The organism is Arthrobacter sp. Z1-15 (assembly GCF_054792395.1).
The window spans coordinates 57,672-113,662 of sequence record NZ_CP096454.1; the positions used below are offsets into that span (position 1 = coordinate 57,672).

The 55,991-nt window shown below is 66.6% G+C and carries 57 protein-coding genes and 1 tRNA gene (2 of these 58 cut by a window edge); 41 read left to right on the forward strand and 17 right to left on the reverse strand.

Annotation, left to right across the window (positions count from 1 at the left end; translation table 11 throughout):
• Positions 1–633: the 5' portion of a uracil-xanthine permease family protein gene (locus M1D40_RS00285; RefSeq protein WP_461169790.1), read on the reverse strand. Its footprint begins 681 nt before the window's first position; the window shows 633 of its 1,314 coding nt (coding positions 1–633); the start codon lies at positions 631–633; its stop codon lies beyond the left edge, outside the window.
• A gap of 145 nt (positions 634–778) precedes the next feature.
• Here M1D40_RS00285 and M1D40_RS00290 point away from each other — a divergent pair, with 145 nt between their 5' ends.
• Together M1D40_RS00290 and M1D40_RS00295 are read left to right on the forward strand one after the other, a co-directional pair.
• A complete protein-coding gene (locus M1D40_RS00290) occupies positions 779–1,645 on the forward strand; it encodes an SDR family NAD(P)-dependent oxidoreductase (RefSeq protein WP_461169791.1) in 867 nt (288 codons plus the stop codon).
• Positions 1,642–3,054 carry an aldehyde dehydrogenase family protein gene (locus M1D40_RS00295; protein ID WP_461169792.1) on the forward strand — a complete coding sequence of 471 codons (1,413 nt, stop codon included), beginning with the start codon at positions 1,642–1,644 and terminating at the stop codon, positions 3,052–3,054. The genes M1D40_RS00290 and M1D40_RS00295 overlap by 4 nt, the downstream gene beginning before the upstream one ends.
• A 97-nt stretch (positions 3,055–3,151) precedes the next feature.
• Here the strand turns inward: M1D40_RS00295 and pgm are convergent, their stop codons facing one another.
• The 4 genes from pgm to M1D40_RS00315 form a co-directional block, all read right to left on the reverse strand.
• Positions 3,152–4,783: a phosphoglucomutase (alpha-D-glucose-1,6-bisphosphate-dependent) gene (gene pgm, locus M1D40_RS00300; RefSeq protein WP_461169793.1), complete on the reverse strand. Its 1,632-nt coding sequence runs from the start codon at positions 4,781–4,783 to the stop codon at positions 3,152–3,154.
• A gap of 53 nt (positions 4,784–4,836) precedes the next feature.
• A complete protein-coding gene (locus M1D40_RS00305; protein WP_461169794.1) occupies positions 4,837–5,064 on the reverse strand; it encodes a hypothetical protein in 228 nt (75 codons plus the stop codon).
• Between the two features lie 221 nt (positions 5,065–5,285).
• Positions 5,286–6,689 carry a peptide MFS transporter gene (locus tag M1D40_RS00310; RefSeq protein ID WP_461171087.1) on the reverse strand — a complete coding sequence of 468 codons (1,404 nt, stop codon included), beginning with the start codon at positions 6,687–6,689 and terminating at the stop codon, positions 5,286–5,288.
• Positions 6,690–6,932: 243 nt separating this feature from the next.
• Positions 6,933–8,381, reverse strand: coding sequence for an amidase (locus tag M1D40_RS00315; RefSeq protein ID WP_461169795.1), 1,449 nt, complete (start codon positions 8,379–8,381; stop codon positions 6,933–6,935).
• 158 nt (positions 8,382–8,539) lie between these two features.
• On the opposite strand from M1D40_RS00315, the gene M1D40_RS00320 reads away from it, so the two are divergent.
• From M1D40_RS00320 to M1D40_RS00335, 4 genes are all read left to right on the forward strand, one after another.
• Positions 8,540–8,857, forward strand: a complete 318-nt coding sequence (locus M1D40_RS00320) for a rhodanese-like domain-containing protein (protein ID WP_341394613.1) — start codon at positions 8,540–8,542, stop codon at positions 8,855–8,857.
• Positions 8,854–9,819 carry a prephenate dehydratase gene (pheA, locus tag M1D40_RS00325; protein WP_461169796.1) on the forward strand — a complete coding sequence of 322 codons (966 nt, stop codon included), beginning with the start codon at positions 8,854–8,856 and terminating at the stop codon, positions 9,817–9,819. The genes M1D40_RS00320 and pheA overlap by 4 nt, the downstream gene beginning before the upstream one ends.
• 64 nt (positions 9,820–9,883) lie before the next feature.
• Positions 9,884–10,885, forward strand: a complete 1,002-nt coding sequence (locus tag M1D40_RS00330) for a DNA topoisomerase IB (protein ID WP_461169797.1) — start codon at positions 9,884–9,886, stop codon at positions 10,883–10,885.
• A gap of 129 nt (positions 10,886–11,014) precedes the next feature.
• Positions 11,015–11,287 carry a hypothetical protein gene (locus M1D40_RS00335; protein ID WP_461169798.1) on the forward strand — a complete coding sequence of 91 codons (273 nt, stop codon included), beginning with the start codon at positions 11,015–11,017 and terminating at the stop codon, positions 11,285–11,287.
• On the opposite strand, the gene M1D40_RS00340 is transcribed toward M1D40_RS00335, so the two are convergent.
• Entirely contained in the window at positions 11,284–12,414 is a 1,131-nt protein-coding gene (locus tag M1D40_RS00340; protein ID WP_461169799.1) for a diacylglycerol/lipid kinase family protein, read from the reverse strand. The genes M1D40_RS00335 and M1D40_RS00340 overlap by 4 nt on opposite strands.
• Before the next feature lie 64 nt (positions 12,415–12,478).
• Here M1D40_RS00340 and serS point away from each other — a divergent pair, with 64 nt between their 5' ends.
• Entirely contained in the window at positions 12,479–13,756 is a 1,278-nt protein-coding gene (gene serS, locus M1D40_RS00345) for a serine--tRNA ligase (RefSeq protein WP_461169800.1), read from the forward strand.
• Between the two features lie 94 nt (positions 13,757–13,850).
• The gene (locus M1D40_RS00350) at positions 13,851–14,702 is read left to right on the forward strand and encodes an HAD family hydrolase (RefSeq protein ID WP_461169801.1); all 852 of its coding nucleotides are present in this window, start codon (positions 13,851–13,853) and stop codon (positions 14,700–14,702) included.
• A gap of 58 nt (positions 14,703–14,760) precedes the next feature.
• Here the strand turns inward: M1D40_RS00350 and M1D40_RS00355 are convergent, their stop codons facing one another.
• Together M1D40_RS00355 and M1D40_RS00360 are read right to left on the reverse strand one after the other, a co-directional pair.
• Positions 14,761–15,390 (reverse strand): hypothetical protein, encoded by a 630-nt coding sequence (locus M1D40_RS00355; RefSeq protein ID WP_461169802.1) that lies wholly within the window; start codon positions 15,388–15,390, stop codon positions 14,761–14,763.
• A 186-nt stretch (positions 15,391–15,576) separates the two neighbouring features.
• The gene (locus M1D40_RS00360; protein ID WP_341394621.1) at positions 15,577–16,122 is read right to left on the reverse strand and encodes an inorganic diphosphatase; all 546 of its coding nucleotides are present in this window, start codon (positions 16,120–16,122) and stop codon (positions 15,577–15,579) included.
• A gap of 197 nt (positions 16,123–16,319) precedes the next feature.
• On the opposite strand from M1D40_RS00360, the gene dacB reads away from it, so the two are divergent.
• The 23 genes from dacB (at position 16,320) to dhaM (ending at position 38,659) form a co-directional block, all read left to right on the forward strand.
• A complete protein-coding gene (gene dacB / locus M1D40_RS00365) occupies positions 16,320–17,786 on the forward strand; it encodes a D-alanyl-D-alanine carboxypeptidase/D-alanyl-D-alanine endopeptidase (protein WP_461169803.1) in 1,467 nt (488 codons plus the stop codon).
• Between the two features lie 60 nt (positions 17,787–17,846).
• Positions 17,847–18,986, forward strand: a complete 1,140-nt coding sequence (locus tag M1D40_RS00370; protein ID WP_461169804.1) for a zinc-dependent metalloprotease — start codon at positions 17,847–17,849, stop codon at positions 18,984–18,986.
• Positions 18,987–18,998: 12 nt separating this feature from the next.
• On the forward strand, positions 18,999–20,147 hold the full coding sequence (gene tilS, locus M1D40_RS00375) for a tRNA lysidine(34) synthetase TilS (RefSeq protein ID WP_461171088.1): 1,149 nt from the start codon (positions 18,999–19,001) through the stop codon (positions 20,145–20,147).
• A 36-nt stretch (positions 20,148–20,183) separates the two neighbouring features.
• Positions 20,184–20,735 carry a hypoxanthine phosphoribosyltransferase gene (gene hpt / locus M1D40_RS00380; RefSeq protein ID WP_341394624.1) on the forward strand — a complete coding sequence of 184 codons (552 nt, stop codon included), beginning with the start codon at positions 20,184–20,186 and terminating at the stop codon, positions 20,733–20,735.
• Positions 20,736–20,955: 220 nt separating this feature from the next.
• Complete coding sequence (gene ftsH, locus M1D40_RS00385; protein ID WP_461169805.1) at positions 20,956–23,073, forward strand: ATP-dependent zinc metalloprotease FtsH; 2,118 nt, start codon at positions 20,956–20,958, stop codon at positions 23,071–23,073.
• Positions 23,074–23,197: 124 nt separating this feature from the next.
• Positions 23,198–23,815: a GTP cyclohydrolase I FolE gene (folE, locus tag M1D40_RS00390; protein ID WP_341394626.1), complete on the forward strand. Its 618-nt coding sequence runs from the start codon at positions 23,198–23,200 to the stop codon at positions 23,813–23,815.
• Between the two features lie 14 nt (positions 23,816–23,829).
• On the forward strand, positions 23,830–24,735 hold the full coding sequence (folP, locus tag M1D40_RS00395; protein WP_341394627.1) for a dihydropteroate synthase: 906 nt from the start codon (positions 23,830–23,832) through the stop codon (positions 24,733–24,735).
• 3 nt (positions 24,736–24,738) lie between these two features.
• The gene (gene folB, locus M1D40_RS00400; RefSeq protein ID WP_461169806.1) at positions 24,739–25,125 is read left to right on the forward strand and encodes a dihydroneopterin aldolase; all 387 of its coding nucleotides are present in this window, start codon (positions 24,739–24,741) and stop codon (positions 25,123–25,125) included.
• A complete protein-coding gene (gene folK / locus M1D40_RS00405; RefSeq protein WP_341394629.1) occupies positions 25,122–25,622 on the forward strand; it encodes a 2-amino-4-hydroxy-6-hydroxymethyldihydropteridine diphosphokinase in 501 nt (166 codons plus the stop codon). The genes folB and folK overlap by 4 nt, the downstream gene beginning before the upstream one ends.
• Positions 25,623–25,630: 8 nt before the next feature.
• A complete protein-coding gene (locus tag M1D40_RS00410; protein WP_461169807.1) occupies positions 25,631–26,143 on the forward strand; it encodes a DUF3180 domain-containing protein in 513 nt (170 codons plus the stop codon).
• Positions 26,136–26,648, forward strand: a complete 513-nt coding sequence (locus M1D40_RS00415) for a PH domain-containing protein (protein ID WP_341394631.1) — start codon at positions 26,136–26,138, stop codon at positions 26,646–26,648. Before M1D40_RS00410 ends, M1D40_RS00415 begins: the two co-directional genes overlap by 8 nt.
• Positions 26,645–28,357 (forward strand): PH domain-containing protein, encoded by a 1,713-nt coding sequence (locus M1D40_RS00420; protein ID WP_461169808.1) that lies wholly within the window; start codon positions 26,645–26,647, stop codon positions 28,355–28,357. The genes M1D40_RS00415 and M1D40_RS00420 overlap by 4 nt, the downstream gene beginning before the upstream one ends.
• Complete coding sequence (locus tag M1D40_RS00425; RefSeq protein ID WP_461169809.1) at positions 28,344–29,267, forward strand: Rossmann-like and DUF2520 domain-containing protein; 924 nt, start codon at positions 28,344–28,346, stop codon at positions 29,265–29,267. The genes M1D40_RS00420 and M1D40_RS00425 overlap by 14 nt, the downstream gene beginning before the upstream one ends.
• Positions 29,264–30,184 (forward strand): pantoate--beta-alanine ligase, encoded by a 921-nt coding sequence (gene panC / locus M1D40_RS00430; protein ID WP_461169810.1) that lies wholly within the window; start codon positions 29,264–29,266, stop codon positions 30,182–30,184. Before M1D40_RS00425 ends, panC begins: the two co-directional genes overlap by 4 nt.
• Before the next feature lie 130 nt (positions 30,185–30,314).
• Positions 30,315–31,769: a lysine--tRNA ligase gene (lysS, locus tag M1D40_RS00435; RefSeq protein ID WP_461171089.1), complete on the forward strand. Its 1,455-nt coding sequence runs from the start codon at positions 30,315–30,317 to the stop codon at positions 31,767–31,769.
• A gap of 3 nt (positions 31,770–31,772) precedes the next feature.
• Positions 31,773–31,955 carry a hypothetical protein gene (locus tag M1D40_RS00440; RefSeq protein WP_461169811.1) on the forward strand — a complete coding sequence of 61 codons (183 nt, stop codon included), beginning with the start codon at positions 31,773–31,775 and terminating at the stop codon, positions 31,953–31,955.
• 96 nt (positions 31,956–32,051) lie between these two features.
• Positions 32,052–32,381: a histone-like nucleoid-structuring protein Lsr2 gene (locus M1D40_RS00445; protein WP_341394635.1), complete on the forward strand. Its 330-nt coding sequence runs from the start codon at positions 32,052–32,054 to the stop codon at positions 32,379–32,381.
• A gap of 119 nt (positions 32,382–32,500) precedes the next feature.
• On the forward strand, positions 32,501–35,008 hold the full coding sequence (locus M1D40_RS00450) for an ATP-dependent Clp protease ATP-binding subunit (RefSeq protein WP_341394636.1): 2,508 nt from the start codon (positions 32,501–32,503) through the stop codon (positions 35,006–35,008).
• A 135-nt stretch (positions 35,009–35,143) separates the two neighbouring features.
• Positions 35,144–35,659, forward strand: coding sequence for an amino-acid N-acetyltransferase (locus tag M1D40_RS00455; RefSeq protein WP_341394637.1), 516 nt, complete (start codon positions 35,144–35,146; stop codon positions 35,657–35,659).
• Positions 35,660–35,830: 171 nt separating this feature from the next.
• On the forward strand, positions 35,831–36,007 hold the full coding sequence (locus M1D40_RS00460) for a CsbD family protein (protein WP_341394638.1): 177 nt from the start codon (positions 35,831–35,833) through the stop codon (positions 36,005–36,007).
• A gap of 227 nt (positions 36,008–36,234) precedes the next feature.
• Positions 36,235–37,233: a dihydroxyacetone kinase subunit DhaK gene (gene dhaK, locus M1D40_RS00465; RefSeq protein ID WP_341394639.1), complete on the forward strand. Its 999-nt coding sequence runs from the start codon at positions 36,235–36,237 to the stop codon at positions 37,231–37,233.
• Between the two features lie 2 nt (positions 37,234–37,235).
• Positions 37,236–37,877, forward strand: coding sequence for a dihydroxyacetone kinase subunit DhaL (dhaL, locus tag M1D40_RS00470; RefSeq protein WP_341394746.1), 642 nt, complete (start codon positions 37,236–37,238; stop codon positions 37,875–37,877).
• Entirely contained in the window at positions 37,874–38,659 is a 786-nt protein-coding gene (gene dhaM, locus M1D40_RS00475) for a dihydroxyacetone kinase phosphoryl donor subunit DhaM (RefSeq protein ID WP_461169812.1), read from the forward strand. Before dhaL ends, dhaM begins: the two co-directional genes overlap by 4 nt.
• 18 nt (positions 38,660–38,677) lie before the next feature.
• Here dhaM and M1D40_RS00480 read toward each other — a convergent pair whose 3' ends face one another.
• Positions 38,678–39,625 (reverse strand): HhH-GPD family protein, encoded by a 948-nt coding sequence (locus M1D40_RS00480; RefSeq protein ID WP_461169813.1) that lies wholly within the window; start codon positions 39,623–39,625, stop codon positions 38,678–38,680.
• 87 nt (positions 39,626–39,712) lie between these two features.
• On the opposite strand from M1D40_RS00480, the gene M1D40_RS00485 reads away from it, so the two are divergent.
• Positions 39,713–40,459, forward strand: coding sequence for a hypothetical protein (locus M1D40_RS00485; protein WP_461169814.1), 747 nt, complete (start codon positions 39,713–39,715; stop codon positions 40,457–40,459).
• A 54-nt stretch (positions 40,460–40,513) separates the two neighbouring features.
• On the opposite strand, the gene disA is transcribed toward M1D40_RS00485, so the two are convergent.
• From disA to M1D40_RS00500, 3 genes are all read right to left on the reverse strand, one after another.
• Positions 40,514–41,590, reverse strand: coding sequence for a DNA integrity scanning diadenylate cyclase DisA (disA, locus tag M1D40_RS00490; RefSeq protein ID WP_341394643.1), 1,077 nt, complete (start codon positions 41,588–41,590; stop codon positions 40,514–40,516).
• A 195-nt stretch (positions 41,591–41,785) separates the two neighbouring features.
• Positions 41,786–43,153, reverse strand: coding sequence for a DNA repair protein RadA (gene radA, locus M1D40_RS00495; RefSeq protein WP_341394644.1), 1,368 nt, complete (start codon positions 43,151–43,153; stop codon positions 41,786–41,788).
• A 36-nt stretch (positions 43,154–43,189) separates the two neighbouring features.
• Positions 43,190–44,320 carry an FUSC family protein gene (locus M1D40_RS00500; protein WP_341394645.1) on the reverse strand — a complete coding sequence of 377 codons (1,131 nt, stop codon included), beginning with the start codon at positions 44,318–44,320 and terminating at the stop codon, positions 43,190–43,192.
• A 271-nt stretch (positions 44,321–44,591) separates the two neighbouring features.
• Between M1D40_RS00500 and pstS the strand changes: the two genes are divergently transcribed.
• From pstS to pstB, 4 genes are all read left to right on the forward strand, one after another.
• The gene (pstS, locus tag M1D40_RS00505) at positions 44,592–45,680 is read left to right on the forward strand and encodes a phosphate ABC transporter substrate-binding protein PstS (protein WP_461169815.1); all 1,089 of its coding nucleotides are present in this window, start codon (positions 44,592–44,594) and stop codon (positions 45,678–45,680) included.
• A gap of 180 nt (positions 45,681–45,860) precedes the next feature.
• On the forward strand, positions 45,861–46,793 hold the full coding sequence (pstC, locus tag M1D40_RS00510; protein ID WP_341394647.1) for a phosphate ABC transporter permease subunit PstC: 933 nt from the start codon (positions 45,861–45,863) through the stop codon (positions 46,791–46,793).
• A complete protein-coding gene (gene pstA, locus M1D40_RS00515) occupies positions 46,793–47,896 on the forward strand; it encodes a phosphate ABC transporter permease PstA (protein WP_341394648.1) in 1,104 nt (367 codons plus the stop codon). The genes pstC and pstA overlap by 1 nt, the downstream gene beginning before the upstream one ends.
• Before the next feature lie 71 nt (positions 47,897–47,967).
• Positions 47,968–48,747 carry a phosphate ABC transporter ATP-binding protein PstB gene (gene pstB / locus M1D40_RS00520; protein ID WP_341394649.1) on the forward strand — a complete coding sequence of 260 codons (780 nt, stop codon included), beginning with the start codon at positions 47,968–47,970 and terminating at the stop codon, positions 48,745–48,747.
• Between the two features lie 120 nt (positions 48,748–48,867).
• Here pstB and M1D40_RS00525 read toward each other — a convergent pair whose 3' ends face one another.
• The 3 genes from M1D40_RS00525 to M1D40_RS00535 form a co-directional block, all read right to left on the reverse strand.
• Positions 48,868–49,878: an inorganic phosphate transporter gene (locus tag M1D40_RS00525; protein ID WP_341394650.1), complete on the reverse strand. Its 1,011-nt coding sequence runs from the start codon at positions 49,876–49,878 to the stop codon at positions 48,868–48,870.
• Positions 49,879–50,496: a DUF47 domain-containing protein gene (locus M1D40_RS00530; RefSeq protein WP_341394651.1), complete on the reverse strand. Its 618-nt coding sequence runs from the start codon at positions 50,494–50,496 to the stop codon at positions 49,879–49,881.
• Between the two features lie 230 nt (positions 50,497–50,726).
• Entirely contained in the window at positions 50,727–51,371 is a 645-nt protein-coding gene (locus tag M1D40_RS00535) for a hypothetical protein (RefSeq protein ID WP_341394652.1), read from the reverse strand.
• A 247-nt stretch (positions 51,372–51,618) separates the two neighbouring features.
• On the opposite strand from M1D40_RS00535, the gene M1D40_RS00540 reads away from it, so the two are divergent.
• Positions 51,619–51,694, forward strand: a tRNA-Lys gene (locus tag M1D40_RS00540).
• Positions 51,695–51,832: 138 nt separating this feature from the next.
• On the opposite strand, the gene M1D40_RS00545 is transcribed toward M1D40_RS00540, so the two are convergent.
• Both M1D40_RS00545 and M1D40_RS00550 read right to left on the reverse strand, forming a co-directional pair.
• Positions 51,833–52,117 (reverse strand): CDGSH iron-sulfur domain-containing protein, encoded by a 285-nt coding sequence (locus tag M1D40_RS00545; protein WP_461169816.1) that lies wholly within the window; start codon positions 52,115–52,117, stop codon positions 51,833–51,835.
• A 128-nt stretch (positions 52,118–52,245) separates the two neighbouring features.
• Positions 52,246–53,334 carry an iron-containing redox enzyme family protein gene (locus M1D40_RS00550; protein ID WP_461169817.1) on the reverse strand — a complete coding sequence of 363 codons (1,089 nt, stop codon included), beginning with the start codon at positions 53,332–53,334 and terminating at the stop codon, positions 52,246–52,248.
• Positions 53,335–53,548: 214 nt separating this feature from the next.
• Here M1D40_RS00550 and M1D40_RS00555 point away from each other — a divergent pair, with 214 nt between their 5' ends.
• The 4 genes from M1D40_RS00555 to M1D40_RS00570 all read left to right on the forward strand — a co-directional run.
• A complete protein-coding gene (locus M1D40_RS00555) occupies positions 53,549–54,142 on the forward strand; it encodes a hypothetical protein (RefSeq protein WP_461169818.1) in 594 nt (197 codons plus the stop codon).
• Between the two features lie 54 nt (positions 54,143–54,196).
• A complete protein-coding gene (locus M1D40_RS00560) occupies positions 54,197–54,520 on the forward strand; it encodes a GNAT family N-acetyltransferase (RefSeq protein WP_341394655.1) in 324 nt (107 codons plus the stop codon).
• A gap of 168 nt (positions 54,521–54,688) precedes the next feature.
• Positions 54,689–55,420 (forward strand): hypothetical protein, encoded by a 732-nt coding sequence (locus tag M1D40_RS00565; RefSeq protein WP_461169819.1) that lies wholly within the window; start codon positions 54,689–54,691, stop codon positions 55,418–55,420.
• A gap of 83 nt (positions 55,421–55,503) precedes the next feature.
• Positions 55,504–55,991: the 5' portion of a hypothetical protein gene (locus M1D40_RS00570; protein WP_461169820.1), read on the forward strand. It continues 160 nt past the right edge of the window; the window shows 488 of its 648 coding nt (coding positions 1–488); its start codon is at positions 55,504–55,506; the stop codon falls past the right edge of the window.

Here is a 55,991-nt window from a genome sequence, read left to right on the forward strand (position 1 = left end):
GAAGTCCACTTCCCCCTGCCAGATTGCCGTGAGGTAACCGGCAACCACGCCCAGCAGGATGGCGAGACGGCCGAGGAACCCTTTGAAGAGGACTGTGGCCACCAGGATCGCCACCACGGTGACGGTGGCGGTCAGGGGGCCTTTCTCAAAGTTGTCGCGGGCCGAACCCGCCAGATTGAGGCCAATCAGCGCAACAATCGTGCCGGTGACCACCGGCGGCATCAGAATCTGGATCCATTTGGTCCCGGCAATCTGCACGGCCAGGCCAATGAGGAACAGCGCCGCTCCTGCCATGATGATTCCGCCGAGGGCTCCGCCGGGTCCGTGCTGGCTTGTGGCTGCTGCGATGGGGGCAATGAAGGCGAAGCTGGAGCCCAGGTAGCTGGGTACCCGTCCGGCCGTAATAATCAGGAACAGGATGGTGCCGATACCTGAGAACAGCAGCGTGGTGGCGGGAGGAAACCCCGTCAGCAGGGGAACCAGGAAGGTGGCGCCGAACATGGCAACCACGTGCTGGGTTCCGATGCCGATGGTCCGCGGCCAGCTCAACCGCTCGCCGGGAGCTACGTATTCGCCTGGTTTGATCGTTTTGCCGTCGCCGTGAATGGTCCAGGCCGTACCGAATCTGCTCATGGGTGTGCCTTTCAAAGACCAGGGGAGGGTTCGTGCAGAATAGTACCGGGCGTTGATGTCCACGGTGTTACCTTGCAGGCGGAACCATTTTACCGGCAGAACAATTGGGCGGACGCCGCAGTCCGCTGCGAACGGACGGATCAGCATGGGCATATCAGTTTCGGGACGAACGGTACTCATCACCGGCGCGGCCAGGGGCATGGGGCGGCTGTACGCCGAGCGGGCGGTGCGCGGCGGCGCCGCAAACGTGGTCCTGTGGGACCTCGACGCCAATGCGCTGGAAGCCACGGCCGAGGAGCTGCGCGCCGAAGGCGGGAGCGCCGTCCACCCCTTCGCCCTGGATGTCGGTTCCCTGCCTGAAGTAACTGCTGCGGCCGGCCGGGTCATGGCAGAGGTTGGGGTTCCCGACGTCCTGATCAACAACGCCGGAATCGTGCGCGGCAAGTATTTCTGGGAACACGTTCCCGAAGCGGACATCAACGCCGTCATGCAGGTGAACGCGGTAGCGCCCATGCAGATCACCCGCGCCTTCCTGCCGCAGATGATCTCCCGCCGCACTCCGGCCCGGATCCTGAACGTCGCGTCGGCGTCGGGCACGCTGTCCGTGCCGAAAATGAGCGTATACACAGCGTCCAAGTGGGCAGTGATCGGCTGGAGCGATTCCCTGCGGCTGGAGCTGAATGAATCCGGCAACGGTCACATCCAGGTCACCACACTCATTCCGAGCTACATCAAGACCGGCATGTTTGCCGGAGCCAGGGGACCGCTGATGACACCGCTGATGGAGCCGGACTACGTGGTGGACCGGGCCTGGACTGCGCTGATGGCAGGCAAGGCCCGGATCCAGCTGCCCTGGACCGTGCCCCTGGGCAGCGCCCTGCGCGGACTGCTGCCGCAGCCGGTGTGGGACGTGGTGGCCGGGCGGGTGTTCAAGGTGTACCGGTCGATGGACCACTTCACCGGCCGTCCTTCCGCTGCGGTCGCAGCAACGCCGTCGGAGGCCAGCCGTTGAGCACTGAAGCACCGGCGGAATTCTCCGGCACCCTCCCCGAATCCCGCATCTCCTCCACTGTGGCGGCGGTGCGGCGCACCTACGAGTCAGGCCGCACCAGGCCCCTCGCCTGGCGGCGTGCCCAGCTCCAGGGCCTGATCCGCATGCTGACCGAGCGCGAAGCCGACTTCAGCGCCGCCCTGGCCCGCGACCTCGGCAAGAGCCAGCTCGAGGGGTACTTGACGGAGCTCTCGATCACCCGTGCCGAAGCGGAGTACGCGCTGAAGCATCTGGCCCGGTGGACGCGCACCACCCGGGTTCCCGTACCCCTGGGCCTGCAGCCCGCCTCGGCCGCGACGGAGCCGCAGCCGCTGGGGGTCGTCCTGGTCATTGCCCCGTGGAACTATCCGGTGCAGCTGCTGCTGGCACCGCTGATCGGTGCGCTGGCGGCCGGGAACGCAGCAGTGCTGAAGCCTTCGGAGCTGGCTCCCGCCACGTCCGCGGCAGTGGCGGAGCTGCTGCCCCGGTATCTGGATCCGGACGCCGTCGTCGTGGTGGAAGGCGGCCGGGAAGCCAGCACGGCGCTGCTCGCCGAGCGTTTCGATTCCATCTTCTTCACGGGCGGGGAACGGGTGGGCCGCGTGGTGCTGCAGGCTGCGGCCAAGTACCTGACCCCGGTCACCCTTGAACTGGGCGGGAAATCACCCGCCGTCGTGCTGGACGGCAAGTTTGCCGCCATCGCCCGGCGCCTGGTCTACGGAAAACTGCTCAACGCAGGCCAAACGTGCGTGGCGCCGGACTACGTCCTTGTCACCGAAGAGGCCGCTCCCAAACTGCGCAAGCACCTGGTGCGTGCCGTCAGGGAGCTCTTCGGCAAGGATCCGGCCAAGAGCGCCGATTTGGGCCGGATCATCAACGAGCAGCACTGGGACCGGCTGCACGGCCTGCTGGAGAGCGGAACCGTGCTTGCAGGAGGCGGCGGGGACCGTGATTCGCTGTACCTGGAACCGACAATCCTGACGGACGTCTCCCCGGAGTCCCCCGTGATGCAGGAAGAGATTTTCGGGCCGATCCTGCCCGTGCTCACCGTGCGGGACCTGGACGAGGCGATGGACTTCATCAATGCCCGCCCCGTGCCGCTGGCGTCCTACCTGTACACGCAGTCCGCCGCGAACCGGAAATCCTTTGAACGCGGCGTGCGGGCGGGCAGCGTGAACCACAATGTGAGCACCGTGCAGCTGGCCGTTCCCGGGCTGCCGTTCGGCGGCGCCGGTGCTTCGGGCACCGGCGCCTATCACGGCAAGTATTCCTTCGACACCTTCAGCCAGCTGCGTCCGGTCTTCACCAAGGGCACCCTGCTGGACACGCTGAAGGTCGCCTACCCGCCGTATAACGGACTCAAGCGGCGGCTGCTCCGGCGCCTGCTCTGACTCCACCCCGCTGCGCCCCTCGCGCCCCGCCCCTCTCCTTCTCCCTGCGGGGCCGGAAGGCTGGGGTGGAAAGGACCGGGCGGGGCAGCGGGAGGGGCTAGGAGATAACCGCGTCCACGATGGCCTTGGCCTCGGCCTGGACCGTGCGCAGGTGTTCCACGCCCTTGAAGGATTCCGCGTAGATCTTGTACACGTCCTCGGTTCCGGAGGGCCGCGCGGCAAACCAGGCGTTCTCGGTGGTGACCTTGAGTCCGCCGATCGGAGCACCGTTGCCGGGGGCCTCGGTGAGGCGGGCGGTGATTTCCTCGCCGGCCAGCGTGGTGGCCGTGACGTCCGACGGCGAAAGCTTGGCCAGCGCCGCCTTCTGGTCCCGGCTCGCCGGGGCATCCACCCGGGCGTACTCCGGGTCGCCGAACCGGCCGGTCAGCTCCCGGTACCGCTGGGACGGGGTTTTGCCCGTGACAGCGGTGATTTCCGAAGCCAGCAGTGCCAGCAGGATGCCGTCCTTGTCGGTGGTCCATGCCTTGCCGTCCCGGCGCAGGAAGGACGCACCGGCGGATTCCTCTCCGCCGAAAGCCGCCTCGCCGGTGAGCAGGCCCGGAACAAACCACTTGAAACCGACGGGAACCTCCATCAGGGTCCGGCCGAGGTCTCCGGTGACGCGGTCGATCATGGACGACGACACCAGGGTTTTGCCCACCACTGCGTCCTTGGGCCAGTCCGCGCGGTTCCGGTAGAGGTAGTCAATGGCGACGGCGAGGTAGTGGTTGGGGTTCATCAGCCCGGCATCCGGGGTGACGATGCCGTGGCGGTCGGCGTCGGCGTCGTTGCCGGTGGCGATGTCATACTCGCCGGCGCGGGCGATCAGGGAAGCCATGGCGTACGGGGAGGAGCAGTCCATACGGATCTTCTCGTCCCAGTCCAGGGTCATGAAGGCCCACTGCGGGTCCACGTTCGGGTTGACGACAGTCAGGTTCAGCTTGTGCATCTCTGCAATGGCGCCCCAGTAATCCACGGAAGCGCCGCCCAGCGGGTCGGCTCCGATGTGCAGCCCCGAGGCGCGGATGGCATCCAGGTCCAGGACCGAGGGAAGGTCCTGGACATAGTTCTGCAGGAAGTCGTAGGTGCCCACGGAGTCGGCCAGCCGGGCTTCGCCGAGTGGAATGCGCTTCACGCCGCGCAGCCCGTCCTCGAGGAGTTCGTTGGCGCGGTTGGCGATCCAGTTGGTGGCCTCTGATCCGGCGGGGCCGCCGGTTGGCGGGTTGTATTTGAAACCGCCGTCGGCCGGGGGATTGTGGGACGGGGTGATGATGATGCCGTCTGCTTCCTCGGTGCGGCCGGTGTTGTGCTTCAGGATGGCGTGGCTCAGCGCAGGGGTGGGCGTGAAACCGTTGCGGGAATCAATCAGCACATTCACCCCGTTGCCGGCGAGCACCTCCAGGGCGGTGTTCTGCGCGGGCTCGGAGAGGGCATGGGTGTCCTTGCCCATGAACAGCGGACCGGTGATGCCCTGTCCGGTGCGGTACTCCACGATCGCCTGCGTAATGGCGGCAATGTGGGGTTCGTTGAAGGCGCCGTTCAGGGACGATCCGCGGTGGCCCGAGGTGCCGAAGACCACCCGCTGCGAGGGGTCCTGCATGTCCGGCGCGATGTCGTAGTAGGCATCCAAAAGCGCCGTCAGGTCAACTAGGTCGGAGGGTTGGGCAACTGTGCCAGCTCGGTTAGACATACCCCTAAGCATGCCAAATAAAATCCTGCCGCGGCAGAAGCGTGCCGGGTTCGCTAGGGTTTCCGGTTCTCTCCGCCGGTGCCGGTGGTGGCGGAGGTCTTGTTCTTCGAGTTCATGCCTTCGGAAATGCTGGCGTGGACTTCCACCCGGTCATCGGCTTCATTGGGGTCACCGGTGCCGTCGGGAACAAAATCAGCGGCGTCCTTCACCAGTGCCTCCGCCGGATTGTCCGCTGCCTCGGCGGGATCCTTGCCGGTGTGCTTGCTGCTGTTCTCAGCCACGGTGTCCTCCTTCTGCGGGACCTGGGATCCCGCCGCATCAAACCATCAGTAGGCTTACTGTTTCAGGTTTATCACTGCCGTCGGGTTCTATCCAGCCTTCCGCACTTCCGGCCGGCGCGGCCGCCCGCGGTTAAACAACCCGCGCTTAAAGCAACGACGACGACGGCGGGGAGCCGTCGTCGTCGTTGGTGCGGGCCCGACGGGCCCGCAGGGGAAGGTGCTTAGCGCACGCCGCCCATCAGCTTCTTGATGGCGGGCGTGGCGGCGGCCAGGGCAACGCCAAGGACGATCGCCGTGATACCGCTGAACAGGAAGTAGCTGACTTCGGTGTCCGGGTTGTAGAACTGTGCCAGCCATCCGGCCAGCGTGGTGCCCAGTGAGACGGACAGGAAGAACAGTGCCACCATCTGGGTCCGGAAGATCGCCGGTGCCAGCTTGGTTGCCACGGACAGCCCGATCGGCGACAGGAACAGCTCAGCGAAGGTGAAGAGCAGCAGGATGCCGGCCAGGGCCAGCAGCGGGGTGCTGTTGGGGCCGCCGCCGGAGAACGGGATGAAGGCCAGGAATGCCAGACCCATCACAGCGAGTCCCAGGGCGAACTTCAGCGGGGAGGACGGCTGCTTGTCGCCCAGCTTGGTCCAGACGCCGGCAAAGACTGCGGCGAAGATGATGATGAAGATCGGGTTGATGGACTGCACGAAGCTCGGCGGCATCTCCCAGCCGAAAAGATCGCGGTTCAGCGAGGTGTCGGCGTAGATGGCTACAACGGTGAACTGCTGCTGGAACAGGGCCCAGAAGGCAGCGCTGGCGATGAACAGCGGCATGAAGGAGTACACGCGGCGGCGTTCAAGCTTGTTGACCTTCTTGCTGGTCAGGATCACCACGAAGTAGCCGATGGATGCCAGGATGGCCACCGCGGCCATGACCACTGCCAGGTTCTGGGCGGTCAGCAGGCCGAAGACGACGGCCAGGACAACCACGGCGAGGGCTGCAACGGTCCACAGGATCACCTTGGTGAACTGTGCGCGGGGCAGCGGGTTGCTGACCTCATGAGCAGATTCCGGCAGGTATTTGCGTGTCATGCCGTACTGGACGAGGCCGATGGCCATACCCAGGGCAGCCAGGCCGAAGCCGTAGTGGAAGCCGTATTCGCTCCAGGCCAGACCGGTCAGGAGCGGGCCCAGCAGGCCGCCGATGTTGATGCCCATGTAGAAGATGGAGAAGCCGGCATCGCGGCGTTCATCCTTCTCCGCGTAGAGCGTTCCGACGAGAGAGGTCGCGTTGGCCTTCACGCCGCCGGAACCGAGGGCGATGAGGATCAGGCCGGCGGCCAGTCCCGCGGCGCCCGGCAGGACGGCCAGCGAAATGTGGCCGAGCATGACAATGACAGCGGCGTAGAACAGTACGCGCTCGGAACCCAGCAGGCGGTCCGCGATCCAGGCCCCGAGGATGGTGGAGAGGTAGACGCCACCTCCGTATGCGCCGACAAGGCCGGTGGCGACGGCCAGGTCAATGCCCAGCCCGCCTTCCGTGGCCGTGTAGTACATGTAGTACAGCAGGATGCCCTGCATGCCGTAGAAGGAGAACCGTTCCCACAGCTCGACGCTGAAGAGGTTCGCCAACATGCGGGGATGGCCGAAAAAGGACTTGCGGGCCGGCGGAGCGGCTGAGGTGCTGGGATTAGAACTCACCCAAACATATTCGCACCGGAGTATGGGAGTCTCCAGCGGCGTCGGGGCTTAAATCTCCGCCCTGCGGCTTTTACAGCGGATTGGCGCGTGAGAAACATCACGAACAAATCGGCCCCACGGCACACTGTTACGGCATTCGGGCCGGACTCCGGGACGGAGCGGGATAAGATGTCCGGTTTACTTTTCCTGATGCTTCTCCAGCTGGGCCGCCACTGCCAGCAGCTGGGCCTCCGCCCCGGGCCGCCCGATCAGCTGAATACCCATGGAGAGACCCTCCGGGGTCCTCAGCGTTGGAACGGTGATGGCCGGAAGTCCGCACACGTTCACCATCGAGGTGTAGGGGGAGTAGCGGCACTGCCGCTCGTAGTCCTCCATGCCCCGTGCATCCGGGTCCCCGTCTTCGGCGTCGTTGTTCCAATACCAGCCAACCGGCCGCGGAGTCATGCCCAGCGCCGGTGTGAGGATCATGTCATAGGCGCTGTAAGCCCTGATGGTGTCCTCTTCGAACCGGCGCAGGATGTCCAGCGCGGACGCCAGCTCGGCACCCGTTCGCCGCAGTGCCCGGCGGCGGACCGCAGCCGTCAGCGGGGTGAGCTTTGTTTCGGCGCCTGCGGGGAGTTCCAGGTTGGCCAGCGATGCGGTCCATACGGTCTGGAAGGCCTCCGGGTACCGCGGATCGTAGCTGAGCCCGGCTTCCACGAGGTCATGCCCGGCAGCAGTGAGGCCCCGGATGCCTGCGTCCAGCGCCTCTGCGGCCTCAGGGTCCAGGATGATCTCCAAGCGGGAGGCGAACGGTGAGAGGGTGCTGACTCCGATCCGGAAGCTGCCGGCCGCACGCTGCGCGGCTGCCAGGAAGCTCTCCGTGACGGGTGCCGCCGAGGTTGCGTGGTGGTTGGGCCCGGCCACCATGGCATCCAGCAGCAGGGCGGCGTCGGCAGCGGTCCGGGCGAGCGGTCCGGCAACCACAAACTGCCCCAGATCGCTCTGTCCCGCACCGGCCGGAACGCGTCCGCGGTTGGGTTTCAGTCCGATGAGCCCGGTGGCCGCGGCCGGAATGCGGATCGAGCCGCCGCCGTCGGTTCCGGGAGCAAACGGAAGCATGCCCGCAGCCACAGCCGCGGCACTTCCTCCGCTGGAACCGCCGGGGCTGCGTTCCGGGTCCAGCGGATTGCGGGCCGGAGCACCCGCGAAGTTCTCGCTGTAACTGCTGAGCCCAAACTCCGGAACCTGCGTTTTGCCCAGGCTGATGGTCCCGGCCCTGCGCAGAACCGCCGGCAGGGGCCCGTCCTCATCCGGGATGTAGGGAGCCAGCGCCGTGGTGCCGAGGCTGGTGGGGATGCCGGCAACATCGGTCAGGTCTTTGTGGGCCAGAGGCATCCCGTGGAGCATCCGCAGCGGTTCCCCGCGGGCAAATCTTTCATCTGCTGCGGCCGCTTCCTTCAGCGCAGCTTCGGGCGTCGGCAGCAGGAAGGCGCCCAGGGCAGGGTTTAGTTCCTCGATCCGCCGGAGGTAATGGCCGGTCACCTCACGGGCACTGACCTCACCGGAGGCAAGGCGGTCCCGCCACTGCAGGGCAGTGGGGTCGGCCGGCGTCGGAACCGGGCCGGGCAGCGTGGAAGCGGGCATGTGACCTCCGGGACGGGGAATTATTTTCCGGGCAGGGCTCCCACTATAGGCTGGGAGGAAGTCGACGCCCGGGCCGGCGATCCGGCGCACCACAGAAGCCGCGGAACCGCCCGGTGCTTCGCCCGTAATGGCCCCACAGCAAGGACAGGAACCGGAAAATGGAAAACGTATCCGTAGGCGACATCAGCAGCGATGCCAAGATTCTGGACGTACGCGAAGACTACGAATGGGAAGCCGGCCACATTGACGGCGCCCTGCACATTCCGCTGGACGCACTGCCGGAACGCCTCGATGACCTGGATCCTGACCAGGATCTCGCCGTCATCTGCCGCACCGGCGGGCGCAGTGCACGTGCCACTGCCTGGCTGGAGTCCCACGGCTATTCGGCTGTGAACGTCAACGGCGGAATGGGTGCATGGCTTGAAGCGGGCAAGCCCATGGTCTCCGACAACGGGCAGGAACCCACCGTCGTATGAGTGCTTCGCTGGATGCACCAGCCGGCACGCCGGAAGCCGGAACAGTGATCTACACCTTCCTGGGACCCGAGGGGACTTTCACCGAGGCGGCCCTGCTGCAGGTTCCGGGCGCTGAAACCTCCACCCGGATTCCCGCCACCAGCGTGACCGCCGCCCTGGAGATGGTCCGCAGCGGCCGTGCCGATGCCGCTGTGGTTCCCATTGAGAATTCCGTCGAGGGCGGCGTCAGCGCCACGCTTGATGCCCTTTCCGCCGGCGGGCCGCTGCGCATCCAGCGCGAAATACTGGTGCCGATCACCTTCGTTCTGGCCGTCCGTCCCGGTGTGGACCTGGCCGGGATCACGTCCGTCTCCACCCACTCCCACGCGTGGGCGCAGTGCCGCGAATGGGCGGAGAAGAACATTCCCCAGGCGGAATACCTCCCGGCGTCCTCAACCGCGGCCGCTGCGACCGGTCTGCGTTTGGAGGAGCCGGGATACGACGCCGCCATCTGCTCACCACTGGTGGCGGAGCGGCTGGGCCTTGAAGTGCTGCGCAGTGACATCGGCGACGTCGCCGACGCAGTGACCCGCTTCGTGCTGCTCAGCCGGCCCGGCGTGCTGCCGGAGCCCACCGGAGCGGACAAAACAACTCTCGTGGTGCCTCTGCCGGAGGACCACCCCGGGGCGCTGATGGAAATCCTGGACCAGTTTTCGGCGCGCGGGGTGAACCTGAGCCGCATCGAGTCCCGGCCCACCGGCCTGTTTCTGGGCGACTATTTCTTCAGCATCGATGCTGACGGCCACATCCGGGATGCCCGGATGGCTGATGCACTGAAAGGCCTCCACCGGATCAGTCCGAACCTTCGGTTCCTCGGCTCCTATCCGCGGGCCGACCACCGTGAACCCGAAATTCCACAACACACCAGCGACGAGGCTTTCCGCTCCGCGGACCTCTGGCTTCAAGGGCTCCTGAAGGGTTAACCTCGGCGCAGGGGCTTTCCGGTAAGACAAGGCCCGCCTCCGGCACAAACCGGATGGACCGGATATGGATCGACCCGAAACGAGAACGCAAATGGTGCGGCTGCGGAGGAGCAACTGTGAGCATCCGGGATATTCGCGGCGGCGGTGGGGCCGCGGTTTCAGCTACCGGGGGCTGCGCGGCGACATTCTGAAGGAAAGGGAAACCCTGGAACGGATCCGCTCCCTGGCCATTCCTCCGGCCTGGACGGATGTCTGGATCAGCCCGTATCCCAACGGTCATATCCAGGCCACCGGAACGGACGCCGCCGGGCGGCGGCAGTACATCTATCATCCGCACTGGCGGGAGCTGAAAGACCGGGAGAAGTTCGACCGGTCTCTGGCCTTCGCCCAGGCTCTTCCGGCCGCCCGGCGCCTGATTACCAAGCATCTGCGCACCGAGGGCAGCGGCCCGCAGCGTGCCTATGCCGCTGCCCTGCGGATTGTGGACGCCGGTGCCCTGCGGATCGGCGGGGAGCGGTACGCCGAGGTCAACGGCTCCTATGGGACCACCACACTGCGGGTGGAACACGTCACGGTGCAGGGCAATGAGGTGAGGTTCGACTTTCCCGGCAAGAGCGGCCAGGAATGGCACACCGTCATTGAAGACCCCGACCTGGTGGCAGCCCTGGAGCCGATGCTCGCCCGGCCGGATCCGGACACCGCGCTTGCCTACCAGGGAGCCGACGGCCAGTGGCACAGCATCGCCGGATCGTCGCTGAATGCCTTCCTGAAAGAGGTGACCGGCGGCGACTTCACGGCCAAGGATTTCCGCACCTGGCAGGCCACCGTCGTCGCGGCCATGCACCTGGCCCGCGCCCACCCCCTGGCCACCACCAAGAAGGACAGGCAGAAAGCCGTAACCGCCACGGCCCGCAAGGTTGCCGACCACTTAGGGAACACCCCCTCCGTCGCGCGGAAGTCGTATATCGATCCCCGTGTGGTGGACCGGTTTTTGGACGGCGAGGTGATTGACGCGGCAGGGTTCTCGGCCTCCGAGACCGCGGTGCGGCTCATGCTTACCTCGTAGCCAGGTGACGCCGCCGGCTTTCCCGGTTTCCGCATTCGTAAGTATGCTGATGTTAAGAGTGCGGTGTTGTCCGCACACGCGGCACAGGATCGAAGGCGGTCCTGTCTCAACGTTCAGGAAGGTAAGCGCATGTCTGAATACCCCAATGAGGAAGAACAGCTGACCGACCCCAAGCCCAGCGGGCAGTCCACCGGTGACGACAACTGGCGCGGCGACGCCGGCGACCAGGGCAACGACATCCGCTTCGCCGAAGAAGAGCAGCTGATCCGCGAGCAGGCCTCGCCTGCATCGGTGAACCGCGAGGACGAGGGTGAGTACACCGACAAAGACGAAACCGACGGCGGCAAGCCGGCCAAGGAAGAGGGCGGCTACACCGACGCCGAAGGCACCCAGGACTCCTAGGGCTGCCTGACCGCCGCAGCCCCGTCCTGCTCGGCGGGAACCGCCGAGTTCCTTCCGCCGAACGGGCGGGGCCGCGGCCGGGCGGGTGCCGGAGACCGGATCAGCAGCGCCAGCGGGTTCACCTCCACGCGCACGCTGGTGGCGGTTCCGGTGACATCGCCGTCCAGCTGGGTCCGGGTGGGCTGGCCGACGCTGATTTCCACGGTTTTTGCCCTCCGGTGGTCAATCACCGGGAGGTCCTTGGGATATTTGGTGACCACCTTGCCCGCCAGCCAAAGCCAGCCGGCGAGGCTGCGCGGACTCATGACCACCACATCCAGCAGCCCGTCATCCATGCGGGCTTCCGGAATGAAGTCGATCCCGGCCGGCAGCCGGCCGATGTTTGCAAACAGGATGCTGCGCACCTTGCGCACCCGCGGCGGTTCACCGTCCAGGGAAATGGACATCTTGGTCCGCCGTCCGGGCAGGAGCCGGACCCCCGCCTCGCTGTAGGCCATCCAGCCCACACGTTCCTTCAGGTCGTCGCGGGTGGCCGCGAGGACCTCTGCATCCAGACCAATGCCTCCCATCACCAGGAACGCGCTGCTGCTGCTTTCCCCCGTGACGGAGTTTTCCTGGGTCATGGTGCCCATATCGATACGCCGTTCCTGCCCGTGCAGCGCGGTGCTGACGGCCGCCTGCAGATCCAGGACCGGCAGGCCGAGGTTTCTCGCGAGCAGGTTTCCGGTACCCAGCGGCAGCAGGCCCAGGGCTGCCGGGGTGTTGGCCAGGGCGCGGGCAACCTCCCGGACTGTGCCGTCCCCGCCGGCGGCAACAACGACGTCGGCCCCCAGCTGCACTGCGCGGCGCGCCTGTTCGAAGCCCGGGCTCTCCCGCGTTGTCTCCAGGACCAGCGGCGGGTCCCACCCTGCGAGCTCGCAGGCTTCCGCCAGCAGTACCCGGGCCGCCGGGGCCTGGACCTTAATCGGGTTGATGACCACGGCGACCCGCTGGTGGCCCGGTGCGAGCGTCTTGACGACGGTCCGGCGCGCGGCCCGCTGCCGCCGCCGTCGCACGGTCACCCACGCCAGGCACGCTGCAGCGGCGGCAAGGAGCAGTGAAAGCAGGATGATCAGGGGAGCGGACATAATGGTTCCCACCCTAACCCGGGTCCGTGCCCGGGCCTGCCGCGCTTTTGGGTACTCTTGAAGCGTGATCGATGTAAATGAGCTCCGCGAAAACCCCGAAAAATTCCGAGCCTCCCAGCGCGCCCGCCAGGCGGACGAGTCCCTGGTGGACGCGATCATTGCTGCTGACGCCTCCCGCCGGGATTCCCGCACGCGGTTTGAGAACCTGCGGGCCGAGCAGAATGCCTTCGGGAAGCGCGTGGCCAAGGCCAAGGGCGACGAGAAGCAGGCCCTTCTGGCCGAGGTCAAGGAACTGGCCGGCGCCGTAAAGGCAGCCGGCGCCGAAGCCGACGCCGCGCAGGCCGAGTCCGACGCCCTGCTGCGCCGGATCCCGAACCTGGTGCAGGACGGCGTTCCCGCCGGCGGCGAGGACGATTTCGAGGTCATCAAGACCGTCGGAAAGCCCCGCGACTTTGCCGCCGAGGGTTTCACTCCCCGGGACCATCTGGAAATCGGTGAGCTGCTGGGCGCCATTGACATGGAACGCGGCGCGAAGGTGTCCGGCTCCCGGTTCTACTTCCTGCGCGGAGTCGGTGCCCGTCTGGAGCTGGCACTGCTGAACATGGCGATGGACCAGGCCGTGCAGGCCGGTTTTGTTCCAATGATCACTCCCACGCTGGTCCGCCCCGAGACCATGCAGGGCACGGGCTTCGACGTGGCGCACGACGCCGAGATCTACCGGCTGGCCGACGACGACCTGTACCTGGTCGGCACGTCCGAGGTGCCCCTGGCCGGGTACCACGCCGATGAAATCCTGGACCTGAACGAGGGCCCGGTCCGCTACGCCGGCTGGTCCTCCTGCTACCGCAGGGAAGCCGGATCCCACGGCAAGGACACCCGCGGCATCATCCGCGTCCACCAGTTCAACAAGGTGGAAATGTTCATCTACACCAAGCCGGAGGACGCCGCCGCAGAGCATCAGCGGCTCCTGGCCTGGGAAGAGGAAATGCTGGCCAAGGTGGAGCTGCCCTACCGGGTCATCGACACCGCCGCCGGAGACCTGGGCATGTCCGCAGCCCGCAAGTTCGACTGCGAGGCCTGGGTTCCCACCCAGAACGCCTACCGGGAACTGACGTCCACATCCAACTGCACCACGTTCCAGGCCCGCCGCCTGAACATCCGGGAACGCCAGGACGGCGAGGGCAAGGGAACACGGGCCGTGGCCACGCTCAACGGAACCCTGGCCACCACCCGGTGGCTCGTGGCCATCCTGGAGCACCACCAGAACCCGGACGGCTCCGTCACGGTGCCTGCCGCCCTGCGGCCCTACCTGGGCGGACTCGAAGTCCTGCCCGTCCTGTAGCCGCTGTTGCCGGTGGGGTTTTTGTGTCCGGAAACGGGGCATGGATGTGAGGCGCGTCCTTTCATGATCAGTAGACATCTGTTTAAATGAGGCGATGACTACTTTGACGAATGCCGGCATCGAAGACCGGCAAGAACCCCGTATCCAACCGCACCTCGTGGCCCTGGACGTCGACGGCACCCTCGTGGACCACGACGGACACATGTCCGCCGGCGTGCGTGAAGCCGCCCAGGCGGCCAGCGCCGCCGGGCACCACCTTGTGATTGCCACCGGACGCTCCTACGGAGCAGCCCTGCCCGTCCTGGAGCGCATCGGCATCACCAAGGGTTACTGCGTCTGCTCCAACGGCGGCGTCACCCTCGAGATAGACACCTCCCTGCCGGACGGCTACCGCGTCCTGGACCGGGTGGTCTTTGACCCGTCGGTGGCACTGGACGCCCTGCGGGTGAGCCTGCCCACGGCCAAATTTGCGCTCGAGGACTCCTACGGCAACTTCCTCTCCACCGAGCGGTTCCAGGACGCCAGCTTCGGTGTGGAAGCCCAGCCCGTCGACTTCGAGCGGCTGCGCAGCGCCGAGGCCGTCCGCGTAGTGGTCTTCAGCACCGATTCAACAGCCGAGGAATTCGGTGAGGCGGTGCGGGCTATCGGGCTGCACGGAGTCACCTATTCCGTGGGCTGGACCGCCTGGCTGGACATCGCCGCCGAGGGCGTCACCAAGGCCAGCGCCCTGGAAAAGATCCGCAGCGCCCTGGACATTGACCGCAAGCACACCCTGGCAATGGGCGACGGCCGCAACGACATTGAAATGCTGGGCTGGGCGGGCCGGGGAGTGGCCATGGGCCAGGCTCCGCAGGAGGTCATGGAAGCAGCCACTGAAGTGACGGGAACCGTCTACGAAGACGGGGCAGCGGTCATCCTCCGCGGCCTGGCAAACCCGCAGGCGTAAGGAAACACCTCAGGCCCGTACCGCTGCCGTCCGAAGCCCCGGGCGGCAGGCGTGCGGGTCAGTACGCCAGCGCCGCCGGCGGCAGGGCAGCCGGTCCGTAGCAGAGCGACAGGAGCCGGGCGGCAGCCGGACGGGTTGCCCACTCCTCCTGCCAGTGGGAACGCACCACCGCCTTGCTGACGGCCTGGGTGGTGATGCCCAGGACCTCGGCCACGTATTTCTGCTGGCCGCGGGCGCCCGGCGTCATCAAATCCAGGACCTTCCACTCTGCGTCGGTCCGGCTGGCAACGATCTGGCCCAGCAGCCGCAGGACGGCCTGGGCCTCGCCGGCAACCTCCATGTCCGGCCCGTCGACGGCCAGCGGAATGCGTTCGCCGGTTTTCCGTGCCCGGTCCACCGCGCGGCGGGCGTACACCAGCCCGAAGCCGTCATTGTCCAGAATGGACTGCATCAGCGGCGGGTGCAGCTCTCCGACGCCGATCCCCACATTCCAGCGCCGCTCCCGGATGGCGGTCAGCGCCGCCTCCACGGCTGCCGGGGCATCGGCCAGGACTCCCTGCGCTTCGTCGCCCACCGAGCGCTGAAACGGAACTGCGGCAGGCAGATGCCGCAGCGAGCGGATCAGATCCGGGACGAGGTCGCCGGATTCGCGGGTGTCCCGCTGATTGATGGTCAGCACGTAATGCATGGCATCAGCATGCCAGAGGCTCGGGAAAACAACCGGTTTCGGTTGCGGCGCGCCCTGTTCTCCCGAAAAGCCCCTCCCGAAGAGCTCCCCGCGCAAACGACGACGGCGGCCGCCCCGGAATGGGGGCAGCCGCCGTCGGGCGTTTGCCGGGCCGGACGCCGCGGGGCGCCGGCCGGAAGGGACGTGCTAGTTGTTCTTGGGGTCGGCGTCGACGTCGCGGCCCTGGGGCTCGTCCTCTTCGCTGCCTTCGCCGATGGCCTCGAAGCGCTTCAGTGAGGCTTCGACCTCGGTTTCGGCGGCTTCGCGGCCGGCCCAGTCAGCGGCTTCAACCCACTTGCCCGGCTCCAGGTCCTTGTACTTGGTGAAGAAGTGCTTGATCTCATCGAGCAGGAAGTCGGAAACGTCCGAGATGTCCTGGATGTGGTCAAAGCGGGGGTCTACGGGGACGCAGAGGACCTTGGCGTCTCCGCCGCCGTCGTCCACCATGTTGAACACGCCGATCGGGCGGGATTCCACCAGGACGCCGGGCATCAGATCGAAGTCCTGGAGCATGACCAGGGCGTCCAGCGGATCGCCGTCTTCGCCCAGGGTGTTTTCGAAGTAGCCGTAGTGCGTGGGGTAGGCCATGGACGTAAAGAGGATGCGGTCCAGGCGCAGGCGGTGGGTTTCGTGGTCGATTTCGTACTTGACCCGGGATCCCTTGGGGATCTCGATGGTGACGTCGAGTTTCATGGATACTCCTCTTGCGCGGCACCGTGCGGGTACCGCAAAACGGGTTGGCGAACGCGGCGTCAACGAAAACAGTGCCGTGAACGTAGGCTGATCAACACACCGGCAACCGCAGAACTGCCCGCGTCCGTGCGGGCTGCGGCGTCGGTCTAGTCTTAAAGATATATGTCTTGGTCCCCATTCACTGTCTTAGGCAGCGGATGCAGCTAACGGAAAGCAATGGTGAAGCGATGGCTCGGGTGTTTACCGGCCTCCTGCTGACCCTGGTCCTGGCCGTGCTTTTCGTTCCGCTGGCGTTGTACGCCGGACCTCCGGTGCTCGCCGCGCTCCGCTCCGAGCAGCCCCCGCGGCAGGTAGTGGTGCCCTCCTATCAGCAGGGCCCGAGCCGGCTGGCATCCCTGGGCGAGGAATTCCCGGTGCCCGCAGGTGCAGGTTCCGCAGCCCCGGATCCGCAGACGCTGAAGGAACTGCTGGACGCCGAGCTGACTGTCTCCGGAAGCGGCACTTTCCACGGCGTCGTGCTCGACACCCTGTCCGGGGAGGTCCTCTACGACCTGGACGGCGGCACCGCCGTCACGCCCGCCTCCAGCCTCAAGATCCTCACGGCTGCTGCCGCCCTCTCGGAGCTGGGGGCGGAGACCACCTTTGAAACTGTTGTCTACGCCGGAAGCACCCCGGACACCATCGTCCTTCGAGGCGGAGGAGACGTCCTCCTGACCGCCGGCAAGTCGGACGAGGAACAGGTCACGGGCCGCGCCGGGCTGCAGACCCTCGCCGATGAAACGGCGGCCGCCCTGGCGGAGCGGGGGACCGCGGGCACGGTCCGCATCCGGGTCGATGACACGCTGTTCAGCGGGGACACCCTGTCACCGGCGTGGAGCAGGGAAGACGTGGATGCCGGGGAAATGGCGCCGCTCTATCCGCTGGCCATCAATTCGGCATGGGCAGCGGAGGGGGCCTCCTCCGGCCTGCGGACCGACGACGCCGCGCTCGCGGCTGCCGAAGCCTTTGCCGCCGCACTTGAAACGTCGGCCGGGGACTACGGGATGACGGTCGATCCGGCCATTGAACGCGGCATCGCAGGGGACGGGGCGCAGCGGCTGGCGGCGGTGGAATCGGCTCCCGTGTCCGATCAGGTGCAGCACATGCTGCTCACCTCCGACAACTACCTGGCCGAGGCACTGGCCCGGATGAGTGCCCTGGCCGCCGGCCGGGAGGGGACGTTCGAGGGCGGAACGGAAGCAGTGTCGGCAGCGGTGTCCCGGCTCGGCGTCGACACGTCGTCACTGGTGCTGGCTGATGCCTCCGGGCTGGGCGGCGGAACGGAGATCTCCGCCCTGCAGCTGGCCGGGACGGTGCAGGCGGCGCTGACGTCCGCTGAAGATGACGTTCGGATGCTGCCCTACTCCCTCCCCGTCGCCGGATTGAGCGGAACCCTCGCCTCCCGATTTTCCGGGGATGAAGAGGAGGATTCACCCGCCGGCGTCGTCCGGGGGAAAACCGGAACCCTTTTCGCGGTGACCTCGCTCAGCGGGTTCGTGACGGATGCCGACGGCCGGCTGCTGTCCTTTGCCTTTGTGGCAAACGGGCTGGAAGCCAACACGGCCCAGGCCCGCGCCGCCGTGGATTCGGCAGCCACCGTCCTGGCCGGATGCGGCTGCCGCTAAGGCGTTTGGCGTTCAGCGAACCCCTCTCCAATTCCGGGGAGCGTGTGGTCTGATGGATGGATGGAGAGCTATCAGCGCCACCCCGCCCCAGCCGCCCCCGATCTGGTGAATTGGGACCTGGCCGCCGGAACGGCAGCCACCCTGGTGTCCGCCGGTCCCAAGATGTCAGCCCGTGAGATCCGTGACGCCGTCACGGAGCTGCGCGCCCTGGCAGATGAAGCAGTAACCCACGTACACCGCATCACCGGGCTGGAAGCTGCCCGGGACCTGCGGGATTCCGAGGTGCTCGTGGTGGACCGCGCCTCCTGGGCCAAAGCCAATTCCCGCAGCTTTGCCGCCCTCATGAACCCCGCCCTGGACCATCTGGCCCGAACCCGGCCCGAGCAGCTGAAGAACGCCAACACGGCCTTCAGCGGCACGGTCACCGGCGCCCAGCTCGGCGCCGTGCTGGCCTTCCTGTCCTCGAAGGTGCTCGGCCAGTACGATCCCTTCTCGGCCAAGACCCCCGGCGGCCCCTCCGGTGGACGGCTGCTTCTGGTGGCTCCGAATATCATCAGCCTGGAGCGCGAACTCAACGTGGTTCCGGCTGATTTCCGGTTGTGGGTATGCCTTCACGAGCAGACCCACCGGGTGCAGTTCGCCGCGGCGCCCTGGCTGCGCGACCACATGCTGGAGCAGATTGGCCTGCTCACCAACGGCCTGATGGACAAGGCGCAGACCTTGTCCGAACGCCTGGGACAGGCCGCCAAGACCCTCACCTCGCCGGCCGCCCGGGAGGCACTGACCGGCGGACCCGGCGGTGACGTCCCCAAGCGCCCGATGGACATCATGTCCCTGCTGCAGGACCCCGAGGACAAGGAGCGGATGTCCCACCTGACCGCTGTCATGTCCCTGCTGGAGGGCCACGCCAATGTGGTGATGGACGCCGTCGATGCCCGGATCGTTCCCAGCGTGAAGACCATCCGGCAGCGCTTTAATGCCCGCGGTAAAAGCCACGGCTGGCTGGACCGCTTCTTCCGCCAGATCATGGGGCTGGACGCCAAAATGCGCCAGTACAAGGACGGCGAGAAGTTTGTCCGCGCCGTGGTTGACCGTGCCGGCATGGACGGGTTCAACCGGGTCTGGGAAGCCCCCGCACACCTCCCCACCGAAGCTGAAATCCACAATCCGTCCCTCTGGATGACCCGGATGGGACTGTAACCGCACGTGCACATGCAAGAAGCCGACTTTTCCGCACCCGATTTCCCCGCTCAGGCCCAGCCGCACCGCGGCCGTCCACGCAAACGCCTGAACCCGACCCTGGGCAAGGCCCGCAACATGATCCGGGAGGCGCTGGAGGACGCAGGGCTCGCGCCCCGCGGGACTGCTTCCGCTCCGCCTCCGCTGCTGCTGGTTGCGTGCAGCGGCGGGCCGGACTCCCTGGCGCTGGCCGAAGCGGCGTCCTTCTTTGCCCGCCGCGGTGATTACCGGGTGGGTGCAGTCGTCGTGGACCACGCCCTGCAGCCCGGATCCGCCGACGTAGCCGCCGCTGCCGCGCAGAAGCTTCGCGGCATGGGTCTGGACCCGGTCCAGGTGCGCACAGTATCGGTGCCTGCAACCGGCATGGGGCCCGAGGCCGCGGCCCGCACCGTGCGCTACGAGGCCCTCGATGCCGCCGTGGAGGAAACCGGGGCCGACGCCGTACTGCTCGGCCACACCCTGGACGACCAGGCTGAACAGGTGCTCCTGGGCCTCGCCCGCGGCTCCGGCACCCGGTCCCTGGCAGGCATGCGTGCCGTGCGGGGCAAATACCTGCGCCCGCTGCTGGGACTGCGCCGCAGCGAGACCGAAGAAATCTGCGAAAGCGAAGGCCTCGACCCCTGGTTTGATCCCACCAACTCGGATCCGGCCTTTGCCCGGTCCCGGGTCCGGGCGGAGGTCCTGCCGTTCCTGGAAGAGAAACTGGGCCCGGGAATCGCCGAGGCACTGTTCCGTTCCTCACGTATCCTGGCCAACGACGCCGACTACCTCGACACCGTAAGCGCCGAAACCCATGCAAGGCTGCGCATCGTGCCGGGCGGTGCGGAGGACACGGAAACGCAGGCTGCCGGCACCGTCCTGTTGCCCGAAGCACAGCTGCGTGAGCTGGCTCCCGCCGTGCGCCAGCGCGTCCTGGCCCTGGCCGCCGTCGAGCTCGGAGCCGCCCAGCCCAGCTACGAACGGCTGCGGTCGGTCGAGGCGCTTCTGCGCCGCACCGGCTCCGCCGGTCCCGTGGAACTCGTCGGCAAAGTGAGCGTCTACCGGCAGGTGCGCACAAATCCGGTTCCCCAAGGCCCCTCCGGCTATGGCAATCTTGTCTTTAGGAAAAAGAGCAGCACCTAAAATCCAGCTGCAACATCTCGTACCCGGGAGCCATTCGTGGATTCACACGACGTCCAGTCAGACCTCAAGCACGTTCTCTACACCAAGGAACAGATCGAAACGCGGGTGAGTGAGCTCGCAGCAGAGATTGACCGCGACTACGCCGGGCGTGACATCCTGCTCGTCGGTGTGCTCAAGGGCGCCGTGATGGTCATGGCGGACCTTTCCCGCGCCCTGCACAGCCACGTGACCATGGACTGGATGGCGGTATCCTCCTACGGTTCCGGCACTCAGTCCTCCGGCGTGGTCCGGATCCTCAAGGACCTGGAAACAGACCTCCTGGGCAAGCATGTGCTGATCGTCGAGGACATCATCGACTCCGGCCTGACCCTTTCCTGGCTGCGCACCAACCTGCAGTCCCGCGGCCCGGCCAGCGTCGAAATCTGCACCCTGCTGCGCAAGCCCACCGCCGCCAAGGTCGAAATCGACGTCAAGTACGTCGGATACGAGATCCCGAACGAGTTTGTTGTGGGCTACGGACTGGACTTCGCCGAGCGGTACCGCAACCTCGATTTCATCGGAACCCTGGCACCGCACGTCTACGAGTAAAACCGGCAGCGGAGCAGACAGCACCGGACGGCGGCCAGCAGGCCGCCGTCCGGTTCTGCATCCGCGATCAACATCACTGCGGCGTGCTACGCCCAGAGGGAACTTTCCGGGTATTGGGGACGTGTTCTTTCAGGTAACGGTGTATAGCTAGTTGAAGCATATTTCCGCGCAATATCAGCGTTGTTGATCAGGAGGGACGGGGCGTACGCCCTGACGACGAATGAAATCTAAGAACTTCTTCAAGGGGCCGGGCATTTGGATAGTCCTGGCATTGGCCCTTCTTGTGCTCATTCTTCCCAGCCTTTCCCAGAGCGGGGCAACAAAGGTGGACACCAGCGTGGGGCTGGAGATGCTCAAGAACCGAGAGGTGGAGCAGGCCAAGATTTACGACGGCGAACAGCGCGTCGACCTGACGCTCCGGGAGCCGTATAAGGACAGCAGCGGCAAGGAGACCGAGAACGTCCAGTTCTTCTTCGGCACCGCCCGCGGCGAGGACATTGTCGCAGCGGTGAATGACTCCGGCGCCGACGGCTTTACCGACCAGCCGGTCCAGACCAACTGGTTCACCAGCTTCCTGGGCCTGTTCCTGCCCTTCATCATTCTCGGCGTCATCTTCTGGTTCCTGCTCTCCCGCATGCAGGGCGGCGGCTCCCAGGTCATGAAGTTCGGCAAGTCCAAGGCGAAGCTGACCAACAAGGACATGCCGCAGGTAACCTTCGCCGACGTTGCCGGCGCGGATGAAGCCGTCGAAGAGCTCCACGAAATCAAGGAATTCCTCCAGGACCCGGCCAAGTTCCAGGCCGTGGGGGCAAAGATCCCCAAGGGCGTGCTGCTTTACGGCCCTCCCGGCACCGGTAAGACCCTGCTGGCCCGTGCCGTGGCCGGCGAGGCCGGCGTGCCGTTCTACTCCATCTCCGGTTCCGACTTTGTCGAGATGTTCGTCGGTGTGGGTGCTTCCCGCGTCCGCGACCTCTTCGAGCAGGCCAAGACCAATGCCCCCGCGATCATCTTCGTTGACGAGATCGACGCCGTCGGCCGCCACCGCGGTGCCGGCGTAGGCGGCGGCAACGACGAACGCGAGCAGACCCTGAACCAGCTGCTGGTGGAGATGGACGGCTTTGACGGCAACACCAACGTCATCCTGATTGCCGCCACCAACCGCCCCGACGTGCTGGACCCGGCGCTGCTGCGTCCGGGCCGCTTCGACCGCCAGATCGGCGTCGAGGCTCCCGACATGCAGGGGCGCCTGCACATCCTGCAGGTCCACGCCAAGGGCAAGCCGATGGCCGACGGCGTCGACCTGGAAACCGTTGCCCGCAAGACGCCCGGCTTCACGGGTGCCGACCTCGCCAACGTCCTGAATGAAGCGGCCCTGCTGACTGCCCGCTCCAACGCGCAGCTCATCGACGACCGCGCCCTGGACGAAGCCATTGACCGGGTCATCGCCGGACCGCAGAAGCGCAGCCGGGTGATGAAGGAACTGGAGCGCAAGATTACGGCCTACCATGAGGGCGGACACGCCCTGGTGGCAGCGGCCCTGCGCAACACGGACCCCGTCACCAAGGTGACCATCCTGCCGCGTGGCCGGGCCCTGGGTTACACGATGGTGCTGCCGCAGGACGACAAGTACTCCGTCACGCGCAACGAACTTCTCGATCAGCTCGCCTACGCCATGGGCGGCCGGGTGGCCGAAGAAATCGTGTTCCACGACCCGTCCACCGGTGCGTCCAACGACATTGAAAAGGCCACGTCCACGGCCCGGAAGATGGTCACCCAGTACGGCATGAGCGAGCGGATCGGTTCCGTGAAGCTCGGCAGCGGCGGAGGCGAACCCTTCCTGGGACGCGACATGGGCCAGGAACGGAATTACTCCGACCAGGTTGCCTACGTGGTGGACGAGGAAATCCGGCGCCTGCTGGACAACGCCCACGACGAGGCCTACCAGATCCTCACCGAAAACCGGGATGTCCTGGACCGGCTGGCCCTGGAACTGCTCGAGCGTGAAACCCTGAACCAGGCCGAAATTGCCGAGGTCTTCCACGACGTGCGCAAGCGCGACGTCCGCGAAGTCTGGCTCTCCAAGCCCACCCGCCAGGTCCACAGCCTGCCGCCGGTCGTCTCCGCCAAGGAACGGCGCGAGGCCGCAGCGGACGGCAGGCCGAATCCGGACACCGTCTCGCCGCAGGACCAGATTGCGGACGCAGACCTGCCCCAGGACTTCGATGTATCCGGCAACGGGCTGCCCCAGCCCGAAGGCACCGGATCCGGACACGCGGGACAGGGCGGCACCGTCGGCCGGACCGACGGCACGGAAGAATCCGCTCCGAACGACCGCTAGAACACGGCTGTCAGCAAGCGGCCCGGCACTTTGTGCCGGGCCGCTTTGCTGTGTCGGTTCGGGCGGCCCCGCCGGAGGGCGCCGCAGGAGCCGCCCCGGGCAGCAGCCACGGTAGGATCGACCAGTGACGGATTTCGATGATGAACTGACTGCGGAGGACATCCCCGCTTCCCCGGCCCCGGTGGACCAGCCCCGGATTGAAAAAGCGGTCCGCGAAATTCTCCTCGCAATCGGAGAAGACCCGGACCGGGAAGGGCTGCAGGACACACCCAAGCGGGTTGCGAAGTCCTATGCGGAAATTTTCGCCGGCCTGCACCAGAGCCCGGTGGACCTGCTGGCAACCACCTTTGCCCTCGAACACGAGGAGATGGTGCTGGTGAAGGACATCCCGTTCTTCTCCACCTGCGAACACCATCTGGTGCCCTTCCACGGCACCGCCCACATTGGCTACATTCCCTCCAAGGACGGCAAGGTCACCGGTCTGAGCAAGCTCGCCAGGCTGGTGGACGTGTACGCGCGCCGGCCTCAGGTCCAGGAGCGCCTGACAACCCAGATCGTCGACGCGCTGATGGACAACCTGGACCCCCGCGGTGCCATAGTTGTCATTGAATGCGAACACCTTTGCATGTCGATGCGCGGAGTGCGCAAACCCGGAGCCAAAACCGTCACCTCGGCGGTACGCGGCCAGCTCCGGGAGACCGCAACACGTGCAGAAGCAATGAGCCTCATACTCGGACGATAGGACGCCACCACCCCATGGATTCACTCGCCGCCGCTCCCGGAACCGGACCAGCCACCTCACCCCTGCCGCTGGTCCGCCCCGTGCGGGCGCCCCGCCGGTTCACAGACCTTCCGGCCGACCGCACCCTGGTCATGGGCATCCTGAACGTCACGCCGGATTCCTTCAGCGACGGCGGGCAGTTCGGGCAGGCTGACCAGGCCATCCAGGCCGGGCTGAAAATGCACTACGACGGCGCCGACATCATTGACGTGGGCGGCGAATCAACCCGCCCCGACTCCGTCCGGATCAGTCCGGAGGAGGAGCAGCAGCGCATTCTTCCCGTGGTGGAAGCACTGGTGAAGGCCGGCGCACTGGTCAGTGTGGACACGATGAACGCTTCCACCGCCGAAAAGGCCATCGCAGCCGGCGCCGCCCTCATCAACGATGTCTCGGGCCTGGACGTGGATCCCGGCATGCCCGCACTGATCGCCCGGACCGGCGTTCCGTACGTGCTGATGCACAGCCGCGGCGCGGTCCGGAGCAGCGACCCGCATGCGGAGTATGACTCCGTCGTCGAGGACGTGATCACGGAACTGACGAAGCTCCGCGAGCTGTTTTATGCAGCCGGCGCAGCGCCCGAACAAATCATCCTCGATCCCGGACTGGGGTTCTCCAAAGACGGCAGCTCCAACTGGGAGCTGCTGCGGAACATCGACCGGCTCAACGGGCTGGGCCACCGGGTACTCATCGGGGCTTCCCGGAAGCGTTTCCTCGGGTCCCTGCTCGCCAGCTCGGGCAAGGCGGCGGCACCGCTGGAACGCGACGGCGCCACCGCGGCCGTTAGCGCACTGGCTGCCTTCTCCAACGTCTGGTGCGTCCGCGTGCACAACGTCGGCCTCAGCGTCGATGCCGTCAAAACCGCCGCAGCCTGGAAGGGATAGGACATGAGCGTTTCCGGCACAGCCACCCGCGACACCATCACGCTGACGGGAATCACCGCCCGGGGATTCCACGGCGTCTTCGAGGACGAGCGGCGCAACGGCCAGCCCTTTGTGGTGGACGTGGTGCTGCACACCGATCTGCAGCCCGCCGGCCTCAGCGATGACCTGACGAAGACCGCACACTACGGCGAGCTCGCGGAGCAGGTTGCTGCCATCATTTCCGGGGAGCCGCTGAACCTGATCGAGACACTGGCCGAGCGCATCGCTGCGGCGGTCCTGGAAAGCTTTGCCGGAATCGGAGCCGTCGACGTGACAGTCCACAAGCCGCAGGCACCGATCACCGTTCCGTTCGGCGACGTAGCGGTCACCATCCACCGGGACCGGCCGTGACGGGCGCCGCCGCGGTGACTGCGGTCCTGGCCCTGGGCAGCAACCTCGGCGAAAGCCGCGACACCCTTTCCCGGGCCGTGGCCGAACTCGCGGACCATCCCGGCGTGCGGCTCCAGGCGGTGTCCCCGGTGGTGCGGACCCGTCCGGTGGGCGGCCCCGAGCAGCCCGACTACCTGAACCTGGTGGTCTCCGTGGAGACCGATCTGCCGCCGCACGACCTGCTGGCGCACTGCCAGAGTGTGGAAAACGCCCACCATCGGGAACGCGAGGTGCGGTGGGGTCCCCGGACCCTCGACGTCGACATCATCACCTACGGGGACCTGGTGCTCGACGACGAGACCCTCACCATCCCGCATCCGCGCGCCGGCAGCCGTGCCTTTGTGCTGCAGCCGTGGGCCTGGATGGACCCGGACGCCAAGCTGTCGGGAACCCCCGTGGCCGAACTCGCCGCCCGGGCCGAGGACCTGCCCGGGCTGGAAATCTTCGAGGGAGACTGATCCATAACGTGGGGAACATCCGGTACCGCTGGCTGGCCGTCATCGCACTTGTGTCCGGCGTGATTGGCTGGCTGGTGAACAACTGGGCCACCCGCAACTCCCTGCCCGCACCCGTGCTCAGCGTGTTCGGGCTGCTCACCGTCGTGCTCATTTCCGGCGCCACGCTTTTCCTGGGCCTGCGGGTGAGGCGCTGGCAGCAGGGCAACCGCGACCGCACACTGGACCCGATCGCCGCTGCCCGCACCCTGGTCCTGGCCCAGGCCACCGCCTATGCCGGCTCGCTGCTGTTGGGCTGGCACGCCGGCATCTTCGTGGAGCAGGTTCCGCTGTGGTCGCTCCGGCCGGGCCACGTGGCCACGTGGGCCGCCCTGGCCATGATCGCCGGAGGAGTCCTGATGATCGCCGTGGGACTGCTGGTGGAGCGGTTCTGCCGCCTTCCACCGGATGACTCGAACGGGAACGGCGGGACCACCGCCGGCCCGGATACAAGACGCGAACCGGGAGACGGAGAATATGCCTAGCGAAGCAATCGATCCGGACGGCCTGAACTGGGAGCACGTCTCACCCCGGTACCTGACCGTCCGCCTCATCGGCTGGGCGGTGGAAGCCGTGGTGACCGTGGCGCTCGCCTGCATTCCGCTGATCCTCCGTGCTGCCGGGGTCTGGTCTTCGGCCCCGGACTGGCTGGTCTGGGGGCTTCCGGCCCTGATCGCAGCTGCGTATGTCTGGCGCGGGGTGCTGCTGCCGCGGCAGGTCCGCGCTGTCTGCTACGCCGAACGGAACGAGGACTTCCTGCTCCGGAGCGGCATTTTCTACCAGCGCACGCTCGTGGTTCCCTACGGGCGGATGCAGTACGTCGACGTCACTGTCGGCCCCCTCGAGCGTGCCTTTGGGCTGTGCTCCCTGAAACTGCACACCGCTGCCCCCGGAACCAACGCGGTGCTGCCCGGGCTGCCGGCAGCCGAAGGCGCCCGCCTGCGCGAGCACCTCTCCGAACGCGGCGAAACGCAGCTGGCCGGCCTGTGAGCGTTCCACACAACGGAGAATGGGCCCGCGTCCACCCGGTGTCCCCCCTGGTGCGCGGCTGGATCGCCCTTGCCGCCATTGCGTTTGTCTTTGGGCGGAACGTGGTGGAGGACCTCGTCGGGCTGCGCGGCGGCAACGGCGACGGCGACGGCGGCGACGGCGGCGGCAGCGGCGGCGGCGGCAGCGGCGGCGGGACGGTGCCTGAGGGCACGGTCCTGCTGATCGGCATAGCCGTACTTGCCGGCATCCTGCTAATCATTGCCGTGGGGTTCTTCCTGTCCTGGCGGTTCACCCGATACCAGGTGACCGGCGAGCACGTGCGCGTGCATTCCGGCATCGTTTTCCGCCAGCAGCGACAGGCGCGGCTGGACCGCGTCCAGGCCATCGACATCATCCAGCCGCTGCTGGCACGGCTCTTCGGGCTGGCGGAACTGCGCTTCGAAGTGGCGGACGCCGGTGAGTCCGCGGTCCGCCTGGCCTTCCTGAAGCTCGACGACGCCCAGCAGCTGCGGGCTCTGATCCTGGACCGGGCATCGGGTGCTCCGGCCACGCATCCGGAGGCCGGCGGAGTCAGCGACGGCGAGGGCGGCGGCGGCGGCGGCACGGACCCCGGCGGCGCTCCGGACACCGCCGGCACGCCTGCCGGCGCGTCCGGCGGCATCCGCAGTAGGGGAGCCGCCGAGGCGCCGGAGCAGCCCATCCTCGAGCTGCGTCCGGGACGGGTCATCGCCGCCACTCTGCTGTCCGGCACCACGCTGTTCCTGCTGGTTGGCCTGGCCTGCGCCGTCATCATCACGGCCGTCACCGGCGAGCCGGTCACCCTGGCCGTCATGGTTCCCCTCCTCTTTGGCGTCGTCGGCGGCTACTGGTCAGAGTTCTCCACCTCCTTCAACTTCCGCGCCTCCGTTTCCCGGGACGGCATCAGGGTGCGCTACGGGCTGCTGGACACCCGCACCCAGACCGTTCCGCCGGGCCGGATCCAGGCCGTAGCCGTCCAGCAGTCACCGCTCTGGCGGCTCACCGGCTGGTACCGGGTCTCGGTCAACGTGGCCGGATACGGCGACGGCGCGGGTTCCGAGGGCCTGGCACGGACCAAACTGCTTCCGGCCGGGACGCTGCCCGAGGTTTTCGCCATCCTTGCCCTGGTACTGCCGGAGCCGGGCACCGACCGGCCCCTGGACGTTTTCACCGCGGGCATCACCGGCCGGGACGGCGCTCACGGCTTCACCACGACCCCCCGCCGTGCCCGCTGGATTGCACCCCTGGCCTGGCGGCGCAACGGGTTCACCCTCACCGACACTGCCCTGCTGATCCGCAGCGGCGCCCTGTGGCGGGTTCTCTCCGTGGTGCCGCATGAACGCACGCAGTCGATGGCACTGGAGCAGGGACCGCTCCGCCGCCGCTTTGACACCGCCGACCTGGTCCTGCACTCCACCGCCGGCCCGGTTCATCCGCGCGTGCGGAAAATCGATGCACCAACAGTGCGCCGGCTGTTTCTGGAGCAGGCGGCCCGGGCCCGCGAGGCACGCCGCCGGGACCGCACGGCCCGCTGGAACCGGCCGGCCGCCTCCCCGCCGGCCGTTTCCACAGCGTCCCCCGCAGCGCCCGCACCGCCGGCGTCCCCCGCAACCCCCGCAGCGCCCGCAACGCCGGCACCGCCCGTTCCCGCAGATCCGGTTTCCAAGGAGTTTCCCCATGAACAGCCCTGAAGCAAGCACCGCCGAGAAACGACGGCGGGGCCGGCTGGGCATCGGGGTCATCGGCGCCGGCCGGGTGGGCGCCGTACTTGGTGCTGCCCTGCGCGCTGCCGAACACGCCGTCGTCGGTGTCTCAGCCGTGAGCGAGGAAAGCCGCGAACGTGCCGCCAACCTGCTGCCCGGCGTCCCGATCCTGGACATTCCGGAAATCGTGGAGCGTTCCGAACTAGTGCTGCTGGCCGTACCGGATGATGCCCTGGGGCCGCTGGTTTCCGGGCTGGCCGCCACCAACGCGTGGCAGCCCGGGCAGCTGGTGGCGCACACCTCGGGCAGGTTCGGCACGGACATCCTTGAACCCGCCCGCCGGGCCGGTGCCATTCCGCTGGCCCTGCATCCGGCCATGACGTTCACCGGGATGAGCCTTGACCTCACCCGGCTCGCCGACTGCTCCTTCGGTGTCACCGCTCCCACCGCCGTGCTGCCGATCGCGCAGGCCCTGGTGGTGGAAATGGGGGCCGAGCCGGTGGTCATCGACGAAGCCGACCGGGTGAACTACCACCTGGCGCTGGCCCACGCCTCCAACCATCTGGTCACCATCACAGCCCAGTCAATGCAGCTGCTGACGGACATCGGCGTCGAGAGCCCGGACCGGCTGCTCGGACCGCTGATGCGCGCGTCCCTGGAGAATGCCCTGGCCTCCGGCGAGCACGCGCTGACCGGCCCCGTGGCGCGCGGAGACGCCGGCACCGTGGCCGCCCACCTGAGCGAAATGGCGGACCAGGACAGCGCAGACCTCCGCGACACGTACCGCGCCCTGTCCCTGGCCACGGCCAGGCGCGCCGTTGACCGCGGTCTGCTGGGCGAGGCTGCCGGCCAGGCCATCATTGATGCCCTGACCCTGGATGCCGAAGGGCCGAAGTGAGTACGCCGCGCGTAGTGCGCTCCGCAGCGGAACTGCGGTCCGCGGTTGCCGGGGCCCTGGCCGCAGCCGGTACCACCGGCGGCGGCACCGGCGTTCCCTCCCTCGGCCTGGTGCCCACCATGGGTGCGCTGCACCAGGGACACCGGGCCCTGGCGGAGGCCGCCCGGGCGGAGAACGACGTCGTGGTCGCCTCGGTGTTCGTCAACCCGCTGCAGTTCAACGACCCGGAGGACCTGCGCCGCTATCCCCGCACCCTCGAGGCGGATTTGGACCTGCTCGGGGCGGCGGGGGTGGATCTGGTCTTCGCGCCGTCGGAGGCTGAGGTCTATCCGGACGGAGCACCCCTGGTCCGGGTCAGTTCAGGAGAGCTGGGGGCCCGCTACGAGGGTGCCTCGCGGCCCGGACATTTTGACGGCGTGCTGACCGTGGTGGCCAAGCTGCTGCACTGGACCCAGCCCGCCGTGCCGGCGCACTTCCGTGCATACTTCGGCCAGAAAGATGCCCAGCAGCTGGCGCTGATCCGCCGGATGGCCGCTGACCTGAACTTCCCGGCGGAGATCAGGGGAGTGCCGGTGGTCCGCGCCGCCGACGGCCTGGCGGAGTCCAGCCGCAACGTTTTCCTGGATCCCGCACACCGAGAGGCGGCGGCGGTTCTGCCGCGGGCACTGTTTGCGCTGGCGCACCGGGTTTCCGCCGGCCATCCGCCGGACCTGGCCGCCGCCGTCGCACTGGTGGAAGCCGAACCCCTCGTGGAGCTGGACTATTTCGACATTGTGGATCCGCATACGCTGCAGCAGCTGCCGGCAGGCCCCGGACCGCTTCAGAAACCGGGCCTGGCGCTCGTGGCAGCGCGCGTCGGGCCGGTGCGGCTGATCGACAACCTGCCCCTGGTGCCCCCGGCCCGGGCAGCCCGGTAGTCCAGCAACCTGCGTGCCCGCTGCACGGCGGCTGGTAACCGGCCGTAAGGGCCCGCCGCGCGGCTCTGTAAACTTAAGGACTGTGACCACATCTAACTCCGTTCCCGAAGCAGCCGACACCTCCGAGCAGATGCGCATCCGCGCCGAGAAGCGGGCGCGCCTCATCGCCCGGGGCGAGGAAGCCTACCCGGTGGGAGTGGAGCGCACGCACTCCATCAAAGAGGTCCGGGAAAAGTTCGGCCACCTGCAGGCCGATGAAACCAGCGGTGAAACGGTAGGCGTCACCGGCCGCGTGGTGTTTATCCGGAACACCGGCAAGCTCTGCTTCGCCACCCTCCAGGAAGGCAACGGCACCCGGGTGCAGGCCATGCTCAGCCTGGCCGTCGTCGGGGAAGAGTCGCTGGCCGACTGGAAGGCCCTGGTGGACCTCGGAGACCACGTCTTCATCCGCGGCGAAGTGATCTCCTCCCGCCGGGGCGAGCTCTCCGTCATGGCTGAGTCCTGGTCCATGGCCTCGAAGGCGCTGCGGCCGCTGCCCGTGCTGCACGCCGGACTCAATGAAGAAACCCGGGTCCGGCAGCGCTACGTGGACCTGATGGTCCGCGAGGAAGCCCGGGACATGGTCTACAAGCGTGCCGCCATCATCCGCGGCGTCCGCGACACCCTGCACGGCCACGGCTACGTGGAAGTGGAAACACCCATGCTGCAGCTGGTCCACGGCGGAGCGGCGGCCCGGCCCTTCGAGACGCACCTGAACGCGTTCGACCAGAAGATGACCCTGCGGATCGCCACCGAGCTGTACCTGAAGCGTGCAGTGGTGGGCGGCATCGAGCGGGTCTTCGAGCTGGGCCGGATTTTCCGCAACGAGGGCGTCGATTCCACGCACAGCCCCGAATTCACGACCCTGGAATGCTACGAGGCATATGCCGACCAGTTCGTCATGGCGGACCGGATGAAGGAAATCATCCTCCACTGCGCCGATTTGGTGGGCAGCCGGCAGATCGAGACCGACGCCGGAACCATCAATCTGGACGGGGAATGGAAGTGGCTGTCCGTGTATCCGGGCCTGTCCGAAGCCGTGGGCATGGAAATCACCCCCGACACGGATGCTGCAACGCTGCTCGGGATTGCGGAAAAGCACGGCGTGAAGGTCGACCCGAAATGGGACGCCGAAAAGCTGGTTGTAGAACTGTTCGGCGAAATTGTCGAACCGACCCTGATTCAGCCGACATTTGTTTATGACTACCCTCCGTCCGCCCAGCCCCTGGCCCGCCAGAACCGCAACGATCCGCGGCTGATCGAGGCCTGGGACCTCATCATCGGCGGCATGGAACGCGGTACGGCGTTCTCGGAGCTGATCGATCCGGTCATCCAGCGCGAGCGGCTGACGGAGCAGTCCCGCCGGGCGGCCGACGGCGACGACGAGGCCATGGCGCTCGACGAGGACTTCCTGCGCGCTCTGGAATACGGTGCACCGCCCATGGGCGGCATCGGTCTTGGAATTGACCGTCTCGTGATGCTTTTCACGAACACGGGTATCCGGGAAACAATTTTGTTCCCCCTGCTAAAGCCGGAAATGGGATAGACCATGGAATACGTTGAAGTCCTACTGCCCTCGATATGTGTTGGAGCTCTCTTTTATTTCGCCATGAAGGCCCTGCTGAATGTGGACCGTTCGGAACGAAAAGCTCTGGCTGAAGCGGAACGGGAAGCCGACCTTGCCGCTGATCCCGATACAAGTAGTCCGCGATCTGAAAAAGAAAGTAATTAAATCCCCGACTACGCTTTGACGGGGGATTCATAATTGCGCCATACTCTAAGTGGTCTCATTATCATTTTTCCCGGTTTAACTGCTTAGGAGCCTGTCGTGGCGCAAAAGGTAAAAATTATTCTGGTCGATGACCTCGATGCCGGAAGTGCGGATGAGACCGTGCGGTTCGGCCTGGACGGGGCACAGTACGAGATTGACCTGTCAACCGACAACGCGAAGAACCTCCGTGCTGCCCTGAAGCCGTACCTGGATGCAGGCCGCAAGGTAGGCGGCGGCCGCGCGGGCCGTCCCCGCAGCGCCGGATCCGCACGGAACAACGAAGCAGCGCAGATCCGCGAGTGGGCCCGGAACAACGGGTACACCGTCTCGGAGCGCGGCCGCGTGAACAGCGAAATCATCGAAGCCTACCGGGCCGCCCAGAGCTAGAGCCGTGCATGGCCCCGGGAGTGATTCCGGGGCCGCTGGTCACGCCTACGGCGAACACGCTCCTTAAGCAGGCACAGGACACGTAGCATCGAATTACGCGTTAGCTAGGAGTGTGCCTCATGTTTGAAAGATTTACCGACCGTGCCCGTCGCGTTGTCGTGCTTGCCCAAGAAGAGGCTCGCATGCTCAACCACAACTACATCGGCACCGAGCACATCCTGCTCGGGCTCATTCATGAGGGTGAAGGCGTAGCAGCTAAGGCCCTGGAATCCCTGAGTATCTCGCTCGGTGCCGTGCGCGAGCAGGTGCAGGAGATTATTGGCCAGGGCCAGCAAGCCCCCTCCGGCCACATCCCCTTCACCCCCCGCGCCAAGAAGGTCCTGGAACTCTCCCTCCGGGAGGCTCTGCAGCTTGGCCACAACTACATCGGGACCGAGCACATTCTGCTTGGCCTGATCCGTGAAGGTGAGGGCGTAGCCGCCCAGGTCCTGGTCAAGCTCGGCGCCGACCTGAACCGGGTGCGCCAGCAGGTCATCCAGCTGCTGTCCGGCTACCAGGGCAAAGAGCCCGTCAGCTCGGGCGGCCAGCAGCAGGAAGGCCAGCCCGCGGGTTCGGTCGTCCTGGACCAGTTCGGCCGCAACCTGACCCAGGCTGCACGGGAGTCCAAGCTGGACCCCGTCATTGGGCGTGAACACGAAATGGAACGGGTCATGCAGGTCCTGTCCCGCCGAACCAAGAACAACCCTGTTCTTATCGGCGAGCCCGGTGTCGGCAAGACCGCCGTCGTTGAGGGACTGGCCCAGGCCATTGTCCGCGGCGATGTTCCGGAGACCATCCGTGACAAGCAGCTGTACACCCTTGACCTTGGTTCCCTCGTTGCCGGTTCCCGGTACCGCGGTGATTTCGAGGAACGCCTGAAGAAGGTCCTCAAGGAAATCCGCACCCGCGGCGACATCATCCTCTTCATCGATGAGATCCACACCCTTGTGGGCGCCGGTGCCGCCGAAGGCGCCATTGACGCAGCCTCCATCCTGAAGCCGATGCTGGCCCGCGGCGAGCTGCAGACCATCGGCGCCACCACGCTCGATGAGTACCGCAAGCACATCGAGAAGGACGCCGCCCTCGAGCGTCGTTTCCAGCCGATCCAGGTCAAGGAACCTTCCGTTGCGCACTCCATTGAAATCCTGAAGGGCCTGCGGGACCGCTACGAAGCCCACCACCGCGTCTCCATCACGGATGCGGCCCTGGCTTCGGCAGCCACCCTGGCCGAGCGCTACATCAGCGACCGGTTCCTTCCGGACAAGGCCATTGACCTGATCGACGAAGCCGGCGCCCGGCTGCGGATCCGCCGGATGACGGCTCCGCCCGAGCTCAAGGAAATCGACGAGCGGATCTCCGCGCTGAAGCTGGAAAAGGAATCAGCCATTGATTCCCAGGACTTCGAAGGTGCCGCCAACCTGCGGGACAAGGAGCAGAAGCTCCACGACCAGCGGGCCGAAAAGGAGCGCCAGTGGAAGTCCGGCGGACTGGATGACATCGCCGAGGTGGATGAGGAACTCATCGCCGAGGTGCTTGCCAACTCCACCGGCATTCCCGTGGTCAAGCTCAACGAGGAAGAGTCCACGCGCCTGCTCAAGATGGAAGACGAGCTGCACAAGCGCGTCATCGGTCAGGACCAGGCCATCAAGTCCATCTCGCAGGCCATGCGCCGTACGCGGGCCGGGCTGAAGGACCCGAAGCGTCCGGGCGGCTCCTTTATCTTCGCCGGTCCCACCGGTGTCGGTAAGACTGAGCTGGCCAAGGCCCTCGCGGAGTTCCTCTTCGGCGACGAAGAGGCACTGATCACCCTGGACATGTCCGAATACTCCGAGAAGCACACGGTTTCCCGGCTCTTCGGTGCCCCTCCGGGATACGTGGGCTACGAAGAAGGCGGGCAGCTGACCGAAAAGGTCCGCCGCCGTCCGTTCTCCGTGGTGCTGTTCGACGAGGTGGAAAAGGCGCACGCCGACCTGTTCAACTCGCTGCTGCAGATCCTCGAAGACGGCCGCCTGACTGACAGCCAGGGCCGGGTGGTGGACTTCAAGAACACCATCATCATCATGACCACCAACCTGGGAACCCGGGACATCTCCAAGAGCGTCTCCACCGGTTTCCAGTCCGGCACCGACACAAAGACCGGCTACGACCGGATGCGGGCCCGGGTCACGGAGGAGCTGCGCCAGCACTTCCGCCCCGAGTTCCTCAACCGTGTCGATGACACCGTGGTCTTCCCGCAGCTCACGCAGGACGAGATCGTCCAGATCGTGGACCTGTTCCTGGAACGCCTGGGCAAGCGCCTGGCGGACAAGGGCATGACTATCGAGCTGACCCCCGCGGCGAAGGTTCTCCTCGCCACCCGGGGCTACGATCCCGCCATGGGCGCCCGGCCGCTGCGCCGGACCATCCAGCGCGAAATCGAGGACCAGCTGTCCGAGAAGATCCTCTTCGGGGATCTGAAGCCGGGCGAACTGGTCTCCGTTGACGTGGAGGGCGAAGGCGACGACGCCAAGTTCACGTTTGTTGGACACGGCGCGCCGAAGGCAATCGAGGAAGCACCGTCGGCAATTGAAGCCGGCGTGGGCGACTAGCCAAACCGCCGCACTGCGGCACGAAAAGAACCCGGAGGGCAGCCGCCCTCCGGGTTCTTTTTGCTTGGGGGACAGCGCCAGCAACGCGACGCCGTATTACGCCGTGACGTGCGGCGGAGGTCCTAGACTGAACCGGTGACTTCTCCCTCAACCATTACCGTCCGCCGTGCCCGCACCTCCGACGTCCCGCGCATCCGTGCCCTGGTGGCACCTCTGGCCGACGAACGGATTCTGGTGGCCAAGGAAGCGGTGGCCTATTACGAGGGGCTGCAGGAGTTTCGCATCGCGGAGGGCCCCGACGGCGAGGTGATCGGCTGCGGCGCCCTGCACGTGATGTGGGAGGACCTGGCCGAAGTGCGGACCCTGGCCGCGGACAGCAGCTGGCGCGGCCGCGGCGTCGGGCATGTCCTGCTTGAGTCGCTCCTCGCCGAAGCGGCCGAGATCGGCGTGCAGCGCGTCTTCTGCCTCACCTTTGAAGTGGACTTCTTCCGCCGCCACGGATTCGAGGTGATGGCCAACCAGTCGGCCGTGGATCCGGAGGTCTATTCCGAGCTGCTCCGCTCCCATGACGAAGGCGTGGCGGAGTTCCTGGACCTCGCCCGGGTGAAGCCCAACACCCTCGGAAATACCCGCATGATTAGGACCCTGTAGCGGATCCTGCCGGCCCTGCGCCTGTTCGCGAACAGAGTAACCGGAGGTCCCGCGCTGGTCTTTGCCCGCCGAAAGTGGATAAGCTCAGGTTACTTAGCATCACCAACGGCTTGAAACAGGGTGGCGGTTTGCTAGCCGCCCGAGGCCACGATCAGAAAGCGGGATCCACTTATGGGCGCAGATGACAAGGTGCAGAATTCAGCCGAGAAGCTTGGCGGCAAGGTAAAGGAAGGCCTGGGAAAGGCCACCGGCAACGAGAGCATGGAAGCCGAAGGCCACGGCGATCAGGCCAAGGGCAGTGCCAAGCAGGCCGGCGAAAACGTTAAGGACGCTTTCAAGGGCAAGTAAATTCTTTGAAGTACAGCTGTGGGAGGGGCATCTGCCCCTCCCACAGCTGTTTAACCAAGCGGCATACCGAGGTTCGGTGTCCCGGTCCCAACGGGCCGCCGAATCTCCAGCCTGTCCAGCCGGCCCCGGCCCGGGGTATGGTCGTGAACAACTCAGGACCACCCCGAGACCGGAGCAGCGGTGCCGTGCCGGCCGGGGGCCTCTTCGCTGAAGGAGCTGCTCGAGCAATGAAAAAACTCATCAACGATCCGCGGCGGGTGGTGACCGAATCGCTGGCCGGATTCGGCCTCGCGCACCATGACCTGGTCCGTGTGCACACCGATCCGGACTACGTCGTGCGCAGGGAGCCGGCCCGGAACAAGGTAGCGCTGGTTTCCGGCGGCGGAAGCGGACATGAGCCGCTGCACAGCGGATACGTCGGAAGCGGCATGCTGGATGCCGCGGTTCCCGGAGCCGTCTTCACGTCTCCCACGCCGGACCAGATTCTTCCGGCCATCACCGGGACGGACACCGGTGCCGGGGTACTGCTGATCGTAAAGAACTACACCGGGGACATCCTCAACTTCGAGACCGCCGCCGAGCTGGCCCAGGTTGAAGGCGTCAACGTCGCTACGGTAGTGGTCAACGACGACGTCGCGGTGGAGGACTCGCTGTACACCGCGGGCCGGCGCGGGGTGGCTGGAACCGTGCTGGTGGAGCGCATCGCGGGAGGCGCCGCGGAACGCGGAGGTTCGCTGGAGCAGGTGGCGGCGGTTGCTGAACGGGTCAATGCCAACGTCCGGTCCATGGGGGTCGCCCTCGCGCCGTGCACCGTTCCCCATGCCGGGGAACCCAGTTTTACCCTGGCGGAGAACGAGATCGAGCTCGGCGTCGGCATCCACGGCGAACCCGGCCGGCACCGGCTGCCGATGGCGGACGCTGACAGCATCACCGACCAGTTGCTGGACCCGGTTCTCCAGGACCTGGGCGCCGCGTCGGGGGAGTCCGTCCTGCTGTTCGTCAACGGGATGGGCGGCACCCCGCTGAGCGAGCTGTACATCCTCTACCGCCGTGCCGCCGAGGTCCTGGCAGAGCGCGGCATCCGCGTCGAACGTTCGCTGGTGGGCAACTACATCACGGCACTGGACATGCAGGGAGCCTCAATCACGGTGCTGCGTCTGGATGAGGAACTGACCGAACTCTGGGATTCGCCGGTGCACACCCCGGCGCTCCGGTGGGGAGTATGAGAATGGCACTGGATGCGGACTGGGCGGCCAACTGGATGCGCGCATCAGCGGCGGTGATGGCCGAGAACCGCCAGCGGCTCATCGACCTGGACCGGGACATCGGCGACGCCGACCACGGCGAGAACATGGACCGCGGCTTTTCTGCAGTGGTGCAGAAGCTGGATGCTGACGGGACGCCGGCAACTCCGGGGGAGGTGCTGAAGCTGGCGGCCATGACCCTGATGTCGAAGGTGGGCGGCGCCGCGGGACCCCTGTACGGGACAGCGTTCCTGCGGGCCTCCACGGCTGCGGGTGCGGCTGCGGAACTGGACCCTGCCGCCGTTGTCGCCGTACTGACCGCGGCCAGGGACGGCATTGTCGCCCGGGGAAAGGCTGAACCCGGGGACAAAACCATGGTGGATGCCTGGACGCCGGCGGTCGAAGCGGCAGCCACGGCTGCCGGGGCGCAGGCAACCGGCGCCGAGGTGCTGGCTGCGGCGGCCAACGCCGCCAACGCCGGGCTGGCCGGGACGGAACCACTGATCGCCCGCAAGGGCCGGGCCAGCTATCTGGGGGAGCGCAGCGCCGGGCATCTGGACCCCGGAGCCGCCTCCACCGTCCTGATCCTGCAGGCTGCGGCGCGGACGGCGGAAGAGGGCGCATGAGAATTGGGCTGGTCATCGTGTCCCACAGCGCCAAGCTGGCCGAGGGCGTTCGCGAACTCGCCGCGCAAATGGCGCCGGACGTGGCAATAGAGCCGGCGGGCGGCACCGACGACGGCGGTATCGGCACCAGCCTGGAGAAAATCTCCGCCGCCATCGCCGCCGCCGATACCGGCGCAGGCGCGGTGCTGCTGGCCGATCTGGGTTCCGCTGTCATGACTGCCGAGACTGCAGTGGAATTCCTGGATGATGAGCAGCGCGGCCGGGTGCGGCTGGCCAACGCACCGCTGGTCGAAGGGGCGGTGGCGGCAGCCGTAGCCGCACAGACCGGCAGGGCCCTGGCTGCAGTGGTGCAGGAAGCGGAGTCCGCCGGGGCTGTCCCGGCGCCGGCCGGAACAGCGCCGGCCGGCGGGCAGGCAGCGGCGGAGGGCCCCTCCCGGCATTCCTCCCCGGCAGGCTCCGGCGGGCAGCCCGCCGAAGCGTCAGATCCCGATGAGGCCTTCGACGGCCTCGATGCCGGCGGCGAAGGAGTGCACACCGCGTCCTGGGAGCTGATCAATCCCGCCGGCCTGCACGCCCGGCCCGCTGCCGCCGTCGCCCAGGCCATGTCGGACCTGGACGCCGAGGTGCGCATTAACGGCGTGGATGCGAAGTCCGTGATGCTGCTGATGTCGCTGGGGCTCGGCCAGGGGCAAACGCTGACCCTGGCGGCCCGCGGGCCCGACGCCGCCCGCGCCGTGGAGATCATGGCACTCGAGGTGCGGAACGGCTTCGGGGAAATCTAGGGGCCCCGGGGATCCGGTTCACGCCGGTAGCTGCAGCCCGGTGCCGGTCTCTTCGGCGAGCCTGTCCGCCAGGAGGCCGGCCAGCGCCCGTTCCAGCTGCTCCTCCGGTGCGTTGAGGGCATGCAGCCGGGTCAGGGCCGCCGGCTCCGCGGGAGACCCCGCAGCGACGAGGTCCGCCGGGCCGTGCAGGGCAGCCCGGGGCACCGGGGCTGCCGCCTGCCGCAATACGGCCATGACTGCGCCGCGGACCTGGCGGTCGGTGCCGGCCCAGGCCTGTCCCTTGGGCACATAGTCCGGTGCCGGTTTCCCCGCGGCCACCCAGGCGCAGCGGCCGAGCACGGGACAGTCCCCGCACTTGGGGCTGCGGGCGGTGCAGACCAGGGCCCCGAGTTCCATGACTGAGGCGTTCCAGGCTACGGAAGCTGCGTCGTCCTCGGGCAGCAGGGAAACGGCCAGCCGCATTTCCGCGGCGTTCAGGGCCGGCGCGGGCAGGGCTCGTCCGGTGACGGCCCGGGCGTGGACCCTGCGGATGTTGGTGTCCACCACGGTCTCCCTGCGGCCGAAGGCGAAGGAAGCCACCGCGGCGGCCGTGTAATTCCCGACTCCGGGCAGGGTCAGCAGCTCGGCATGGGTTCCCGGTACCTTGCCGCCAAAGTCGGCAGTCATGGCAGCTGCCGCTGCGTGCAGGCGGAGGGCCCGGCGGGGGTAGCCGAGCCGTCCCCAGGCGCGCACAGCTTCGCCGCTGGGTTCGGCAGCCAGGGCTGCGGGATCGGGCCAGCGCGCCATCCACTGCTCCCACACCGGCAGCACGCGGGTGACGGGCGTCTGCTGAAGCATGATTTCACTGACGAAGATCCCCCACGGGCTGCAGTCCGCCCGGCGCCAGGGGAGGTCGCGCGCGTTGGCGGTGAACCAGCTGATGATCTCCGTGTGGAGCTGCGGTGCCTGCCGGGGGCCCGGTTCCATGCGATCTCCCTTGCTTATGACCAGCAATACTCTACTGACCGGCGTGGTGAGACAGGTAATCGGGGACTGTGTATCTAGCCTTAAGTCATGGTAGGGAATGGGTCATCGAACACCGCATCCGGGGAAACTGCGCCCGGAAACAAGGCCGCCGGCGGAAGCACTGCCGGCCGGCCCAGCGCTGCCGTGTACCGGCGGCGCAGGATTGTCGCCGGCGTCGTCGCACTCCTGGTGGTGATCGGCCTGATCGCGGGCATAACGGCGGTGGCAAATGCGCTCCGGGGGGACGACCCGGCAGCCGCGGACACCACAGAGGCGACGATTCCCGGCCCCGGCGACGAGCCTGCCGGTGCGGATGCCCCGACTGCGGACCCTGCAGCGGAAAAGCCGGCCAAACCCGGCGCCTCAGCCGCGCCAACTCCTGATGCCTCGGCCTCGCCCGGGGCCGCAAAGACGTGCCCCTCGGACGCAGTCCAGGTTTCCGCCACCACCGACGCGTTGAGTTACTCGGCCGGGACAAACCCCATGCTGACCATGACCGTCACCAATAACGGAGCCGAGCCCTGCGAGGTGAACGTGGGGACGAGCCAAATGGAGTTCATGGTCACCAGCGGTTCGGACCGCATTTTCTCCTCGGTCGACTGCATGCAGGCCAGTCAGGACCTGATGATGGTCATCAAGCCGAAATCCGTGGAGACAGCGAAGTTCAGCTGGGAGCGGCAGCGCTCCGCCCCCGGTTGTGCGGAGGTCCCCAGCAATCCCAACCCGGGCACCTACATGTTCACGGCCCGGCTGGGCGGTATCACCAGTGAGTCCACCATTTTCGAGCTGGAATAGCTCACGCAACCACCGAAGCTCCTCACGCGCGGAGCATCCACGTCCGCCGCAGAGCTACATAAAGCGGTCGAGCAGGCTGGTCTCGGCTATCCGGGAGAGGCCTTCACGCACCGTCCTTGCCCGCTGCTCGCCAATGCCGTCCACGGTCATCAGATCCTCTATGTTGGCCGCCATGAGGTTCTGGAGCCCGCCGAAATGGTCCACGAGCCGGTTTGAGACTGCCGGGGGAACGGACTTGATGTTGCTCAGCAGCCGGTAGCCGCGCGGCTGCACCACGGCCTCCAACGAATCCTGGCCCGGCTGGAATCCGACGACGGCGGCGATCTTGCCCAGGTCCACCATGTCGGAGGAACTGAGGTTCTGCAGAGTGGCCACCTGGTCCTCGGCCCGGCGTTCACCGTCATGCAGGTCGGCGTAGTCGCGGACGATCATCTCACTGCCCGGGCCCAAGCCGGCCGTCAGCTCTTCGAGCTGCAGCGAAAGCAACCGGCCGTCCACTCCGAGTTCCAGGACATACTGGGAGATTTCCTCGGAGATCCGGCGGACCATCTCCTGGCGCTGCAGGGTGACGGCAACGTCGCGGACGGTGACCATGGCTTCGATTTCCAGCGCGGACAGGGAGTTTGTCACCTGGTCCAGGCGTGCGCGGTAGCGTTCCAGCGTGGCCAGTGCCTGATTGGCCCGGGCCAGCACGGGTTCAGACCCCTCAAGCACATGGCGGAGGCCGCCGACGTAGAGCTGGATGATCTGCATGGACTGGCTCACCGAGATGACGGGGAAACCCGTTTCGATGGCCACCCGTTCCGCAGTGCGGTGGCGGGTGCCGGATTCGTGCGTCTCAATGGTGTGGTCCGGAACGAGCTGAACGGCGGCGCGCAGGATGGTCCTGGCATCTTTGTCACAGACAATGGCGCCGTCCATCTTCGCCAGTTCCCGCAGCCGGGTGGGGGAGAAGTCAATGCCGATGTCGAAGCCGCCGGAGCAGATGGAATCCACGGTGCGGTCAAAGCCCAGCACGATCAGGGCGCCGGTCCGGCCGCGCAGGATGCGTTCCAACCCGTCGCGGAGATCGGTTCCGGGTGCAACCCGGGCCAGCGTGGCCTTCAGCGAATCTTCGGGACTGCGTGCCATGGTCACTTCCTTCCGGCCATCGGGCCCACGGGCGTTCTGGGCGGGCGCTGCACAGACACTTCCCCTATAGTAGTGGTCCGGCAGGGGACAATGGACACTTTTGTGCCGTGTGAACACCGGTTAGACGCCGCTCTCCCGCCCGGCCTGCCGCCAATTTCACAGCCGCAGCCGCTGGCCGGGTGCAACGCGGGCCGCTTAGAACAGCAGCTCGAGCGCTTCAGCCAGGGTGCTCACTTCACGGACCTTGAACCCCGCCGGCACCGCGACCGGGCCGTTGGGGGACGCCGGAACGACGGCGTGGGTGAAGCCCAGGCGTTCGGCCTCGGAGATCCGCCGGGCGATGCCCGGGACGGGCCGGACTTCACCGGCGAGTCCGACTTCGCCGAAGGCAATCAGCTGTGCGGGCAGGGGCTTGTTCATTTTGGCCGAGGCCACGGCCAGCGCCACGGCCAGATCGGTGGCGGGTTCGCCGAGCTTCACGCCGCCCACGGTCGCCACATAGCTGTCATCCTTGGCCAGATTCATGGATGCCCGTGCCTGCAGCACGGCCAGGAGCATGGCCACCCGGGAAGAATCCAGCCCGCTCGTGGCGCGCCGCGCCTGGGCGTTGCTGGTTTCAGCCAGCAGCGCCTGGACCTCGGCCAGCAGGGGACGCTTTCCCTCCAGGGTGACGGTGATGCAGGTGCCGGACACCGGTTCCTTGGTCCGGGACACAAAGAGGCCGGACGGGTCCGCCAGGCCCTCGATCCCTTCCTCGGTCAGGTCGAAACAGCCCACTTCGTCAGTGGGGCCGTACCGGTTTTTCACCGCACGCAGCAGCCGCAGCCGGGAGTGCCGGTCGCCGTCGAACTGGCAGACCACGTCCACGAGATGCTCCAGCAGCCGCGGGCCGGCAATGGATCCGTCCTTGGTAACGTGCCCCACCAGCAAAGTAGTCATGTTGTTGTTCTTGGCGGCATTAATCAGGGACGCCGCCACCTCGCGCACCTGGCTGACTCCGCCGGCGCTGCCGTCCACGGCCGCGCTGCTGAGGGTTTGCACGGAATCTACGATCAGCAGCGCCGGCTTGACCTGCTCCACCTGGCCCAGGGCCTGTCCCAGGTCGGTTTCAGCGCTCAGGTACAGGGAATCGGACACCGCTCCGATGCGCTCCGCGCGCAGCTTTACCTGTGCCGTGGACTCTTCCCCCGTGACGTACAGGACATCCCTGCCTCCGTTTCCCACCTTCGCCGCTACGTCCAGCAGCAGCGTGGACTTGCCGACGCCCGGTTCGCCGGCGAGCAGGATGACGGCCCCCGGAACCAGCCCGCCGCCCAGCACCCGGTCCAGTTCGTCCACACCGGTGGGCTGGAAGGAAGCGGAGGAGGCATCGACGTCGGCAATGCGCAGGGCGGGCCGGGCCACGGTGGTTGCAGCGGTGGTGCGGGCAACAACTTCGGCGGCTTCCTCGACCGTTCCCCAGGCCTGGCACTCGCCGCAGCGTCCCACCCATTTGGCCGTAGTCCAGCCGCATTCTGCACAGCGGTAGTTGGCGGTTTTCGCGCGGGTAGTCTTCGTGGCCATCCAAACAGGCTATCCCGCGCCGGTGACACTTTCCGCTCACACCTCGGCGAGGTAGCCCACCGCTTCTTCGTGGGTGAGGCCGGTGGACTCGAGCAGGTCCACCACCAGCGGCCGGAAGAGCATGACCAGGGCGTCCCCCTGGATGTCGGTCACTCCCAGAGTTGCCGGGTTCAGCCGTGCCCCCACCAGGGCCAGTTCATTGCGGGCCTGGCGCAGGTGCTTTTCTCGCGTCCCCGCCGATTCTCCGCCGGCCAGGGCGCGGGCCAGGATATCCACGGCTTCCGCCGTGTCATTCACGACGTCGGACACGCGGTCGATCGCATCATCATGCAAAGCGGCATGGTTGATGACCGACGTGGTGCGGCGGGCAAACACCCGGCTGTTGCGCACCGCCAGATCCAGGTACCCGATGGATCCGCGCAGGTCTCCGAGCTCGGCAAGATGGCGCCGGTAGGCCGGGGAAATGCGGGCCACCTCCCGCGCATCGCGGACGCTGCGGGCCAGGGCATCGAGCTGGGGCTGGGTGTTGCGGGCGCGGACCAGGGCGTGCCAGGCAATGGTGGAATCACTTTTGGCCACCGCCTCGGCGCATTGGCGCAGCACCGCGGAGAGCTCATGCAGCAGGTCCCGGACGTTGGACTGCGGTTCGCGCCGGGGGTCGCGCGGCGCGAGCATGGTCACGATGAGGGCAAAAAGTCCGCCCACAATGGCATCGAGGCTGCGCGTGAAGGCGCCGCCGTCCGGGGCCGGGAGCAGCACCACCAGCAGCGACTGAAGTCCCAGCTGGGTCGTGAAGATGACGCCGCGGTCCAAAAAGCGCGCCAGCATCACGGAAAGAAAGAGGACGACGGCGGCCTGCCACAGGCCCGTGCCCAAAACATGCAGGAGCAGTTCGCCGATGGTAATGCCCAGGGTGCAGCCAATGCCCACCTCCAGCACGCGGCGGGTGCGCGGCTCACGGGAAAAACCGAGCGAAATCAGGGCCGCGGTGGCCGCAAAGAGCGGACCTTCATGGCCCATGACGTACTGCGCAAAGGCATACGCACCCACGGCACAGATCGTCATCTGGAGGGCCGGCACCACCGAGTTCCGGCTCCGGTGAAGCCCCACCCGTATCCGGTTTCGCAGGAAGCCCCGGCTCTGGGCTAAACGGTCGCGTGGGGGCATGCCAACAGTCTAGGTCCCGTCCGCCCTTACCCTCCATCCGGAAAGGTTCCATGACGCCGCCCGCACAAACCATTCGGGACCATAAAACGTTTCCTGCCGCTCTCAGTGCTGTTCACCTTTCGTTAACCTTCCCCGGCGACGATCAGTACAGGGACGGAAACAGTCCGCTCCTGCGAACGGCCCCCGCGTGCCACTGCCTGCACCGGGGATTCGGCCCTTGAAAGGGATAAACGTGTTGGTTTCTGGAAAATTCAGTACTGCAGCAGTCCTTATGTCGGTAGCAGCCCTCACCCTTACAGCCTGCGGCAGCGACAGCGCAACCGCCCCCGCCGGCGGTGCGCAGTCCTCCTCGCCGGAGAGCACGGTCACCGGAACCCTGTCCGGGGCGGGTGCGTCCTCACAGGACTCCGCCATGCAGGCCTGGATCGCCGGGTTCGGCGAAGCGAACCCGGGAGCATCCGTTCAGTACTCGGCGGACGGCTCAGGCGCCGGCCGCGAGGCGCTGCTGGCCGGAGGCGTGCAGTTTGCCGGTTCGGATGCCTACTTGGACGACGAAGAGGCCGCCGCTGCCGCCGAGGTCTGCGGCCCGGACGGTGCACTGCACGTTCCCGCCTATATTTCGCCGATCGCCGTGGCCTTCAACCTGCCCGGCCTCGACGCACTGAATCTGGATGCCGCCACGATCGCGAAGATCTTCCGCGGTGAAATCACGGCGTGGAACGATCCGGCCATCGCCGAGGCCAACCCCGGAGCGGACCTGCCCGGTACCCCGATCACCCCGGTGCACCGCGGCGACGAGTCGGGCACCACCAAGAACTTCACGGAGTACCTTGCGGCCGCAGCACCGCAGGCCTGGACGGATAAAGCCTCCGGTGAATGGCCTGCCGGAATCGGCAACGGGGAGAACGCCTCCGGCACCGGCGGCGTCGTCTCCCTCGTGACCTCCACCGCAGGGGCCATCACCTACGCCGATGCGTCAGCGGCCGGGGATCTGGGCACGGTCAGCGTCCTGGTCGGCAGCGACTACGTTCCGCTGAGTTCGGACGCTGCGGCAAAGGCCGTTGAAACATCCACTCCGGTCACCGGCGAGGGCCGGCCGGAAGGTGACATGGCCATGGAGCTTGACCGGGACACCGCCGAATCCGGCGCCTACCCGCTGGTGCTCGTGTCGTACCACGTGTACTGCACCGGGTACCCGGACGCCGAAACCGTTGAACTGGTCCAGGCCTTCGGCGAGTACGTGGTCAGCGAAGAAGGGCAGTCCGCCGCCGGAGAAGCCGCCGGCAGCGCCCCCCTCTCCGATGCACTGCGGAAGCAGGCAGTGACCGCCCTGGAGAGCATCAGCGTGTTGCAGCAGTAGAAAGTCGTGGGACAGTGAAAGTGGGCCCCGCAGACCTGCGGGGCCCACAAGCCTGCGGGAACGTGTTTGACCGGGACGGCGGAGGCCGGAGGGATGTTGACCGCCTCACCCTGGACGGGGGGCCCGCGCAGGGTCAGTAGAGTTTAAGCAGATGCCAGTGAAGAACCGAAGGGTTGTGCAGTGTCCAGCAAGTCCATAGAAGGCACCGGCGGTGCCGGCCGTGCCGGGGATAAGGTCTTTTCCGGCATAACGCTCCTGGCCGGCTGCCTCATCCTTCTTGTCCTGTTTTCCGTTGCCGTGTTCCTGCTCTGGCAGGCGCTGCCCACCTTTACGGCGGACTCTGCGGACATCAGCGGCGGCGAAGGTTTCCTGACCTATATTTGGCCGCTCGTCATCGGCACCGTGATAGCCGCCGCCATCGCCCTGGCGATCGCCACGCCGGTGGGCATCGGCGTCGCACTCTTCATCTCGCATTACGCACCGCGCCGCATGGCGCAGGGCCTGGGCTACCTTATTGACCTGCTGGCCGCCATTCCCTCGGTGGTCTACGGCGCCTGGGGCATGATGGTGCTGGCACCGGCGCTGGTGGGTCCTTACACCTGGCTGGCGGACAACGCCGGGTGGATCCCGATCTTTTCCGGTCCGGCCAGCCAGACCGGCAAGACCATGCTGACGGCCGGGATCGTGCTGTCCGTCATGGTGCTGCCGATCATCACATCGCTGACCCGGGAAATCTTCCTGCAGACCCCGAAGCTGCATGAGGAGGCCGCCCTGGCCATGGGCGCCACCCGGTGGGAAATGATCCGCATGGCAGTGTTTCCCTTCGCCCGCCCGGGCGTGATCAGCGCCGTGATGCTGGGCCTGGGCCGTGCCCTGGGTGAAACCATGGCAGTGGCCCTGGTGCTTTCCTCCGGCGGCCTGATTGCCAGCCTCATCCGGCCGGGGAACCAGACCATCGCGGCCGAAATCGCCCTGAACTTCCCCGAGGCCTACGGGCTGCGCCTGTCCGAGCTGATCGCTGCCGGCCTGGTGCTGTTCCTGATCACCCTGGCCGTGAATGTGATCGCACGCTGGATCATCAGCCGCCACAAAGAATTCTCCGGAGCCAACTGATGCAGACACAGACACTCAGCCGCCGTCCGGCCACGCTCACCAAGAACCGGCTGCCCCGCTACGCGGTGTGGGCCGCCCTGGGCGCAGCCGTCATCCTCGGTGCCGCTCTCTCCGCCCTGATCGGCTTCGGCATCGCAAGCTTTGCCATCTTCACCGCGGTGATCTTCGTTGTGTCGGCCACTGCCGTGACGGGCATCGTTGAAGGCCGCCGCCGTGCCGTGGACCGGTTTGCCACCTACTTGGTGTGCGGATCCTTCCTGCTGGCACTGGTTCCGCTGGTTTCGGTGATTTTCACCGTTTTGTCCAAGGGCCTCGCCGGGCTGAGCCCGGACTTCCTGTTCACCTCCATGGGCGGCATGACCGGCGCCGTGGACAACACCAGCGCCGAGACCGGCGGGCCGGTCATGGGCGGGGCGTACCACGGCATTGTGGGCACCCTGCTGATTACCCTGTGGGCCACCATCATTTCCGTGCCGATCGGCCTGCTGACCGCCGTCTACCTGGTGGAGTACAGCCACGGCGGGCCGCTGTCCCGGGCGATCACGTTCTTCGTTGACGTCATGACCGGCATCCCGTCCATTGTGGCGGGGCTCTTCGCGGCCGCCTTCTTCGGGCTGGTGTTCGGCCCGGGCGTTCGGACCGGCTTTGTGGCCGCCGTCGCGCTCTCCGTCCTGATGATTCCCGTGGTGGTGCGTTCCACCGAGGAAATGCTGAAAATCGTCCCGAATGAACTGCGTGAAGCCTCCTACGCCCTGGGCGTTCGGAAGTGGCGGACCATCCTCAAGGTGGTGGTGCCGACGGCGATCTCCGGTATTGCATCGGGTGTCACCCTCGCGATTGCCCGCGTTATCGGCGAAACGGCACCGCTGCTCGTCACCGCCGGGTTTGTGAACACCATCAACATGAACGTGTTCGCAGGCTGGATGACGACGCTGCCCACGTACATCTACCGCCAGCTGATGAGCCCCACCTCACCCACCAACACAGATCCCAGCACCCAGCGCGCCTGGGCGGCCGCGCTGCTGCTGATCATCATGGTGATGCTCCTGAACCTCGGCGCCCGCCTCATTGCCCGCCTCTTCGCGCCCAAGACCGGCCGCTGACCGGGCCAACCCGCACCGCGGCGGTGCCCGCACTGCACCGCCTCCCCGGAATTTCGAACAGAAGGAAAAACATGTCCAAGCGAATCGACGTCAAGGACCTCAACGTCTACTACGGCGACTTCCTGGCCGTAGAAAACGTCAACATCAATATCGAGGCGAAGTCCGTCACGGCGTTTATCGGCCCCTCCGGCTGCGGCAAGTCAACATTCCTGCGGACGCTGAACCGGATGCATGAAGTCCTGCCGGGCGCCCGCGTGGAGGGCGAAGTACTGCTGGACGGCGAAAACCTCTACGGCCCCGGGGTGGACCCGGTGACCGTCCGAAGCCACATCGGCATGGTGTTCCAGCGCCCCAATCCGTTCCCCACCATGTCCATCCGCGACAATGTGCTGGCCGGCGTGAAGCTGAACAACAAGCGCATTTCCAAGTCTGACGCCGATGACCTGGTGGAACGGTCCCTGACCGGGGCCAACCTGTGGAAGGAAGTCCGGGACCGCCTGGACAAGCCGGGGTCCGGTCTTTCCGGCGGCCAGCAGCAGCGTCTGTGCATCGCCCGCGCCATCGCGGTCTCCCCGGAGGTCATCCTGATGGACGAGCCGTGCTCGGCCCTGGACCCGATCTCCACCCTCGCCATTGAGGACCTCATTGAGGAGCTCAAGAGTGAGTACACGGTGGTTATCGTGACCCACAACATGCAGCAGGCAGCCCGGGTTTCGGACAAGACGGCGTTCTTCAACATTGCGGGCACGGGCAAGCCGGGCAAGCTGATCGAGTACGCGGACACCCCGGTGATCTTCAGCAACCCGGCCCAGAAAGCAACCGAAGACTACGTCTCCGGCCGCTTCGGATAGCCCCTAGCGGGCCCCTATCGGGCCCTGCAGGGCCGGCTCGGGGCTGGCTGCCGGCCGGCGCCGCAGCGCCGCAGGTCTGCACCTCGCGGGCCCCGGAGGCCGCTTAGGGCTGGGGTGCGGCTAGAGCAGCGGGCTGATCGCCAGGAAGAGGATTCCGCCGAGCACGGCGGTGGCCGGTGCCGTGGTCAGCCACGTGACCAGGATTTCCCGCAGCGGAATGAACCGGACCGTGGAAAACCGCTGGTTGGCTCCGGCGCCCACAATGGCCGAGGTCATGGTCTGCGTGCTGGAGAGCGGAATCTGCAGCCACAGGGCGCCCATGAACAGCATCGAGGAACTGGCCGCCGTCGCGCTCATTCCGCGCAGCGGGTCAATGCGCACGAGCCGGTTGCCCAGCGTGTGGCTGATCCGCCAGCCGCCGAAGAGGCTGCCAGCGGCCAGCGCGGTGCCGGCAAAAACCTGCACCCACAGCGGAATGCCGGCGTCTGAAGAGTACCCGGCGGCCACCAGAGCCAGGACAATCACGGCCATGGTCCGCTGCCCGTCCTGCATGCCGTGGCCGAGGGAAAACGCCGAGGTGAACACCGACTGGGCAATCCGGTTGCCGGCGTCGCCGCGGCGCGGTGAGCTGTAGCGCATCAGCCAGGTCGTGGGGAACACCAGCAGATAGGCCAGGACGAAGGCAACCACGGGGGAGAGCAGCAGCGGCAGGATAATCTGCTGCAGCAGCACCTGGTAGGACTCGGCAATGTTGGGCCCGCCCACCAGCGTGGAGGCAGCCCCGGAACCCACGATGCCGCCCACCAGTGCGTGGGTGGAGGACGAGGGCATCCGCCTCCACCACGTCCACAGCCCCCAGCCGCAGGCTGCCAGCAGCCCGGCGATCAGGATGCCCAGGCCCGGAGTTCCAGCGGGGAGCTGAATGAACCTGTCCGCCAGCACCAGGGCCAGGGCCGTGCTCAGCAGGGCACCGGTGAGGTTGAAGACGGCGGCCAGGAGGATGGCTACGGTTGGAGTGAGGGCCCGGGTGCGCACCGAGGTGGCAATGGAGTTGGAGACGTCATGGAAGCCGTTAATGAACGCGTAGGCTCCGGCAAAGAGCACGACGGCGGCCAGCAGGACCGGCTCCACCTAGGATTCCCGGACCAGGATGCCGCCCACGGAGGTTGCACACCGGCGAAGCTGGGTACTGGTTCCTGCCAGCTGTTCGGCAAGGTCCCGGTGGCGCGCGTAGCTGAGGGCTTTATGGTCGCGGAGCAGTTCGGAAACCCAGATGCGGTGGGTGCGTTCGGCGCGCTTGGACAGCCGCAGCATTTCAATCCAGTAGTCGTCGAGGTCCTCAAGGGAGGCGAGCCGGCGCATCGCGCCGACGGTCAGTTCCGACTGCCGCCCAATCACCTCGAGCTGTTCGGCGGCACGGGCGGAGATGCCCGTGAGGCGGTACAGGGACACTACTTCCGCGGCCGCATCCAGGTTCTCCATTGCCGACATCAGGATGATTGAAAGGTCATACAGATCCTCGCGCGGCAGGGGATTGATGAAACTGGACCGCATCTGGGTCATCAGGGCGAAGTGCAGATCAGTGGATTCGGCCTCCAGCTGATGCATCTGCTCAGCGAGGCGCTCGTAGTCCGCCGGTTCGGCACCGAGGACTTCGGAGAGGGTGCCCGCTCCGCGCACCAGCACGCTTCCCATCTTGGACAGGAGCTCCAGCCCGGCGTTTTCCTGGGGAAAAAGCCGCAGCCTCACTGGGAGATCCGGGAACGTCGGGTGCCGTCTGGGCCCTGCATGAAGTAGGTCACGGGCCTAAGATTATCGGCTGGGCGGGAAGACACAAAAGCGGTGCCGGACCGGGAGCGCCTCTCGGCGGAAGGCCGCTCGAAGCGGCTCTAAGTTGAAGCCCGGGGGTTCCGCAGTCCGACACCAATTTCAGTTTTCTACGCTTGGCCGACGATGTCAACACGAGGCCCGGCGGGCACCTAGTCCAGCTCTCCCCGGCGCCATGCGGCAGCGGAATGCTCGAGGTCTTCGGCGGTCCTGACGAGCTGGCGTGCATTGCGGGTCAGCTGGCTGGCTGTTCCGGTGCTTCCGATCTCCGCCGAATCCGCGTGGTGGGTCTGGCCCAGGGCCACTACGCGGCAGAACGCGGCGAAGCGCTCCAGCGCCACATCAAACTCTCCTTCGAAGGCTCCGGAGAGGATGGTGTCGGCCATGATCTTGACTTCTTCTGCCCCCAGAGGCTCGGCGACGCCGGCCACCACCTTGGAGACCTGGGCGACGTCCTTGCCCGCAGCGTAGTAGGCCGCGATGCGCTCCGGATTCTGCTGCGTGGCGGCGCGGAGGGCATACAGGCGCCAGAGGGCGCCGGGAAGGGACCGGGCAGGGCTTTCCGCCCAGAGTTCCGCGATGGACTCCAGCCCCTGTTTGTCGGCGAGCTTCACCAGGCGGCGGGTGATCTCCGGATCGTCGCTCTCCCGTCCGTGATGGACCAGGGCCTGCGCGGCCAAATGGGCCGCTTCCGAGACCCGGGCAGGATCCGCACCTCCGGGGAAGTTGGCGAAATCCAGCGGAGCGTACAGCTTGGGCTTGTGGTGCCGTGGCGGCATGGAATTCGACTCACTCATATTTTGAGAATACTCCGCCGCGCAAACAGGCGTCGAGGCGGTCCGGCGCCGCCGCCGGGGTTCCGAAGGGGAGTTCGGGGCCGTGAAATGTAAAGGACTGCCTCGGCGGTTTCGTGAGATGCGTCCCGGGTGCGATAAAGTGGAGAAGTCGATTCGTCGACGGCTGGACCGGTCTCAGGTTCGGGTGGGGATTCCTGTCGGAAAACCTGCGCTGAAACTGTCGGAAAAGCCGTCCCGAAATGGCGGGGGGCCTTTAGCTCAGTTGGTAGAGCATCGGACTTTTAATCCGTGGGTCGTGGGTTCGAGCCCCACAGGGCCCACCATGGACGGGCCGTGTCATTCGTTTGAGGATGGTGCGGGACTTCGGCAGCACCCCGGTTTTCGAACCGGGGTGCTTTTCTTTGTCCGGGGTGTTTTTGCCTTCCCGCAGAGCCTTGCCGCAGGTCCCCTTTCCTCCGTGGTCAGGAGGGGGCGTCGGCGCTGTGTTCGACAACGGCGGCCTGTTCGACGACGGCGGCCTGCTCGACGACGGCGACCTGTTCGACGACGGCGGCCGGCACGGGGCGGCGACGCGAGGTGTCGAATTTCATGAGTTTATGCGTTCCGTCGCAGTAGGGCTTGATCGCTGATCCGCCGCACCTGCACAGGGCCACGGTTTCACGGTCCCGGGGAATCGGCACACCGTCCGGAGTGACGATCTCAAAGTCTCCGCGGACCAGCAGGGGACCGTTCGGGCAGGCCACCACGGAGGCGGCAGGCCTACCGGCACGGGGGTCCGGATCAGCGGGGGAATCCTGTACCGAAGAATCCTTTGCAGACGAATCCTGTCCGGGGGAGCCGTGAGCCGGGCAGCTGCTGCAGCAGGCGGCGTCGGTCACGGCGTCACTCCGGCAGCCAGTGCAGCTCCGACGAGCGCGCCTGCCCCGGGAGCTGCGGCAGGGTCCGCGTCGCGGAGGGCGGAGCGGCCGTCCTGCCACGCAGAGAGCTGGTCTTCCCCCATCATCGCGTCCAGGGCAAGGACCGTCGCGGCCCCGAAGATCACATCCGGCAGCAGGCCGGGATCCGACTCCACGAGCCCGCCGGCAAGGTCCCGCGCGGCAATCTGCTCGTGTACGGCGTCGGCTTCCACGTGCTCGTCGAAGTAGTAGGTCACGTCTTCGCCGAAGCCAAGCCGGCGGAACCCGCGCGCATAGAAAGAATTGGGGATGGATGAGGTCATTTCAAAGGCTGCCAGATGCCCGGCGATGGCACCGCGCAGCCGCCGGTTGAGGCCAAACAGGGACATGGCGTTGGACGAGGCCAGAGTCAGTGCCGGCACAAAGTCCAGGTACCACCCGTACTCCGTCTCCAGCTCCAGGCCCTTCATCGTGACGGCGAAGAGGTGGGAGTGCATGCGTTCGGGGCGGCCGCCGCCGTATTCGTCGGCCTGGATCTCGATCAGTGCGGCCTTTGCCCGGCCCACCGGGAGGCGGGGTATGGCCCAGCTGTGGGGATCGGCTTCCTTCAGCTGATAGACGGAGCGCAGGATGAGGAACTCCTGCAGCTGTTCCCTGGTGGCCTTCGAGGCGACGAAGCGGGACACACTGGGCCCGTCGTCGTCGGCTGCCATACGGAACAGTTCCTCGGCCACCGCCTCGCTGGTGGCTTCAGGCAGCCCGGGGACGGGGACGGCGCGGCGGAGGGCTGCTTCAAACGCTTCCTCGAGCTCCAGCCGCAGGGCCACCAGACCCGGATGCCACTCGAGGCTGTCCGGAACGCCTTCCAGTCCGCTGTAGTGGAGCTCGTACAGGCAGAAAAGGGTCAGCTGCAGGTCCTCGTCGCGAAAGATATCGGACGTTTCGCCTACGGCACGCCGAGACGCTTCCGTCACGGAGGCAAGCTCCCGCGCTGACGGGCCGTCCGGCGTACGCAGCAGGTCGAAGAGTTCGGTGCTGACAGGTCCGCGCGCTGCGGGAATTTTCATTCTGGTCCTTTGTGCTCCGTGAAAAACGTGCTCCGTGCCGGGAGCGGCGGAAGCCGCAGCCCATAGCGGTAATTCAAGGACATCAGCATACTTGGTATTCCTCTGCCGCACCCAAACACCTTTCCCTGCCCGGGCCGGCGGACATTGACGTTTACGTCCATCCGGCGTGAGATGGGATGAACGGATAACGCAAACTGCGCCGGGGAGGGCACTCATGCCGCAAGTTGATGCCGGAGCGGGGTTCCTCGTTACGGCACTGATCATCATGGCCGCTGCCTTCGCGCTGACCGCGTTCAGGGTGGACGCCGCGTTGGACAGGGGAGACGGCGAGAAGCTGTTTTGGATCGGTTTCACCGGCCTGCTGGCCGCCCTGCTGGCCGTTGCATGGGCGGTGGCCGGCAATCCCGGCGCGGGACCTTGGATCGGGCTCGCGGCCGTCGCCGGGGCAGGGGGTGCTGCCGGTTGGGTGCAGGCACGCCACCGGCGGCGCGTCCAGGACCGGTTGAGGAACGAACGGGCCCGGGCCGTCGCGGCTCTGGAGCGCCGGCATGAGACTGTCCTGCTCAGCTGGAGCTCCTATGAGCTGGATGAGTGGAAGGCCGAGGAGAAGCCCGGCCTGAAGGATCCGGCCAGGCCCGAAACCAAATCCCTAATGCGGGCCATGAAGGCGGCGGCGGCCCTTCGTCCCCTTGAAGGGGCTGCGGAGGCCCCGGGGGCGGAGCTGGACAAATACGCGGCCGCCGTAGCCGGGCTGGAGCAGGCATGGGCCGCCGCGGAGGCAGCCGGAGGCGATGACAGGGCCGCGTAGTCCTGCCGCGGAAGAACTCTGGACGAAACGCCGTTTGGGTGTCAGGCTCGGGGCATGACCGGGCGCAGCAGGGACGATGTCAATTTCTCCCACAACCTTGATAACAGCCGCTACGAGCTGCGCGTGGGAGGTGAGCTGGTGGGAACCGCAGAATACGCGGAATACAGTGAAGAACCGGATTCCGTGGCTCTCACCCATACCGTGGTCCGGGAGGAATTCCGGCACCAGGGTTATTCCTCGATGCTGGTGAAATTCGCGGCCGAGGACATTATCGCTTCGGGCCGGCGCATCAAGCCTTACTGCTCCTACGCGGCGTCCTATTTGGGGAAACACCGGGAGTTCAGCCATCACGTGTCGTGGCCCCAGGAAACCCGCTGACCTAGCTCTGCCGGCTTTCACCGCTCCGCTGGAAACCTGCCAAAACAGGGCTGCTGCGTTAATTGAAGCTGGCTCCCCGCTCTGCATATGGGGGGAACGCAGAAGGGGGAGCCAGTGAAAATAGTATAGTTGCATCCGTCCGGAGAAACCAATCGGGGGGAGTCATCCGTGGCAGTGTCTGCGAAAGCGTTCCAGGACTGGCGCGCCAAAGCTGCCCCTCTCGAAACTACGGCCGACCTGTGCCGGCTGGCCGGCATCAAACGCTCTACACTTGCCCAGCAGCTTGTGCGCGGCAAGGTCTCGGTTAGCACCGTGGTTCGGGTGGCGCGGGCCTGCGACCAGGACCCCGTCGAGGCGCTGTCCTTTTTTGAGGAGTACCACGACCTCCAGGCCGGGATGCGCCCCCCAACTTCTGCGGAACTGATCAGCCAGGTGACCTATGTCTGCATCCTGGAGCAGGTGGTGGCGCGGAGCAGGCAGCCCGGCATCTCACCCGAGGAACTGCCCGCCCTGTGCGCCTTTCCGCACCGGTACTCGGTACGCGGCTGGTTCGAGGCCGTTGATCCCGGTGACCTGCGGCAGCGGCTGAGCGCCAGCACCGGCGTGGCGCCGCAGAACCTCTCCGCCCAGCTCACGGCCGGGCGCCTGGCCAGCGGCCTCGCCGTGGAAGCGGCCCGGCTGGCCGGCGTTTCGCTGACCAGCGGCCTTGTGGCAACCGGTCTGCTCACTCCGGACGAATGCGGCTGGCCGCCCGGCGGACGCGAGCAGGCACTCGCCCGGCTCTCCGATGCCGATCTGGTGATCCTTGCCCGGGACCGGCTGGATGCGCTGGGCAAGGTTCTGAAAAAGGTCGAGAACGATGAAAAAAACAACTTCGCACTCTTGGAGAAATTGGGATGACGCTACAGTGGGCAGCCTTGGGCGCGACCCTTTTCTTCGCGCTGCTGCGGGTTCCGGGCGCAATTCGGGGTGAGAACCGGGGAATGTTCTCTGCACTGATTCTCCTGTCCGCGGCCATGGCGCTGAGTATTCCTTTCTTTTACCTGCCGGTGGACGCACTGCTCGGCGGTGTGAATCTCGCGAACCTCCTCCTTCGGTATTTGCTGTTTGCCGTTCTCCTGATCCTGGGGCTGAAGGCCGCCGCGGCTTTCCAGGCCCCGCTGGCCGCGCGTTTGATCGGCGGGCCGGCCGGGATACTCGTCCTGACAGCTGCAACGGTGGCAGTGGCGGTGTTTTACAGGCTCAGCGACCTGCCCGAATCCTCCACGGCGCTTGCCGACTACTGGGACCAGGACACGGTCCACGCGTACGGGGACAGCTCCAGGCTCTACCAGATCTATGTGGGGGCGTGCCTTGTCCCTTCACTGTTCGGTTCCGCCGCTGCCTTCCGGCGTCCAGCCGGTATTCGGCTCAGCGCCGCCCTCCTGGCCCTGGGGCTGTCCACCGCCGTGATTCACTCCGTGCTGTCCCT

Bases quoted from the DNA above. Each gene is read 5' to 3' on its own strand.
- M1D40_RS00290 (WP_461169791.1), top strand. From the start codon at position 779: ATGGGCATATCAGTTTCGGGACGAACGGTACTCATCACCGGCGCGGCC.
- pgm (WP_461169793.1), bottom strand. From the start codon at position 4,783: ATGTCTAACCGAGCTGGCACAGTTGCCCAACCCTCCGACCTAGTTGAC.
- M1D40_RS00310 (WP_461171087.1), bottom strand. From the start codon at position 6,689: ATGTTGGCGAACCTCTTCAGCGTCGAGCTGTGGGAACGGTTCTCCTTC.
- M1D40_RS00315 (WP_461169795.1), bottom strand. From the start codon at position 8,381: ATGCCCGCTTCCACGCTGCCCGGCCCGGTTCCGACGCCGGCCGACCCC.
- M1D40_RS00320 (WP_341394613.1), top strand. From the start codon at position 8,540: ATGGAAAACGTATCCGTAGGCGACATCAGCAGCGATGCCAAGATTCTG.
- pheA (WP_461169796.1), top strand. From the start codon at position 8,854: ATGAGTGCTTCGCTGGATGCACCAGCCGGCACGCCGGAAGCCGGAACA.
- M1D40_RS00330 (WP_461169797.1), top strand. From the start codon at position 9,884: ATGGATCGACCCGAAACGAGAACGCAAATGGTGCGGCTGCGGAGGAGC.
- M1D40_RS00335 (WP_461169798.1), top strand. From the start codon at position 11,015: ATGTCTGAATACCCCAATGAGGAAGAACAGCTGACCGACCCCAAGCCC.
- M1D40_RS00340 (WP_461169799.1), bottom strand. From the start codon at position 12,414: ATGTCCGCTCCCCTGATCATCCTGCTTTCACTGCTCCTTGCCGCCGCT.
- M1D40_RS00350 (WP_461169801.1), top strand. From the start codon at position 13,851: ATGACTACTTTGACGAATGCCGGCATCGAAGACCGGCAAGAACCCCGT.
- M1D40_RS00355 (WP_461169802.1), bottom strand. From the start codon at position 15,390: ATGCATTACGTGCTGACCATCAATCAGCGGGACACCCGCGAATCCGGC.
- M1D40_RS00360 (WP_341394621.1), bottom strand. From the start codon at position 16,122: ATGAAACTCGACGTCACCATCGAGATCCCCAAGGGATCCCGGGTCAAG.
- dacB (WP_461169803.1), top strand. From the start codon at position 16,320: ATGCAGCTAACGGAAAGCAATGGTGAAGCGATGGCTCGGGTGTTTACC.
- M1D40_RS00370 (WP_461169804.1), top strand. From the start codon at position 17,847: ATGGAGAGCTATCAGCGCCACCCCGCCCCAGCCGCCCCCGATCTGGTG.
- tilS (WP_461171088.1), top strand. From the start codon at position 18,999: ATGCAAGAAGCCGACTTTTCCGCACCCGATTTCCCCGCTCAGGCCCAG.
- ftsH (WP_461169805.1), top strand. From the start codon at position 20,956: ATGAAATCTAAGAACTTCTTCAAGGGGCCGGGCATTTGGATAGTCCTG.
- folP (WP_341394627.1), top strand. From the start codon at position 23,830: ATGGATTCACTCGCCGCCGCTCCCGGAACCGGACCAGCCACCTCACCC.
- folB (WP_461169806.1), top strand. From the start codon at position 24,739: ATGAGCGTTTCCGGCACAGCCACCCGCGACACCATCACGCTGACGGGA.
- M1D40_RS00415 (WP_341394631.1), top strand. From the start codon at position 26,136: ATGCCTAGCGAAGCAATCGATCCGGACGGCCTGAACTGGGAGCACGTC.
- M1D40_RS00425 (WP_461169809.1), top strand. From the start codon at position 28,344: ATGAACAGCCCTGAAGCAAGCACCGCCGAGAAACGACGGCGGGGCCGG.
- lysS (WP_461171089.1), top strand. From the start codon at position 30,315: ATGCGCATCCGCGCCGAGAAGCGGGCGCGCCTCATCGCCCGGGGCGAG.
- M1D40_RS00440 (WP_461169811.1), top strand. From the start codon at position 31,773: ATGGAATACGTTGAAGTCCTACTGCCCTCGATATGTGTTGGAGCTCTC.
- M1D40_RS00450 (WP_341394636.1), top strand. From the start codon at position 32,501: ATGTTTGAAAGATTTACCGACCGTGCCCGTCGCGTTGTCGTGCTTGCC.
- M1D40_RS00460 (WP_341394638.1), top strand. From the start codon at position 35,831: ATGGGCGCAGATGACAAGGTGCAGAATTCAGCCGAGAAGCTTGGCGGC.
- dhaK (WP_341394639.1), top strand. From the start codon at position 36,235: ATGAAAAAACTCATCAACGATCCGCGGCGGGTGGTGACCGAATCGCTG.
- dhaL (WP_341394746.1), top strand. From the start codon at position 37,236: ATGGCACTGGATGCGGACTGGGCGGCCAACTGGATGCGCGCATCAGCG.
- dhaM (WP_461169812.1), top strand. From the start codon at position 37,874: ATGAGAATTGGGCTGGTCATCGTGTCCCACAGCGCCAAGCTGGCCGAG.
- M1D40_RS00480 (WP_461169813.1), bottom strand. From the start codon at position 39,625: ATGGAACCGGGCCCCCGGCAGGCACCGCAGCTCCACACGGAGATCATC.
- M1D40_RS00485 (WP_461169814.1), top strand. From the start codon at position 39,713: ATGGTAGGGAATGGGTCATCGAACACCGCATCCGGGGAAACTGCGCCC.
- disA (WP_341394643.1), bottom strand. From the start codon at position 41,590: ATGGCACGCAGTCCCGAAGATTCGCTGAAGGCCACGCTGGCCCGGGTT.
- radA (WP_341394644.1), bottom strand. From the start codon at position 43,153: ATGGCCACGAAGACTACCCGCGCGAAAACCGCCAACTACCGCTGTGCA.
- M1D40_RS00500 (WP_341394645.1), bottom strand. From the start codon at position 44,320: ATGCCCCCACGCGACCGTTTAGCCCAGAGCCGGGGCTTCCTGCGAAAC.
- pstS (WP_461169815.1), top strand. From the start codon at position 44,592: ATGTCGGTAGCAGCCCTCACCCTTACAGCCTGCGGCAGCGACAGCGCA.
- pstA (WP_341394648.1), top strand. From the start codon at position 46,793: ATGCAGACACAGACACTCAGCCGCCGTCCGGCCACGCTCACCAAGAAC.
- pstB (WP_341394649.1), top strand. From the start codon at position 47,968: ATGTCCAAGCGAATCGACGTCAAGGACCTCAACGTCTACTACGGCGAC.
- M1D40_RS00535 (WP_341394652.1), bottom strand. From the start codon at position 51,371: ATGAGTGAGTCGAATTCCATGCCGCCACGGCACCACAAGCCCAAGCTG.
- M1D40_RS00550 (WP_461169817.1), bottom strand. From the start codon at position 53,334: ATGAAAATTCCCGCAGCGCGCGGACCTGTCAGCACCGAACTCTTCGAC.
- M1D40_RS00555 (WP_461169818.1), top strand. From the start codon at position 53,549: ATGCCGCAAGTTGATGCCGGAGCGGGGTTCCTCGTTACGGCACTGATC.
- M1D40_RS00560 (WP_341394655.1), top strand. From the start codon at position 54,197: ATGACCGGGCGCAGCAGGGACGATGTCAATTTCTCCCACAACCTTGAT.